Below are 52,578 nucleotides of genomic sequence, written 5' to 3'. Positions count from 1 at the left end.
TTTGGCTGGGCCCCCGCGCCCCCGGCGGCCCCCCCCGGCGGGGGGCCAGCCCCCCGCGTTGAAATCCGGGGATTTCAACGCTCCCCCCGGAATATTTCCGGCAAGATGAAGGGTCGAAGATGGGCAGCTACATCCTCAAGCGACTTGTGTCGGCCATCCCGGTCCTGCTGGGCATCACGGTCATCGTCTTCCTGATCATGTCGCTCATTCCCGGCGATCCGGCCACCGCGATCCTCGGCTCCTACGCCACGCCCGAGAATGTCGAGAAGATCAACCGCGACCTCGGCCTCGACAAGCCGATGGTGCAGCGATACGTCATCTGGCTCGGCAACATGCTGCAGGGCGATTTCGGTCGCTCCTTCTCGCTCAATCGCCCCGTCCTCGACGAGGTGCTCGAACGCTTCAACGCCACGCTTGTCCTCGCCGGGACCAGCTTCGTGCTCTGCTCGATCCTCGGCATCCTCGCCGGCGTCGTCTCGGCGGCCCGGCAATACGGCTTCGCCGACAAGGCCATCACCTTCACCGTGCTGATCGGCATCTCGGTGCCGTCCTTCTTCCTCGGCATGATGATGATCCTCCTCTTCGCGGTGAACCTCAAATGGCTGCCGGTCTCGGGCATGTACGCCATCTATGGCGGCGGCGACCTGCCCGACCTCATCCGCCACCTGATCATGCCCGCGCTGGCCCTCTCCGCCGTCGCCACCGGCGTCATCGCCCGCCTCTCCCGCTCGGCCATGCTGGAAGTGCTGCGGCAGGATTTCATCCGCACCGCCCGCGCCAAGGGCGTGCCCGAGCGCCGCGTCATCATGGGCCACGCCCTGCGCGCCGCCATGGTCTCGATCATCCCCGTCCTCGGCATCCAGGCGGGCTTCGTCCTCTCGGGCGCGGTCTATATCGAGATCGTCTTCCAGTGGCCCGGCGTCGGCCGGATGCTGGTCGACGCGATCCTCACCCGTGACCTGCTGCTGGTGCAGGGCGGCGTCGTCTTCGTCGCCGCCTGCTACGTGCTCTTCAACATCGCGGTCGATGTCGCGCAAAGCCTTCTCGACCCGAGGATCAAGACATGACGGCCTTCCTCAAGCTGCTCTTCCGCAACCGGCTGGCGGCAATGGGCGCGGTCGTGCTGGCTTTCATCGTGGTGCTGGTGATCCTCACACCCATACTGCCGCTGCAGAACCCCGACATCACCGCCACCGCCGACCGCTTCAAGCGGCCCTTCACCGATGGCCACCTGCTGGGCACCGACCATCTCGGCCGCGACCTGCTCAGCCGCCTGCTCTGGGGCACCCGGCTTTCCCTCGCCGTGGGCGTGGCGACCGCCGTGCTCGCCGCCTTCTTCGGCTCGGCCATCGGCATCACCGCCGGCTATTTCGGCGGCAAGGTCGACAACATCTTCATGCGCGGCGTCGACATGCTGATGGCCTTTCCCTACATCCTGCTGGCGCTCGCCATCGTCGCGGCCCTCGGCCCCGGCCTGATGAACGCGCTCATCGCCGTGGCCGCCGTCAACGTGCCCTTCTTCGCCCGGAACATCCGCGGCATCACCGTGGGCCTTGCCGGGCGCGAATTCATCGACGCGGCGCGCCTGGCCGGCATGGGCCACACCCGCATCATCCTGACCGAGCTTCTGCCCAATGTCCTGCCGGTCATCATCATCGCCATGTCCACCACCGTCGGCTGGATGATCCTCGAAACGGCGGGCCTTTCCTTCCTCGGTCTCGGCTCCCAGCCGCCGCAGGCCGATCTCGGCTCGATGCTGGGCGAGGCCCGCTCGGCCCTCATCTCCCATCCGCACACCTCCGTCGTGCCGGGGATCATGATCTTCCTGATCGTCATGTCCATCAACCTCCTCGGCGACGGGGTGCGCGACGCGCTCGACCCGCGCCTGCGCTCGGGCGCCCTGTCGCGCCCGCTGCCCACCACGCTGGTCGACCGCAAGGGCGATACCCCGCAGCCGACCGACGACCTCCTCGCCATCCAGGAGGTGGAAACCCAGTTCCACGTGGGCAAGCGCATCTACAAGGCCGTCGGCGGCGTCTCCCTCGCCGTGAAACCGGGCGAATGCCTGGGCGTCATCGGCGAGTCCGGCTCGGGCAAGTCGGTCACGGCACTGTCGGTCATGGGTCTGGTCGCCTCTCCTCCCGGGGTGATCACGGGCGGCGCGGTGCGCTTCCAGGGCGAAGACCTTGTCGGTGCGCCCTACGAAAAGCTGCGGCAGAAACGCGGCGACCGCGTCGCCTACATCTTCCAGGATCCGCTTTCCACGCTCCACCCGCTCTACAAGGTGGGCCATCAACTGGCCGAGGCGATCCGCTCGCACCACCGCATCTCGAAGGCCGAGGCCCGCACCCGCGCCATCCAGCTTCTGAACGACGTGCGCATCCCCAACGCCGAAAGCCGCGTTGACAACTACCCGCACGAAATGTCGGGCGGCATGCGCCAGCGCGTCGGCATCGCCATGGCGCTCGCCAACGAGCCCGACGTGATCATCGCCGACGAGCCCACGACCGCCCTCGACGTCACCGTGCAGGCCCAGATCCTGTCGCTCCTCGACGACCTGCGCCGGGAACGCGGGCTGGCGATCATCTTCATCACCCACGATTTCGGCGTGGTGGCCCAGCTCTGCGACCGGATGGCGGTGATGTATGCCGGCCGCATCGTCGAGGAGGGGCCGACCGGCAGCGTGCTCTCGCACCCGCTCCACCCCTACACCCGCCGCCTGATCGCCTGCGTGCCGGAACTGGGCGAAGGCCGGCGCGAACTGGCCGCCATCCCCGGCCTGCCGCCGGTGGTCGACGACCTGCCGCCCGGCTGCGCCTTCGCGCCCCGCTGCGACAAGGCGCAGGAAAGCTGTCGACAGGGCGACATCGCCCTCGACCGCTCCGGCGCCCGCGCGGTGCGCTGCCTCTACCCCGAGGAGGCGCTATGACGGTACATCGCACCGACGTAATACCGACAAAATACCGACGTTATACCGACGTTGGAATTGACCCCTTGCCGGAGGGCCTCGCATGACCGCCCTGAAAGTCGAAAACCTCGCCAAGACCTTCCCGCTGAAAGGCTCGCTCTTCCGCCCCGCCCGCGACGGCGTCCGCGCCGTGAGGCCGATGAGCTTCTCGGTCGAACCCGGCGAAACCCTTGGAGTCGTTGGCGAATCCGGCTGCGGCAAATCCACCCTCGCGCGAATGCTGGTCGGTCTGCTGGAGCCCTCCGAGGGTCATATCGAGATCGAGGGCAAGGCCCTCGACAACGCCGACCCGGCCCAATTCGGCAAATTGATCCAGTATGTCTTCCAGGATCCCAACAGCAGCCTCAACCCCCGCAAATCCATCAAGCAGATCATGGAGGCACCCCTTAAGCGCCTGTATAATATGCCAAAATCGGAACGCGAAAATCGCATCCGCGAGATTTTCGCCTCCGTCAACCTCCGCGAAGAGTTCCTCGACCGCTACCCCCACGAATTCTCCGGCGGCCAGGCCCAACGCATCGGCATCGCCCGCGCCCTCGCCGCCAATCCCCGCATCATCATCCTCGACGAACCGGTCTCGGCCCTCGACGTCTCGGTGCAGGCGCAGGTGCTGAATTTGCTGGCCCGGCTGAAGGAAGAATTCGGCCTCACCTACCTCTTCATCACCCACGACCTTGCCGTGGTAGAGGCGGTCAGTGACAGGATCATCGTGCTCTATTTCGGCGCGGTGGTCGAGGTGGGCAAGGCGGAAAAAATCTTTGCAAACCCCCGTCATCCCTATACAAAATTGCTGGCCGACAGCGCCCCCGTCGTCGGCCGCGCCCTCACCGCGCCCGAGCAGAAAGGCACCGAACTGCCCGACCCGCTCGACCCGCCGCCGGGCTGCGCCTTCGCCGGTCGCTGCCCCCGCGCAACCGACCTGTGCCGGGCCGAGGAGCCGGAATTGAGACCTATGGGAAAGGACCAACTTGCCGCCTGCCACCACCCCATCGAGGCGCAGCCGGGCTGAACCGAAGCTCAGCCGCCCCGTTCAGGTCGCCGAGGCGATCAAGGACTGGGTCGTCGACCAGGGGCTTCAGGCCGGCGACCGACTGCCCGCCGAGGCCGAGCTGATCGAACGCTTCGGCATGGCCAAGGGCACCATCCGCGAAGCCATGCGGATTCTCGAGGCGCAAGGCCTGATCAAGACCCGCACCGGCCCCGGCGGCGGCAGCTTCATCCACGAGGTCAGCCGCCAGCGCGCCAAGGCGCTTCTCGGAAACTACTTTTATTTCAAGGACCTGACCATCGGCGACATCTACCAGCTTCGCCTCGCGCTGGAGCCGGAGCTTTCCGCCTCGCTGGCCGGAAAGCTTGACGAGGACGTGCTGCAACAGCTCGAATCCCACCTCGCCAACTATGCCGAACCGGCCGCCACGCTGGAAGAGGAACGCAAGCAGCACGTGGCCTCCCTCCGCTTCCACGCCATGCTGGCGGAACAGGCCGGGAACCCGCTGCTGGGCTTCGTGATCGACTTCATGGTCAACCTGCTGACCGACCTGACGGTCTATCGCCAGCTTTATTCCCCGCCCAACCGCGAACTCTGGAAACAGGGCCGTGACCACCAGATCGAGCTGGTTCAGGCGCTCCGTGCCGGCGACGCGGATAAGGCCCGCGCGATCATGACCGACCACATGCAAACGGCATGGACCCTGATGCGCGGACAGGAAGTCGAGATGCGGAACCGGTTCATTTCCGAATAGGAGAGGATTGCGCTAACTGCAGGTAATCAATGAAAAATCCAGAGCCTCACACCGTCATCGTCGCCGCGACTGCACGCTTCCAACTTTCGTACTTGGCATTGCGCGTCTCCGCCTCCATGCGCGGCTCGAACCGCCGGTCCAGCGCCCACTCACGGGCGAACCCTTCCTGATCGGGGTAGATCCCGGCCTTCATCCCGGCCAGCCACGCCGCCCCCAGCGCCGTCGTTTCCAGCACCTTCGGCCGATCCACCGGCGCATCCAGGATGTCTGCCAGAAACTGCATCGCCCAATCCGACGCGCTCATCCCGCCATCCACGCGCAGAACCTCGCCCGCACGGTCCTCCGTCCAGTCGGCGGCCATCGCCTCCAGCAGGTCGCGGGTCTGGTACCCCACGCTTTCCAGCGCCGCACGTGCGAACTCCGCCGGGCCGGAATTGCGGGACAGCCCGTAAATCGCCCCCCGGCAATCGGCCTTCCAGTACGGCGCGCCCAGCCCGGTAAAAGCCGGAACAAGAACGACATTCTGCCCCTCATCGGCGCGTTCCGCCAGCGGCTGCGTCTCCGACGCCTCGCGGATGATCTTCAGCCCGTCCCGCAGCCACTGCACCACCGCGCCCGCGATGAAGATCGAGCCTTCCAGCGCATAGGTGGGCTTGCCGTCCAACTGATAGGCAATGGTCGTCAGAAGCCGGTTTTTCGAGGTCACCGGCTCGTCCCCGGTATTCATCAAGGCGAAACACCCGGTGCCGTAGGTCGATTTGAGCATGCCCGGCGAAAAGCACGCCTGCCCCACCGTCGCCGCCTGCTGATCGCCGGCAACGCCAAGGATCGGGATCTCGCGGCCGAACAGGTCAGCCCGGGTCTTGCCGAAGTCATCCGCGCTGTCCCTGACCTCGGGCAGCATGTCCGCCGGGATGTCGAGCAGGTCGCAGATCGACTGGCTCCACCGGCCCTTGCGAATGTCATAGAGCAGCGTCCGCGCGGCGTTGGTGGCGTCGGTCGCATGAACCTCGCCTCCCGTCAGCTTCCAGATCAGGTAGCAATCAACCGTGCCGAAAAGCAGCTCGCCCTTCTCGGCCCGCGCCCTAGCGCCGTCGACATTGTCGAGGATCCAGGCCAATTTCGTGCCTGAAAAATAGGGGTCGAGCAGAAGCCCCGTCCGCGCGGAAATCATCTCTTCGTGGCCCGCCTCGCGGAGCCTTTCGCAGGTGTCGGCGGTGCGGCGGTCCTGCCAGACGACGGCGCGGTGCACCGGCTCGCCCGTCTCGCGGTCCCAGACCAGCGTCGTTTCGCGCTGGTTGGTGATGCCGATGGCGGCAATGTCGGCGGTGCGGATGCCCGCCCGCTCGATCACCTCGCGGCAGGTGCCGGCGGTCGTCGCCCACAGGTCGGCCGGGTCATGCTCGACCCAGCCGGAGGCGGGGAAATGCTGTTCGAATTCCTCCTGCGCGGTGGCGCGGATGCGCATCTCGCGGTCGAAAAGGATCGCGCGGCTGGAGGTCGTGCCCTGGTCGATGGCAAGTATATGGGTCATGGCGTTCTGTCGCGTTCGTGAATTCTGAAGGTAGCGGATGAATCGCCAAGGGGAAAGCGCCGGGGCCCTAAGGCCCCGGCTGCCCGGCTCATTCCTGCCAGGACTTGATCAGTTCGTCATAGGAGACCGTCTGCGGCTCTTCTTCCTCGTTCTCGAGGGCCGCTTTCGGTGCGCCCGGCTGGCTGAGCCAGTGCTCGGGGTCCATCTCCTCGTTCATCTTCGGACCTAGGTCACCCTGCACGCCGGCGCGTTCCAGACGTTCCAGCACACGCTCCTGATCGGCGCAGAGGCTGTCGAGCGCTTCCTTGGGCGTTTTCGCCCCCGACATCGCGTCGCCAATATTCTGCCACCAGAGCTGTGCCAGCTTGGGATAATCCGGCACGTTGGTGCCCGTGGGCGACCAGCGCACGCGGGCCGGCGAACGATAGAACTCCACAAGACCGCCCAGCTTGGGCGCGCGGTCGGTGAAGCTCTGGTCGTTGATGGTCGACTCGCGGATGAAGGTCAGGCCGACGTGGCTTTTCTTCACGTCCACCGTCTTGGAGGTGACGAACTGGGCGTAGAGCCATGCCGCCTTGGCACGATCGACGGGCGTCGATTTCATCAGCGTCCACGAGCCCGCATCCTGGTAGCCGACCTTCATGCCCTCTTCCCAGTAGGCGCCGTGCGGCGAGGGGGCCATGCGCCATTTCGGCGTTCCGTCCTCGTTGAGCACGGCCTCGGCCCCGTCACCCACCATGGCGGCGGTGAAGGCGGTGTACCAGAACATCTGCTGGGCAATCGCGCCCTGCGCCGGCACCGGCCCCGCTTCGGAGAAGGTCATCCCGGCCGCTGCGGGCGGCGAGTATTTCTCCAGCCATTCGATGGCCTTGGTCACGGCATAGACGGCGGCCGGGCTGTTGGTGGCCCCGCCCCGCGCGACGCACGAGCCGACGGGCTGGCTGTTCTCGTTCACCCGGATGCCCCATTCGTCGACCGGCAGGCCGTTGGGTTCGCCCTTGTCGCCCATGCCGGCCATCGACATCCACGCGTCGGTGTAGCGCCAGCCGAGCGAGGGGTCTTTCTTGCCATAGTCCATGTTGCCATAGACTTCCTCGTCCACGCCCATATGGCTGAGGTCGCGGCCGGTGAAGAACTCGGCGATGTCCTCGTAGGCTGTCCAGTTGACCGGAACGCCAAGGTCGTAGCCGTACTCTTCCTTGAAATCCGCCTGGTTCTTCTCGTCCTGGAACCAGTCGTAGCGGAACCAGTAGAGGTTGGCGAATTGCTGGTCGGGAAGCTGGTAGAGCTTGCCGTCCGGGCCGGTGGTGAAGGACGTGCCGATGAAATCGTCGATGTCGAGGTTGGGGTTGGTCACGTCCGCCCCTTCGCCCGCCATCCAGTCGGTCAGGTTGCGGGCCTGTTGATAGCGCCAGTGGGTGCCGATCAGGTCGCTGTCGTTGATGTAGGCATCGTAGATGTTCTGGCCCGACTGCATCTGCGTCTGCAGCTTCTCGACCACGTCGCCCTCGCCGATCAGGTCGTGGGTGACGTTGATCCCGGTGATCGCGGTGAAGGCCGGGGCGAGCACCTTGGATTCGTATTCATGGGTGGCGATGGTTTCCGAGACCACCTTGATATCCATGCCCTTGAATGGCTCGGCGGCGTCGATGAACCATTGCATCTCTTCTTCCTGTGCCGCCCGGTCGAGCGAGGAGAGGCCGTCGATCTCGGAATCGAGAAATTCGTTGGCCTCCTCCATGCCGGCGATGGCCGCCCCGCCCGTCAGGCAGAGCGCCGTGGCCAGCGCGGTGGTCGTTCGTAAGGTCAAGTTCATGTGATCCTCCCATTTTTCGAACTTGGTCGTCGTGAAGCGGTCCGCGTATCCTCTGCGCGGGGCCGCCGGTTTCGCTCAGCTACACCCAGCGGAAGACCGCGGCGGCATAGGCAAGGCAAACGATGAGCGCGTAGGGCTGGTTGGTGCCAACGAGGCCCAGCCACGCGATGTTGATGAAGGCCGACCCGAGCAGCGTGATGAACAGCCGGTCGCCGCGGGTCGTCTCGATCCGGAGCACGCCGCGCTTGGGCGTTTCCGGATAGCGCGCCGCGAGGATCGTGAAGATCACCAGCAGCAGCCCGATGATCCCGAAGAAGGCGGCGGTCGGCCATGTCCATGCCATCCAGCTCATGCGATGTCTCCCCTATACCCGGCCGAGGGCAAAGCCCTTGGCGATGTAATTGCGGACGAAATAGATCACCAAGGCCCCCGGCAGGATCGTCAGAACCCCGGCGGCGGCCAGCACGCCCCAATCAAGGCCGCTGGCGCTGACCGTGCGGGTCATCGTGGCGGCGATGGGCTTGGCCGCGACACTGGTCAGCGTGCGCGACAACAGCAGTTCCACCCACGAGAACATGAAGCAGAAGAACGCCGCCACCCCGATGCCCGAGGCAATGAGCGGCATGAAAATCTTCACGAAGAAGCGCGGGAAGGAATAGCCGTCGATATAGGCGGTCTCGTCGATCTCCTTGGGCACGCCGCGCATGAAGCCTTCCAGAATCCAGACCGCCAGCGGCACGTTGAAGAGGCAATGCGCCAGCGCCACGGCGATATGCGTGTCGAACAGGCCGACACTGGAATAGAGCTGGAAGAACGGCAGCGCGAACACGGCTGGCGGCGCCATCCGGTTGGTCAGCAGCCAGAAGAACAGGTGCTTGTCGCCGATGAACTGGTAGCGGGAGAAGGCATAGGCGGCGGGCAGCGCCACGGTGACCGAGATCACCGTGTTCATCACCACGTAGATCATCGAGTTGACGTAACCCATGTACCACGACGCGTCGGTCAGGATGGTCACGTAGTTCTCGAGCGTGATGTTCCGCGGCCAGAGCGTGAAGGAGCCGAGGATCTCGGCATTTGTCTTCAGGCTCATGTTCACCAGCCAGTAGATCGGCAGCAGCAAGAAGAGCAGGTAAAGCACCATCACCACGGCCGACCCGTTCACGCGGGCGCCGCTGCGGGCGCGGGCCTTGCCGGGGGCTTGCGGGGCGTTGGCGGTTGCGTCGGCCATGGCTCAGCTCCCTTCCTTGTCGAGATTGGTCATGACCGTGTAGAACACCCAGCTGATCAGCAGGATCACGAGGAAGTACATGATCGAGAAGGCAGCGGCGGGGCCGAGGTCGAACTGGCCAAGCGCCATTTTCACGAGGTCGATGGACAGGAACGTGGTGGCGTTGCCCGGCCCACCGCCGGTGACCACGAAGGGCTCGGTGTAGATCTTGAAGCTGTCCATGAAGCGCAGCAGGATCGCGATTGTCAGAACCCCGCGCATCTTCGGCAGCTCGATATAGCGGAACACCTTCCAGCGGCTTGCCTGGTCGATCTTGGCGGCCTGGTAATAGGCGTCGGGGATCGAAACCAGCCCGGCATAGGCCAAGAGCGCCACCAGCGATGTCCAGTGCCAGACATCCATGATGATCACCGTGGCCCAGGCATCGAAGATGTCCTGCGTGTAGTTGTAGTTGAACCCGAGCTGGTCGAGCGTATGGCCCAGCAACCCGATATCGACACGGCCGAAGATCTGCCAGATCGTGCCCACGACGTTCCACGGGATCAGCAGCGGAAGCGACATCAGCACAAGGCAGACGGAGACCCAAACGCCTTTCCGGGGCATGTTGAGCGCTACGAAGATGCCCAGTGGCACCTCGATGGCAAGGATGATGGCCGAGAAGACAAGCTGGCGCTGGAGGGCATCCCACATCCGGTCGCTTTCAAGCAGTTCCCGGAACCACATCAGCTTGTCGTCGAGCGGGAAGAATTCGCCGGCGAAGGTGTCCTGCACGGCGTAGTTGACCACGGTCATCAGCGGGATGATGGCCGAGAAGGCCACCAGCACCAGCACCGGCAGAACGAAGAGCCATCCCTTCTGGTTGACGGTCTTTTCCTGCATCACGCGGCCCTTCCCTGGCTGTCTTGTGGTGCGACGCGCCAGTCGTCGGCGTAGACGTTGACGCCGCCCGGCTCGAACGCGATGCGGGTCATGTCCGGCCCGATCTCGGCGCTTTCTCCGGCGATGATGTTGATCTCGGTGCCGAAGCACTCGGCCCGCACGATCTTGTGGCGGCCCACATCCTCGACCCGTCGGATCTTGACGGGCAGCCCGCCGCTGTCGGACAGGCGCACGTATTCCGGCCGGACGCCAAGCGCCACCTGCCCCGCGGGCGTGCCGTAAGCGTAGGCAAGCTCGATCTCGGTGCCGTTGACGTAGGCCCGGTTGCCCTCGACCTTTGCCGGCAGCACGTTCATGCCCGGCGAGCCGATGAAATAGCCCACGAAGGTGTGCTCGGGCGTCTCGAACAGTTCCTGCGGCGTGCCGATCTGGATCACCCGTCCGTCATGCATCACCACCACCTTGTCGGCGAAGGTCAGCGCCTCGGTCTGGTCGTGGGTGACGTAGATCATCGTGTGCCCGAACTGCTGATGCAGTTGCTTGAGCTGGGTGCGCAGCTCCCACTTCATGTGGGGGTCGATCACGGTCAGCGGCTCGTCGAAGAGGAGCGCGTTGACGTCCTCCCGCACCATGCCGCGGCCGAGGCTGATCTTCTGCTTGGCATCCGCGGTCAGGCCCTGGGCCTTGCGGTCGAGTGTCTCCTCCATGCCGATCATCCGCGCAATTTCCTGCACGCGCGAGGCCACGTAACTGGCTTCGGCGCCACGGTTTTTCAGCGGGAAGGCGAGGTTCTCGCGCACCGTCATGGTGTCGTAGACCACGGGGAACTGGAATACTTGGGCGATGTTGCGTTCGGCCGTCGGCGCCTGGGTCACGTCCTTGTCGTCGAAAAGGATACGGCCCTGGCTCGGCTCCAGCAGACCCGAGATGATGTTGAGCAGGGTGGACTTGCCGCAGCCCGACGCGCCGAGCAGCGCATAGGCCTCGCCATCGTTCCAGTCGTGGTTCAACTCCTTCAGGGCATAGTCATCCGCCCCCCCCGGGTTGGGCAGGTAGGAGTGGGCGAGATTGTCGAGCGTGATCTTTGCCATGTCTCTCTCCTCTCACGCGGCCTGGGCATAGGCGGCGGGGGCGACGAGCTCTCCGCCCTCGCTGAAAACGTAAACGTGCCGCGGCTCGAGATAGACCTTCAGCCCCTCGCCCAGCGTGATGTCGTGCACCCCGTGGATCAGCCCGACCCAGCGCTCGCCATGATGGTCGAGATGGATGAAGGTTTCCGAGCCGGTGATCTCGGTCACTTCCAGTCGCGTCGAGAATTCGAGCGCGTCGCTGGCCTCGGTGCTGATATCAAGGTGATTGGGGCGGAAGCCGGCGATGTAACGGCCGTCCTTGAGCTGCGCCAGCTTGCCGGTCGCACTGGCCGACTGGCCGCCACCGAACATGATCCGGTTGCCGGTTTTCGATATCTGCAGGAAGTTCATCGGCGGGTCCGAGAAGACGCGCGCCGTTTCCATGTCGACGGGCCGGCGGTAGACCTCTGGCGTGGGCCCGAACTGGGTGACACGGCCTTCCCAAAGCGTTGCGGTATTGCCGCCGAGCAGCAGCGCCTCCTCCGGTTCGGTCGTGGCGTAGACGAAGATCGAGCCGGATTCCTCGAAGATCTTCGGGATCTCCTGCCGCAACTCCTCTCGCAGCTTGTAATCGAGGTTGGCCAGCGGTTCATCGAGCAGCACGAGGCCCGCGTTCTTGACCAGCGCCCGCGCCAGCGCACAGCGCTGTTGCTGACCGCCCGACAACTCGAGCGGCTTGCGGTCGAGAAAGGGGCCAAGCTTCATCAGGTCGGCCGTTTTGCGCACGGCTGCATCGATCTCGCTGGCCGGCAACTTCTTCAAACGCATGGGCGAGGCGATGTTCTCGTAGACGGACATCGACGGGTAGTTGATGAACTGCTGGTAGACCATGGCGACGCCACGATCCTGCACGCGCTTGCCGGTGACGTCTTCGCCATCCCACAGGATGCGCCCCGTCCACGGCGCGTCGAGTCCGGCCATCAGCCGCATCAACGACGTCTTGCCCGCCAGTGTCGGCCCCAGCAGCACATTCATCGTGCCCTTCTCGAGCGTCAGGTCGGTGGGGTGGATATGCACCTGCCCCTCGACTTGTTTCGACACGTTTTCCAGAACCAGAGTCATCGGGCGTCCTTGTGTTTCATTCCGCGGCTTCCGCGGCATTGGTCTCGGGGCGGGCGTCGTGCATCCACCGGTCGAGCGCCGCCACCTCCTCTGGCGTCATCCGCAGGCCCAGCTTGGACCGGCGCCAGACGACATCCGCGGCCGTGCGCGCGTATTCCTTGTCCATCAGCCAGCGCACCTCCCGCTCGGTGAGCGTCGCGCCGAAATCGCGGCCGAGGTCTTCGGGCGATGCCGCGTCAGCGAGGATGATGCCCGCCTCGAGGCCGTAGCCCCGCACCAGCCGGCGGGCCCAGAATTCCGACAGGAACAAGTAACTGGCGCGCAGATCAGCCACCACCTGTTCGACTTCGTCCACCTCGAAATTACCGCCGGGCAAGGGCACAGCGGCTGTCCAGGGGCCCATCAGGGCGGGGAAGAACGGCGCGAGCTGCTCCATCGCGCTTTCGGCCAGGCGGCGATAGGTGGTGATCTTGCCGCCGAAGACATTCAGCAGGGGCGCGCCGGTGTCATCGACCTTCAGCACGTAGTCGCGGGTGGCGGCCGTCGCCGATTTCGCCCCGTCATCGTGCAGCGGGCGAACGCCGGAATAGGTCCAGACGATATCGTCACGGGTCACCGGGCGTTCGAAATACTCCGAGGCGAAGGCGCAGAGATAGTCCTGTTCCTCGGGTGTGCAGACAGGCTTTTCCGACGGGTCGCCGTGGTCGGCATCGGTCGTGCCGATGAGGGTGAAATCCGTCTCGTAGGGGATGGCGAATATGATCCGGCCATCCTTGCCCTGGAAGAAATAGCACTTGTCATGGTCGTAGAGCTTGCGGGTCACGATATGGCTGCCGCGGACCAGCCGCACACCCTCGGTGCTGTTGATCGAGGCGACCTCCTGGATCACCTTGCCGACCCAGGGCCCGCCGGCATTGACGAGCGCGCGGGCATGGCGTGTCGTGCGCTGGCCAGTGTCGCTGTCTTCCAGCGTGATCGCCCACAGTTCGCCCTCGCGCCGCGCCTCCACCACCCTGGTGCGGGTCAGGATTTCAGCCCCCATCCCGGCCGCGTCGCGCGCGTTGAGAACGACAAGACGGGAATCCTCGACCCAGCAATCGGAATACTCGTAGGCGCGCCGGAATTTCTGCTTGAGCGGCGCGCCCTCGGGCGTGCCGTCGAGGCTCAATCGGGTCGTGCCGGGCAGGATTTTCCGCCCGCCCATCGTGTCATAGAGAAAGAGACCGAGCCGGATGAGCCAGGCGGGGCGGCGCCCCTTCATCCACGGCATGAGCGTTTCGAGAACTTTCGAGGTCGGCGTGCCGCTTTCGAACCGCATGTCCCTGTGCCAGGGCAGCACGAACCGCAACGGCCAGCTGATATGCGGCATCGCGCGCAGCAGGGTTTCCCGTTCGACCAGCGCTTCGCGCACCAGACGGAACTCGAAGAACTCCAGGTAGCGCAGGCCGCCATGGAAAAGTTTGGTCGAGGCAGAGGAGGTTGCCGAGGCAAGGTCGTTCATCTCGGCCAGCGTGACCGTAAGCCCCCGGCCGGCCGCGTCGCGTGCGATCCCGCATCCGTTGATCCCCCCGCCAATGACGAAAAGATCACGCACGTCGGCATGGTGCGGCCCTGATTCCAATTTCGGTTTCCTCCCCGAATTCGACCTGAACGAACCATAGTGATGCGCGATATGTCAATTTATATTTTCGTTTATGTTCGGAATCGCAAATGCTATGCACGTTTCCAAAGGGATACGCGCATCGTCACCGAATGGTGGGCCGCGCGGAACAGGAGGACCGGCCCATGTCTCAGACCTTCCGGCACCCGGACATCCTCGAGATCGCGCGGCGAGAGGGCAAGGTCGTGGTCGAGGATCTGGCCGAGCGTTTCGGCGTGACTGTGCAAACGATCCGGCGTGACCTGACCGAACTGGCCGATGCAGGCAAGCTGGAGCGCGTCCATGGCGGGGCGGTTTTGCCATCGGGCGTCTCCAATATCGGCTACGAGGATCGGCGCGGACTGAACGAGGATGCCAAGCAGCGCATTGCTCAGGTCTGCGCCAAGGAGATCCCGGATAACGTCTCGGTCTTCCTCAACATCGGCACGTCGACCGAGGCCGTGGCACGCGAGCTGCGCCACCATCACAACCTGATGGCCATCACCAACAACATGAACGTCGCCAACATCCTTGCCGGCAATTCCGATTGCGAGATCATCGTCGCCGGCGGTGTCCTGCGCCGCTCGGACGGGGGATTGGTCGGCAACCTGACCACGGCGACGATCGAGCAGTTCAAGTTCGACTTCGCGGTGATCGGGTGTTCGGCGCTCGATGGCGACGGCGACCTGCTTGATTTCGATTTTCAGGAGGTGAAGGTCAGCCAGACGATCATCCGGCAGGCCCGGAAGACCTTCCTGGTCGCGGACCACTCCAAGTTCCAGCGTCATGCGCCGGCATTGATCGCCTCGCTCAGGGATATCGACACGTTCTTCACCGATGTCGCGATCGGCCAGAAGCTTGTCACGAAATGCCGGGAGTGGGGCACCAAGGTGGTGGTCTGCGCCTAGACCGAAACGCTCTTCAACAGATCCTCCCGGCCGAGCGTCTCCTTCCGCCCGCTCAGCCGCACCGCCCCGCGCTCGAGCACGTAGAAGGCATCGCCAAGATCGTAGGCGAAGCTGAAATACTGTTCGACCAGCACGATGGCCATGTCCGCCCGTTGTCGCAGATGGGCGATGACGCGGCCGATCTGCTGGATGATGTTCGGCTGGATGCCTTCGGTCGGCTCGTCGAGCAACAGAAGCTTCGGCTTCGCGATCATGGCACGGGCGATGGCCAGTTGCTGTTGCTGCCCGCCGGAAAGGTCGCCGCCGCGGCGGCCGAGGAAATCCTTCAGGATCGGGAAGAGGTCGAAGACTTCGTCAGGGATTCGGTGTTCCGACCGGGGCAGGCAGGCGAAACCCGTCTCCAGGTTCTCCCGGACCGTGAGCAGCGGAAAGATGTCACGGCCCTGCGGGACATATCCCACCCCCTTGCGGGCCAGCGCATGGGCCGTGGCCCCCTGGACGGGCTCGCCGTCCAGCGCATAGCTACCGCCGGAAAAGCCGTGCGTGCCGGAGATTGCCTTGAGCAGGCTGGTCTTGCCCACGCCGTTCGTGCCCATCACGCAGGCCACCTCGCCGCGCCGGGCGACCATGTCGATACCGTTGAGGATCTGGCTGCCGCCGTAATGCAGGGTCAGACCTTCCGTTCTGAGGATTTCATCGCCCGAGATAGACATCGATCACCTTTTCGTTCTTCGTCACATGGTCGATGGAGCCCTCGGCCAGCACCGACCCTTCGTGCAGGACGGTCACCTTGCAATCCAGCCGGCGGACGAACTCCATGTCATGCTCGACCACCACGACGGCGCGTGTCCTGGCGGCCTCGCGCAGGATATCAGTGGTATGCTCGCGCTCCGCTGGCGTCATGCCTGCCGCCGGTTCATCGACCAGCAGCAGGCGCGGCTCCTGCGCGAGCAGCATCCCGATCTCCAGCCATTGCTTCTGGCCGTGGCTGAGTTCGCCCGACTTGCGATGCAGCGCGCCGGACAGGCCGATCTCTTCAGCAAGTTCGACGATCCTGTCGTGATCGTCCTCGTCCGGCCGGAACGCCAGCACGCTGAAGGGCCCTCGAGCCTTTTTCAACGCCATCATCAGGTTATCGGCGACAGACTGGTCCTCGAACACCGTGGGCCGCTGAAACTTGCGCCCCACCCCGGCCTGGGCAATGCGGCTTTCGCTCATCGACAAGAGTGAAACGCCCTTGTCGCCATAGCTGACGCGGCCCTCGTCCGGCCTGGTCTTGCCAGTGATGATGTCCATGAACGTGGTCTTGCCCGCACCGTTCGGGCCGATCACCGCGCGAAGCTCCCGCTCGGCGATCTGGAAGGACAGGTTGTTGATCGCCTTGAACCCGTCGAAGGAGACGGAGACACCGGAGACCTCTAACAGCGTGCTCATTTGTCCGCCTCCCTTTCGCGCAGCGCGCCCTGGTCCGGTCCGAGATCGGCGCCGTGCCGGTTGGGCGTGGTGCGGTCGATGATGATGTCGACCAGCCCGCCGATGCCCTTCGGCGCGAACAGCGTGACCAGCACGAAGGACAGGCCCAGCAGCACCGTCCACCAGTCGACCCACTGGATGCGGTAGAAGCCGAGATTGATGTCGGGCGCCTGCCCGCCGGTGAACCACGTCGACAGAAGTGACACGAAGGCGGCGCCGATGACCGCGCCGTAAAGCCTGCCCCGCCCGCCGATGGCGACCCAGACGGCCAGGTAGATCGAGGCGATGGGCGCGATCTCGGTCGGGTTGATGATGCCGGCTTGCGGGTAATAGAGCGCCCCGGCAATCCCCGCGATAATGGCGGTCAGAGTGAAGACGAAAAGCTTGAAGGCTTCGACCGGGTAGCCGAGGAACCGGACCCGCGCCTCGTCATCCCTTATCGCGCGGATGACCGAGCCGAACTTGCCCGACACGATCCAGGTGCAGAGGATGTATCCGGCCCCAAGGGCAAAGGCCGAGCCCCAGAAGAACCAGATCGAGACGGTCGCCTGCGGCACCGCGTCGAGGCCCGGCAGGTTCTGAAGGCCCGAAAGGCCATTGTTCCCGCGCAGCCCGCTGTCGTTCTGGAAAAGATAAAGCGACAGGGCGAGGGTCATCGCCTGTGTCAGGATCGACAGGTAGACCCCCGTCACCCGGCTGCGGAAGGCGAGCCAGCCGAAGACCAGCGCCAGAAGCCCCGGCACCAGCACGACGAAGGCCAGCTGGATCGGCAGGGAATGGGCGAAGGCCCAGACCGGGGGAAATTCCGAGGCGCCGACCACGCCGAAGATCTGGGTGGCGATGCCATCGGAGATTTCCTGCGCCGTCGGCGGCAGTTCCGACGCGGCCAGACTGTCGACCACGATCAGGCGGGTGCGCTCGTACATGAGCCACATGCCGATGGCATAGCCCCCGAGGCCGAAAAACGCCATGTGCCCCAGCGACAGGATCCCGCAATAGCCCCAGACAAGGTCCATCGCCAGCGCGACGAGGCAGAGGCAGAGCGTCTTGCCCAGCGTCTTGACGAAACTGGTGGAAATCGCGCCGATGCCGAACCCTTCCGACAGGATCGTGACGCCCAGGGTGAAGAGGCCCAGCACGGCCAGGAACACCAGCACCGAGGGGAACCTGAGGGCAAGCGGCGTGCGAACATGGCCGGCGGACAGGATCGACTCGCTCATCTCACGCCTCCGCCGCGCGGCCCTTGAGGGCGATGATGCCCCGCGGCCGGAACTGGATGAAGAGGATGATGAACAGGATCATATAGGTCTGTGCCGCCAACGTGTTCGACGGGTTCAGCCACTCGATGCCCTTCTGCACCGAGCCCACCAGCGTGGCGCCCAGAAGCGTGCCCCAGATATTGCCGACACCGCCCACGACAACCGTCATGAAGGATTGAACGATATAGTCGGCGCCCATCTCCGAGGTCACCTTGGCATAGAGCCCGATGGCCACCCCCGCGATGCCGGCGATGCCCGAGCCGAAGCCGAAGGTCAGCATGTTGATCCGGTCCGGGTTGATCCCCATCGACGCGGCCATGCGCGGGTTCTGCGTCACCGCCCGCACCTCGAGCCCCAGCCGCGTTCGGTTCATCACCAGCAGGAATATCGCCAGGAACAGCAGGGCGAGCACGAAGATCGCGATGCGGATGTAGCTGATCGCGACGATATCGTTGAACACCAGCGACCCGTCGAGCCAGCCGGGCGAGGTCAGCGGCCGCGCCTGCGTGCCGAAGATGTTCTTGGCGATCTGCTGCAACGCGATGGAAATGCCGAACGTCGCCAGAAGCGTCTCGAGCGGGCGGTGATAGAGCCAGCGGATCACCAGCCGCTCCATTGCGACACCCGCGCCGAAGGTGATGGCAAAGGCCAGCGGCAGGGCAAGGATGATCGACAGCGTGTAGTCGGGCACGATCTGCTGCACGACATAGCCCGTATAGGCGCCCATCATGATGAACTCGCCATGCGCCATGTTGATCACCCCCATGACGCCGAAGGTGATGGCAAGCCCGATGGCGGCGAGGAAGTAGATCGAAGCCAGCGAAAGGGCGTCGAGCCCGAGGTCGAGGGCCTGGTTCACGGTGACCTTGTTCTCGATGCTTTGCAGAACGGCCGCGGCCGCCAGCGCAATCTCGGGCGGCGCGCCGATGTAACGTTCGAAGAAAACCTGGGAGTCGATAGCCGCATCGACCTCCGCCTCCGTGGCGACGGGTTGCACGGCGCCGGTTTCCGCCAGGGCGGCATAGGCCATATCGCGGGCGGTTTCGCTGTCGAGCGTTGCCACCTGCACCCCTGCGACCGATCCGTCCTCGATATGCGCCACAAGCGCCGCGCGCTTGTCGGCCCGGCTGATGCGCGGCCGGTTGATACCTTCCGAAACGAGAAGGTCATAGGCGGCCTCGCGCGAGAGGGCATCGCTGCCCGGGTCGAGCTTGCGGGCCATGTCGGGGCTGTCGGGCAGCTCCGCCGCGGTTTCCAGCCGGGTGGCCAGCAACGGGTTCAGCGTGGCGCGCACATCGACCCCGAGATCGCCACGGAAGCTTTCGATGGCGGCGATGCGGTTGGCCTGATCTTCCTCGAACCGTATGGTCAGCAGCCGTTCGAGCCGGTCCATCCGGGCGGCGAGGCCCGGATCTTCTTCTCTCTCCACGGCCTTGCGAAGAGCGGTAAGATGGCTCGCATCGGCATCGCGCTCGATCGCGGCGAGGGCTTGCCGGCGCATCTTGGCATCCGGATCGGTCAGCTGGAACTGCACCAGGGCGGCGCCGATCATGCCGCGGATACCGGAATTGGGCTTGAGCTGGTCGTAATCGTCATCGGGCACTTGGCCGATTTCCGAGCCGTCGGCGAAGTCGAAGATGCGCAACGTGTCGCGGTCGACTTCCTCGGCATAGACGAAGAGGCCGGTCTCCTCGTTCTGCCACATCTCCTTGTTCTGCCACTTGGCCAGCACCAGCCGCGCCTCGGGCAGGCCGCTTGCCGATAGCGCGTCGATCGCCGGGCCGATCGTCTGGCGCGAACTTTTGGCGATGATCTCGGCATGGTCCTGCAGAACCTGCTGGATCGGCGCCTCGGCGTTCTGCGCATTGGCAGGCGCGGCAAGACAGATCAACGCTATGCAGAGACGAACCCAGTTGAGCATCCAAAAATCCCTTGAAAGGCCGGGGGGCACAGGAAACGCCCCCCGGTAATGTCAGGTATCGGTCACGAGGCGATCAGTAGTTCGACTTGATCTGAACGCAGGTCTCGGTCGAGGTGTTGTACATCCCGCATTCGAGCTCCTTCCAGTCCGAGACGAGAACGGCCGATTCCGGCAGGAAATCTGTCCAGGCGTCGCCCGGTACTTCCTCGGTCTGGCTGATGATGTCGAACTGGCCGTCTTCCTGTATCTCGCCGATCAGCACCGGCTTGGCGAGGTGGTGGTTGGGCAGCATGACGGCGGTGCCGCCGGTCAGGTTCGGGAATTCCTGCCCGTACATCGCGGCGCGCACGTCATCGACTTCGGTGCTTTCGGCCGCGGTCGCCGCGTTCACCCACATGTTGAAGCCGATATAGTGGGCCTCCATCGGATCGTTGGTGACCCGGTCATCGCCCATGCGGGCCTTCCAGGCGGCAACCCATTCCTCGTTCGCCTCGGTATCGGCGGACTGGAAGTAGTTCCACGCGGCGAGGTGACCGACGAGGTTGGTGGTGTCGAGGCCGGAAAGCTCTTCCTCGCCGACCGAGAAGGCGACCACGGGAATGTCATCGGCAGAAATGCCTGCCGCTGCGAGTTCCTTGTAGAAGCCCACGTTGGCATCACCGTTGATCGTCGAGATCACGCCGACCTTCTTGCCGTCGGCCCCCAGCGCCACGACATCGGCCACGATCTTGGACCAGTCGGAATGGCCGAAAGGCGTGTAGTTGACGAAGATGTCATCCTCGGCGATGCCCTTCGACTTCAGGTAGCTTTCGAGGATGTTGTTGGTCGTCCGCGGGTAGACATAGTCGGTCCCTAGCAGCGCGAATTTCTCGACGCCAAGCTCCTCAAGGAAATAGTCGGTGGCCGGGATGGCCTGCTGGTTCGGCGCGGCGCCGGTGTAGAACACGTTCTTCGAGCTCTCCTCGCCCTCGTACTGCACCGGGTAGAAGAGCAGGCCGTTCAGTTCCTCGATGACCGGCAGTACCGTTTTACGGCTGACGCTGGTCCAGTTGCCGAAGATCACATCGACCTCGTGCACGGTCAGCAGCTCGCGCGCCTTCTCGGCGAAGAGCGGCCAGTCGGAGGCCGGGTCGACGACGACGGCCTCGAGCTCGCAGCCAAGGACACCGCCCTTTTCATTCTGCTGCTCGATCAGCATTTCCATCGTGTCCTTGAGGGTCGTCTCCGAGATGGCCATCGTGCCCGAGAGGGAGTGCAGCACACCGACCTTGATCGGGCATTCCACGTCCGCCACCGCGGGCAGGGTTGCAGTGAACAGCGCGGCGGCGGCCGTCGCGGACAAAAGCTTTGTCGACATTTCCAAATCCTTCGTGAATGTCGCGCGGTGAACCTTGCCAAGAACAGCCCCGGCACCCAAGTTGTCCCCCACGCAATTATCGTTGCGTAGTGCGGTGGTGACTTGGAGTGAGCGCCAGCACCATCGCACGTCCCGTGCGCAGCACGGGTCATGCCGGCACGTTCGCCAGATTGACGGGTTTCGGGGACGGGCGGACAGACATTCGAATTCTGACAGCCGGAATCGGCCAGCCTTGCCGCGTTTTTAATCAGGTCTGGCGAGGACGCCCATTAATCGAGCGCGTCGGCATTGATCCTGTGCATATCCGGATCGTCACGTTCCGGGGCCGGCAGGTGAATATCGCGGCGCAGGTCGAGATAGCCGGCCACCAGTCTGGTGCAGACCGCGATGTTCCGGTTGGCCCGTCTTTCGGCGGCACCGCCAGTTGCCTTCCCGCCGAACGTTGCCTGCTGAAGCAGCGCGGCATGGGCGTGCTTGGCCTCGATCCTGAGCGCAAGCGTCTCGATGTCGCCGTCACCCACTGCACTCAGCAATGCCGCCATGGCATCGCGGGCGGCCTCCGTCTGATCGGCAGCCGGGTCGCGCATGAGCCACTGATGCTCGAGATGTGCGGACAGCCGCCCGGTACAGACCGTCGCCTCGTTCGCGAGGCTGGTCTCGGCGTGGCCTGCTGTGCCTGTCAGGAGCGCATACACAGCCGTTGCCGTGATGGTTTTCAGAACGCTCATTACATGATCATGACGCAAAATTTTTCATCTCGCAATTGCCGGCTCGGGCCAAAATCAGGCACGTGCGCACGTGGCACGGTGCAATGGTTCCCGGCGGTATCTCTGAAAAACCCTTGCGCCGGCATCATGTTCCGAATTCTCGACGCCGGACGGACAAACACCGTTCACCTTGCCGAATCCGGGGCGCCCAACCTGTGCAAGGATCGACACCAGATGTGTCTTTCTGCGCAGATGCACCTGCGTAAATACATGCGAAACATCGGGATGGGCAGCTTCCTGGAGGTGCGCCATTGCGGTTCGGCTGGCAACAACGCCCGGACAACCCTTCGTATGGTCCAACAAAATCAGGCCGGTTCCGGATAGTTCCCGGATGGCGCCGATCCGAACCGGCGCATGGCAATGATGCGGGCGATGAGATCCGTATTCTTGAGCAATGTTTCGGTTTCACCTGCAAGTGAGCGGTGCCCTCCTGAACGAGACTTGCAAAGCTGGCGCTGAATCTATCTTAGTGCGCGTACTCCGAGCCCCGCACCCCCCCGTTTTTCGGTGCGCCCCGCTGGACAGAAAGGTTCACCATGTCGCTGCTCTTCCGGCACGTTGTCATATTCGCCGTCTTGCTCGCCTGCCCGCTTACCCCGGCGCGGGCGCAAGAGGGGAGCCCGCCGGCCACCGTCACCGTCGTGACCGTCGCCCCCGAATCCGTGACGCTGACCTCGACCCTGCCCGGCCGCGTGGCGGCATCGGCCCAGGCCGAGGTGCGCCCGCAGGTGAACGGCATCATCACGGAACGCCTGTTCGAGGAAGGCGCGCAGGTGGAGCTGGACGCCCCGCTCTACCGGATCGACGCGGCAAGCTACGAGGCCAGCGTGCAGCAGGCCCGCGCAAACGTCTCCCAGGCCGAGGCGCAACTGGGCGCCGCCGAACGGGAGGCGGAGCGGCTTCAGGAACTGCAGGCCCGGAACGTCGCGTCCGAACAGGCGCTGGATGACGCGCAATCGACACGCGATGCGGCATCGGCGGCGCTCGAGCTGGCCAAGGCCCAGCTCAACGCGGCCGAGATCGAGCTGTCGCACACCACGATCCGCGCCCGCCTCTCGGGCCGCATTGGCCTGTCCCAGACCAGCCAGGGCGCGCTTGTCACCGCCAGCCAGGCCGAGCCGCTCGCGGTGATCCGCAGGATCGACCCGGTCTATGTCGACGTGACGCAATCGGCCTCCGACCTGCTGCGCTGGCGCCGCGGCGAGACCGAGAGGGCCCTCGCCGATGCCGACAGTACCGTCCGCCTGACGCTCGCCGACGGGTCCGAGTACGGCCATACCGGCCGCCTTCAGGCCGCCGAGCCCAACGTGAACCCGCAGACCGGGGTGGTGACCCTGAGGCTTCGGTTCGACAATCCCGACCTGCTGTTGCTGCCGGGCATGTATGTCCAAGTAGAAATGCCCGTCGACGTGGCCGAAAACGTCTTCCTCGTCCCGCAGGAGGGCGTGGTGCGCGACCGGCGCGGCCGGCCCAACGCATGGGTCGTGAACGGCGAGGGCGTGATCGAGGAGCGGCCGCTGACCATCGTTCAGGATCGCGGCGACAACTGGGTCGTGACAGACGGTCTTGCGGAGGGTGAGAAACTCGTCGTCGAGGGCTTCCAGAAGGCCGCGCCCGGCGCGACCGTGACCCCCGAAGAACGCGCCGAGGATCCGGCGCAGGCGCAATCGGAATAACGGGCGGACACGGGGAGCGCTTGGCATGGCACGCTTTTTCATCGACCGCCCTGTTTTCGCGTGGGTCATCTCTATCCTGATCATGGGGATCGGGATCCTCGCGATCCGGCTTCTGCCCATCGCGCAATATCCACAGATCGCGCCACCTTCGGTCACCATCAGTGGCACCTATCCGGGCGCCTCGGCCAGCACGGTTGCCAACACTGTCACCCAGGTGATCGAACAGCAGATGACCGGACTCGACGGGCTGCGGTACTTTTCGTCCAGTTCCACCTCTGCCGGCAGCGCCCAGATCACGCTGACCTTCGAAACCGGCACGGATGTCGATATCGCCCAGGTGCAGGTTCAGAACAAGCTCAGCCGGGCGACGCCGCTGCTGCCTGAAATCGTTCAGCGCCAGGGCCTGACGGTCGAAAAATCCTCGGCCGGGTTCCTGATGGTGGTCGGGCTGATTTCGACCGATGGCAGCCTCGAGCAGGTGGACCTTGCGGACTACATGGTCACCAACCTCGTCGACGAGCTCAGCCGCATCCAGGGTGTGGGCTCGGTCAACGTGTTCGGCGGGCAGTACGCGATGCGGATATGGCTCGATCCGGCCAAGCTCGCGGCGTTCGAGCTGACGCCGTCCGATGTCGTCTCTGCCGTCTCCGCCCAGAACGCCCAGATTTCCGCCGGCGCCTTCGGGTCGCGGCCGACCGTGGACGGTCAGCAACTGAACGCGACGATCACGGCGCAATCCCTGCTCAGCACACCGGAAGACTTCCGCCAGATCGTCCTGCGGGCCGAAACCGATGGCGGGCTGGTGCTGCTGGACGATGTGGCACGGGTCGAGATCGGCGCGGAAAACTACGCCACGATCGCGCGGTTCAACGGCAACCCGGCCTCGGGGATGGCGATCAGCCTCGCCCCCGGCGCGAACGCACTCGACACCGCCGAAGCGGTGAAGGCGCGGATGGCCGAGTTCGCCAACTTCTTCCCCGAGGGCGTGGACTACGTGATCCCCTACGACACCACGCCCTTCATCGAGATCTCGATCAAGGAAGTCGTGAAGACCCTGTTCGAGGCCATCGGCCTTGTCTTCCTCGTGATGCTGCTGTTCCTGCAGAACCTGCGCGCCACGCTGATCCCCACTCTGGCCGTGCCGGTCGTGCTTCTGGGGACGTTCGGCGTGCTCGCCGCGGCGGGCTTCACGATCAACACGCTGACCATGCTGGCCATGGTTCTGGCCATCGGCCTGCTGGTGGACGATGCCATCGTGGTGGTGGAGAACGTCGAGCGCATCATGGAGGAAGAAGGTCTCTCGCCGCGGGAGGCGACGCACAAATCCATGGGGCAGATCACCGGCGCGCTGATCGGGATCGCGATGGTGCTTTCGGCCGTGTTCGTGCCGATGGCCTTCTTCCCCGGGTCGACCGGGGTGATCTACCAGCAGTTCGCCATCACCATCGTCTCGGCCATGGCGCTTTCGGTTGTGGTCGCCCTGACCCTGACACCGGCGCTTTGCGCCTCGATGCTGAAGGCCAAGAGCCATGGCGAACGGCGCGGCTTCTTCGGCCTGTTCAACCGGGGCTTCAATGGTCTGACCAATGGCTATACCGGTACGGTACGCTGGTCCGTCCGACGCCCGTTCCGGGTCGGCCTTGTCTACCTCGCCTTGGCCGGGGCGATGGCGCTGCTTTTCATGCGCACCCCGACAGGTTTCCTGCCCGAGGAGGATCAGGGTATCCTCTTCACCCTCATCCAGGCGCCCACGGGCGCCTCGGCCGAGCGGACGCTCGGGGTCCTGGAGCAGGTCGAGAACTACTACCTCACGCAGGAGGACGGCGTGGTGAAATCCATGTTCGGCGTGGTCGGCTTCAGCTTCGGCGGCAGCGGCCAGAACATGGGCATCGCCTTCGTGCAGCTCGAGGACTGGGACGATCGGACAGAGCCGCAACAGAGCGTGCAGGCGCTGGCGGGCCGGGCCTTCGGAGCGTTCAGCCAGATCCGCGATGCAATGGTCTTCCCGGTGGTGCCGCCTTCGGTCATCGAACTGGGCAACGTCTCGGGCTTCGATTTGTACCTGCAGGCCCGCGAAGGTCAGAGCCATGCCGACCTTGTCGCCGCGCGCAACCAACTGCTCGGCGCTGCCGCGCAAAGCCCGCTGATCGCCTCTGCCCGCCCCAGCGGGCTGGAGGATGCCTCGCAGTTCAACCTCGACATCGACTGGCGCAAGGCCGGCGCGATGGGCCTGACGCCGACCGATGTCGGCCAGCTTCTGCAGATCGCGTGGGCCGGCACCTACGTCAACGACTTCGTCGACCAGGGCCGGATCAAGCGCGTCTACGTGCAGGGCGAGGCAGAGGCCCGCGCCACCCCCTCGGATATCGACAAGTGGCGGGTGCGCAATGCCAGCGGCGGGCTGGTGCCGTTCTCGAACTTTGCGGAAGGCGGCTGGGCCTACGGCGCGCAGGGGCTTTACCGCTACAACGGCATCCCCTCGATCCAGATCCAGGGCTCTCCCGCCCCGGGCGTGACCTCGGGCGAGGCCATGGCGGAAATGGAGCGCCTGGTTTCCGAGCTCGGCTCCGGCTACGACGCCGCGTGGACCGGCCTTTCACTGGAAGAGCGCCAGTCGGGCAGTCAGGCGCCATTGTTGTACGCGCTCTCGCTGGCCGTGGTGTTCCTCTCGCTCGCCGCGCTCTATGAAAGCTGGTCGATCCCCTTCGCCGTGATGCTGGCCATGCCGATCGGTATCCTTGGTGCGTTGATCGGCGCGTGGCTCGGCGGGTTCGAGAACGGTGTCTTCTTCCAGGTCGGCCTGCTGACGGTGATCGGTCTGACCGGCAAGAACGCCATTCTCATCGTCGAGTTCGCGAGGGAAAGGTACGAGGCCGGCGAACGGGTCATCGACGCCGTGGTCACCGCCGCGCGGCAGCGGTTCCGGCCGATCATCATGACCTCGATGGCCTTCTCGCTGGGGGTTCTGCCGCTGGTCCTGTCATCCGGCGCCGGCTCGGGCGGGCGGAATGCCATCGGTTCCGGCGTTCTGGGCGGTACGTTGTCGGCCACCATTCTCGGGGTGGTGTTCGTGCCGCTCTTCTTCATGATCGTCACCCGGCTGTTCCGCCGGGGCCGCAAGCAGTTCGAGTAAGCCCGTCCGACAGCGACCTCAGCGCAGGCCGGACCGGGCGATCTCGACCACCAGTTGGCGCACGGCCTGGCCCCGGGCCTGGGCGATACCCGCCACGGTGTCCATGCCGTTGATCGGCACCGTCAGGTCGAACAGGCGGGCGCGGTCACGGCCGGTTTCGGACGATACGAAATACTGCCCGGCCAGCCGGAACGTCCCGTTGCTTTGCGGGAGGACATCCTCGATCCGCACCTCCACCCGCGCCTGCGCCGGTTCCTCGAACGGCCACGGCTCCGACGCCACCTGCGCCCCGGTGACCTGTGCCAATTGGCGCGAGATTTCCAGCGTGATGGCGCGGCTGGGGTCATCGGCCCAGAGCAGCCCCTCGCGGCTGTTCAGAAGCCCGGCCTCGTCGGCGACATAGATCTCCTCGGCGGAGGCATAGCTTGGCAGAGAGACCTCCCGCAACTCGACGGTGCGATAGGAAATCGCCATCTTCTCGCCGATCTCGGCCTTGGGGATGGCCACGCGCTGCGGCGGCGGACCACCACAGGCTGCAAGGACCGGGAGAGACAGAAGGAGGAGGGAAAGAATACGTTTCGGCATGAAGATCAACGCCCTGTCAGAAGTGAATTGGGATTGCGCTCGATGGCGCGGGCCAGCGAGGCGACCGCCTTGGCGGCCTTCTGGATTTCGGAAAGCGCATCGCGCGCGTCGCGCCCGAGGCCGTTATCGGCGCGGTAGCCTTCCAGCGTCGCCCGGGCCTGTGTCAGCACGCGGCGCGCATCGGCGATGAGGTCCGGCAGATCGCGACCCGCCTGGGCCACCGTGTCGGCCGCCTCGCTTGCGGAATCAAAGGCCGACGACACGTTCTCGACGACCCCCCCCTCGCGCAGTTCGGTCAGGATCGCACTCAGTTCGGTCAGCGCCCCGTTAAGCTTGCCCGGAAGCGCCTTGGCCTGATCGCTGCCCAGAAGCGCGTCGGTGGTCTGGATGAGGCCGGTCAGCTCCTCGGCCATTTCCTGCAGTTCGACCGCCTCGGCCTTTGCCGCAACCGCGTTCAGCCGCTCGACCAGTTCCGGCACGCCTTCCACGGCCGAGGATACACCTTCTGCCGCGTCCGAGGCATTGTCGACGGCCGTGGCCAGCTTGCCCGCCAGCGCCGCCTCGTTGAACTGCGCCACCGTCTTGTCGAGCTCGGCAATCAGGGCGTCGAGCCGGCCCGGCAGGGCCTGCACCTCGTCGGAACCCACCACCTTGCGGGCATCGCCCAGGAGGTTGTTCAGGTTCTCGGGGACGCCACGCACGTCTTCGCTGGCCAGCAGTGACCGTGCTTCCTCGAACAGTTCCGTGGCCGAGACCATGACCTCTTCGATCGGCAGGGCGTTGATGCGTTCGAACACGCCCTGGGCGGTGGCCGAGACGTCGGTGATGTCGCTTTCCGCGGTGGGCAGGTAGTAAGTTCCCTGCTCGCTCTGCTCGAGCGTAGCGGGTTCGGCATCCGGATCATCCACAAGTTCGATCTTCAGCCCGCCGGTCAGGATCGAGGCGGAGGCAAGCCGCGCCCGCAAGCCGTCTTCCACGCGCTCGCGGAAATACTCGAGCGCCTCGCCCGATCCGGCCTCATCGCCAAGGCCCAGCCGGCCGGCCTTGATCGACAGCGAGACGACAAGGCGCACCCGGTTGTCTCCGAACTCTTCCTCGTCGATCATCCCGTTGAGCGACGTCACCTCGCCGATCTTCAACCCGTTCATCTCGACCGGCGCATCGGCGGTCAGGCCGCCGATATTCTCCGAGAACACGACCGAGAGCGACAGCGCCTCCCCTTCGTCGGCGGCAAAAAGGCTTGTCCGCGCGGCCGATTCCTCGGGATAGACGGTGAAGGTGGTCTCGGGATCGACAGGATTCCCGCCCGACACCATGGTCTCGAACGTCACGCCGCCCGCGACGAGAGAGGCCACGGAGCTGAAATCGAGCGCAGCGCCGCTGGGCCCCAGCGAGAAGGAAAAGCCCGACGTGTCCCAGAACCGGGTGGCGGAGCTGACAAGACGGTCATGCGGCTCGAAGATCATCGCCTCGGCCTGCGCGGTGGACCCGTCTTCTGAGATCGACGGCTTGCCCACCCGGCCCACGGTCACCCCGCGGTACAGGATCGGGGTGTTCTCGATCAGCGAGGCCTTGCCCGAGGCGCGGAGCGTCAGCCGCAGACCATCCTTGCCCTCACGTTCCAGCGGCGCATCCGGCAGACCTTCGAACCGGCCCGCGTACCCGCCCGGCTGGTCATCCCACAGGCCCTCGATATAGACCCCCGAAAGCACCGTGTTCAGCCCGGTCACCCCCTGCGTCGTGACCTGAGGGCGCACAACCCAGAACCGGGCGTCCTTATCGATGAACGGGGCGACGTCCTTGTCGACGCGGACGGAGACCAGCACGCGTCCGAGGCCCTCGGTAAAGCCCACCTCCTCGACCAGGCCGATGGCGACATCCCGATAGCGCAGCTCTGTCGAACCTTCCTTCACCCCGGCGGCATTCTCGAAGCTGATCTCCACGAGCGGCCCCCGGTCGGTATAGCTTTGCCACGCGATGAACAGCACGACCAGCAGCGCGGCCAGCGGCACGATCCAGATGATCGAGATCCGTTCCATGAGGCCGCGCCGGGCCGATTTGACCGGTGCCTCGGGTGGGGTGCTGTCGTCAGTTGCCACGTGCGAGTGTCCTCTTGCGACGAAGAATGCGCCTGGGCCGTTCCCCGGCCATTCCGGCCGATCTCGTATCCCATATCAACCGGCTATCGAAACTTTGAGCCGATAGCATCGTAAAAATCACTGACAGGGCAAAGAACAGGCTGGCGCGACCCGGCGTGATCGAGGCAATCGTCTGCAACTGCACGAGCGATGACAGGATCGCCACGACGAAGACGTCGATCATCGACCACCGGCCGATATATTCCACGATTTCATAGAGGACTTGGCGCCGCCCCCCCGTGGCGCGCGGTCCGTACCAAACACCGACGGCCAGCCCGGCCAGCACGATGAACTTGGCAACCGGGATGAGCACGCTGGCGATCAGGATGATGGTTGCGACCCCCCAGTTGCCGCCATGCGCGAGCTCGACGGCGCCGCCGACGATCGTGTCGCTCTGCGTGCTGATCAGCGTCCGCGTCTCGAGCATCGGGTAGAGGTTGGCCGGGATGTAACAGCCCAGCCCCATCAGCCACCATGCCCAGACCTTCTGAAGCGAATAAGGGTCCCGCGACCGGAGGGCGTGACCGCATCTCGGGCATCTTACCGTGCCACGCGGCGAGACGCGCATGCACTCGGTGCATCCGACAAGGCCCATCTCGCGGGCGGTCTTCAGGTCTCCAGAGATTTCCATATCGAATACCTGCACATAAGCCGGTCGGTCGCCACGACAAGAACAACGAGTATCGCGAATATCCAGGCTGCGGGGCCATAGACCACGTCGGCCATGTCACTCAGCTTGACCAGCGCCACGGCACAGCCGATCGCGAAGATTTCGGCCATCGACCACGGCACCAGCGCTTCGGACAAGGCGAATGCCTTCCGCGCCAGCGGCGCCGGGGGTTTGTCGCGGATGATCGGCGCAAGCACGTAGATCAGCAGGCTCAGCCGGATGGCGGGAATGACGACGATGAAGAAGAGCACGGCAACGGAAAGAAGCGTCAGGTTCCCCGAGAATGTCAGCGCCGTCTGAAGGATCGAGGCGTCATGATGCACGCCTGCCGCCCCGATCGACAGAAACGGGAACGTGCAGGCGGCGACGATTAGGATGAGCACCGTCAGGGCCAGCGCGATCAGTTGCTTCCCCGCCTTGCGCCGCGGCGAGATCAGCACGGTATGGCACCGCGCGCACACCGCCTGCTCGTGCGAGGCCACCTGCGGGACGCGATAGACGAGATCGCAGGTGGGACACGCGATCAGCTCCGCGGCATGATGGTGGTACTGGACGCCGGACCCGATGCCTTGCGGCCCACTGTCCGCCGCACCTTTTGTTTCGGCGATCTGCCGTTCGCCCACTCGAACCTCCGTCTCACAATGCCGTGCAAGCTTGCCGATCGATTATCTAGCGCCGGATCAGAAAGAATCACATCCAACGGATTACATATTTGTCATGATCCGCATCCGGCGCCTGCTGACAAGGCGGCGAGGCGGCCCCTTGCCGGTTGCGACCGGACAACGACTGTGCAGGTGGCAGGCGAGGCACGCTTGCGGGGCGGGTGGCTTGCGCCGGTCAATCGTGACAAGATGATTTCCCATGATTCCGTTTGTGCGCCTGATCCTTGTCTGCCTGTTATGCCTGCTGGGTGCCGCCACCGGCGCGCAGGAAGACGGTCAGCCGTGGTACGAAGTGGACGGGCTCAACGAGGGCCTCGGACAGGCACCGGAGCGGCTCGACCGCTCGACCCCGCGCGCCGCGTTGCGCAGTTTCATCGACCTCACGAATGCCGAACGGTACGAGTGGGCGGCGCATGCGTTGAACCTGTCGAACCTTCCCAAGGGGCACCAGGCAAAGGAAGGTCCTAGGCTTGCGGCAATGCTGGCCTCGGTCATCGAACGGCGTATCTGGATCAACTGGAGCGGACTGTCGGCGCGGCCGGACGCCATGATCGAAAGCGAGACCGGCAATCATCCCCGTGCCGGCGCAACCCGCAGGAACATCCGGATCGAGATGGTCGAGGTCAACGGCCGGGCCTACGAGGTGCGCCTCGCCCGCTACAAGGCCGGCGGCGAGGAGCCGGTCTGGCTCTTCACCCCGCAAACCGTCGACGATATCCCGGTCTCTACGCCGAATTCGGGCCGCGGCGGTTCGAGCAGTTCCTGCCCGACAGCCTCAAGACCCGCGCCGGCCCCCTTCGGGCCTGGGAGTGGATCGCCCTGCCGCTCTACCTCCTGCTGCTCGGCCTGCTTCTCTGGGGAACGAACCGGTTTGTCCTGATGCTCGCTCGCAAGGCACCGCGGGCCTTCATGCGGCAGGCCGTCGATCGGGCGGCCATGCCGCTGGCGCTGATGGTGACGGCATTCGTCGCCCAGATCTTCCTCAATCTGGCGGTGTCCTTCTCCGGGCCGGTCACCAACATCGTGCGCCCTGCCCTGATCATCATCATGGTGTCGGGCCTCGGGATTGCCGCGCTGCGCGTGGTCGATGCGATCCTCGACCGGATCACCCTGCGTGTGGTCGGTGACATCGACGACACCAGAAGCCTCGAGAAACGCGAGCTCTACACGTCGATCTTCGCCCTTCGGCGGATCATCGTGCTGTTCATGGTGGGCTTTGCCATCGTCTACGTCCTTCTGCGGCTGAACCTTTTCGAGTCGATCGGCATGACGCTTCTGGCTTCGGCCGGTGTGCTGACCGTCCTTCTGGGGATCGCGGGGCAGGCCATTCTCGGCAACATCCTCGCCTCGCTCCAGATTGCGCTGGCCAAGCCCGTGCGTATCGGCGACAGCATCCTGTTCGAGGGCAACTGGGCCTATGTCGAAAGCATCTACTATACCTTCATCCGCCTGCGCACCTGGGACGAGCGCCGCATCGTGGTGCCGGTCCGGTATTTCGTTTCGAAACCCTTCGAGAACTGGTCGGTCAAGGATGCCCGGATCTACAGCACGATCCGGCTGGTCCTGGATCATTCGGCCGATATCGACGAGCTGCGCGACAAATTCATCGAGCTCGCCAAGGCGCGGGACGGCGTGATCGACCACGACAAGCTTTGCGCCTATGTCTCGGGCCAGACCTCGGAAGGTCAGGAGATGAGCTTCTACGTGATGTCCCCTGATCCGACCTCGGGCTGGGAGACGGAAATGCAACTTCGCGAAGACCTTCTGGCCTATATCCGCGAGCATCATCCCGACTGGTGGCCGCGCGAGCGGGTGGCCGGCGAAGGCGGCGCGGCGCGCATGTCGTTCGACGGAGCCTGACCGCGACTCCGGCGAGGCAATGACTTTTTTCTAATGCCGTTTGCGCGGTCGGGAACATTCCCGCCAAAGTCGCGTTGCATCATTCATGGCTGGTCTAAAATCCCCGGCTGATCCGGTTCTTCGGCTCGCCGTCATCGTCATCGCAGTGCTCATGTGCTTCGGCGTTCTCAAGATCGCCGGAGACATTCTCGCGCCCATGGTTCTGGGTATCGTGGCCGGGGTCATTCTCGCCCCGATCACCGACTTGCTCGAACGCTGGAAGATACCCTCGGGCGTCGCCTCGGCAATCGTGCTGGCGCTTGGGATTTCAGCCGTCGCCGTCCTTGTCGTTCTCATCGAGCCGCTGGTCTGGCGGGTGGTGGACGAGTTGCCGGACATCAAATGGGAGGTCCGCTCGATCATCGAACAGTTCCGCGGTGTCATCCGCGGTCTGGACGCCATGAACGAAGAGGTGGGACAGGCCCTCGGGACCGAGAACCAGAATGGCGAGGGCAACGGCAAGGGCCCCATCCCCGATCCGACGGCGACGTTGCTGCTTGCGCCGCTGGTTCTGGCGCAAGTACTGATCTTCGCCGGGACGTTGTTCTTCTTCCTGCTCACCCGCCGGGGCATCTATGTCTGGATCTCCACCTGGGTAGGCGACCGCCGTGATACCGTGATCATCAAGAAGCGGTTCACCACGGCCGAACGGCTGGTGGCGCGCTATTTCCTCACGATCTCCATCATCAATGCCGGGCTTGGCGCCAGCCTCGGCGCGCTGTTGATGGTCATCGGCCTGCCCGGCCCGCTGATCTGGGGCGTGGCGGCGACGCTCCTAAACTTCATTCTTTACCTCGGCCCGATCATGGTCATCTGCGGGCTTCTCCTCGCCGGCCTGATCGCCTTCGAAGGGCTGATGGTCTTTGCCCCCGCCGCGATCTTCCTGTGCCTCAACATGATCGAGTCGCAATTCGTGACCCCGGCCATGGTCGGCAAGCACATCTCGGTCAACCCGCTGCTGATCTTTGCTTCGCTGGTGGTGTGGCTCTGGATGTGGGGGCCGATCGGGGGGATCGTGGCGATCCCGGTGCTGGTGATCGTGCTGGTGATGCTAGACATCTTCGACAGCGAAGGCCGTGCCCGCAAACGTCCGCCCCCTTCGGAACCGGAGCCCCCGGTCGCCTGAGCTTTCAGACGATTTCCTCGGGCATGCCGGGCACAGGCAGGGCGAATTCGCGCGCTGCGTCCGAATCGTAATGTACGAGAAACCCGCGCCGCTTTTCCGGCGGCAGGTCGGTGTTCTCGTCGACAAGGCGTTTCCAGTGTTCGAAGGCCGTCGAGGGGTCGAGAAATTCGTCCCCCGCACCGGAGGACGGAAGCCAGTTTCCCATCACCCGCTTGCGCACCAGTTCGATATGCTCCGGCCGGTCGAACCACAGACCGGTTTCGGTATCCCAACGCAGGCTGCGCCCATTGAGGTTGGCCGACGACACGATCGCGCCGAAATCGTCGAAGATCGACACCTTGGAATGGACGTAGATCAGCGGAGCGTCTTCCAGTACGTCGCGCTCGTCGCTCTCCTGGCGACGAGGCTGAACCGGGGCGGTGACAAGCAGTCGGTCCTCGCCGAAGGCCTGGCGCAGCCGGGTCAGGCACTTGATCTGCTGGTCCTCACCGAACCGGGCATCGAGCCCGTTGTTGCTGTCGAAGGCAATGTCTTCGGGCGCGGCGGGCATGACAACGAACAGTTTGAGATCGGGGCATTGACGCGCCCGCTTGGCCAGGGCCCGCGCCAATGGCTGAAACCGCAGAAACTGGGTTTCAAGATAGATGAACTGGTTCGACCTGCGGACGGCAACGAGATGGCGCTTCTCGAGCTCGCGCACCACGGGTTTGGGCGAGACCCGGAAAGACGCGCGGTGACGGCGGCGGGACAGCGTACGAAGGAAGCCGGGCGCCGCGGGCGGCGGTGGCGATTTCGCGGCAACCGTGTCGAGAAACGTGTCGAGATGGGTCTGCGCCGCCTCGACGACCGACCCGGTCGCCATCACCTGGACGTCGTGCCAGGTTCGCTCGGGCGCGCGGCGGTGACGCCTGGTGTCATAACGCCGATCGTTCACATCGAGGCCGCCGATATAAAGCAGGCGGCGATCGAACACCGCCATCTTCTGATGGTGGGTCGCGGGGTAGAGATCGACCAGTTGAACGGGGAAGCAGAGTGTGCCGTTGTCGTCCTCGTAACAGATGTGGCGCAGCCGCGGCGTCTCCGACCGGAATCGCGCCCGCTCGTCGCCATTCATCTCCAGCCAGGAACTGTTGAGCTCCCGCATCTTCTGCCGGACGAAGGGGAAGAAGACCATCTTCGGAACCAACCCGGCCTTGGCATCATGCAGCGCGATGGTGAATTCGAGCTTCGCATCGTCATTCGCCAATTCCTGAACCGCCACCATCTGACGTTTCGTCTGCCATGCAAGCTGGTGCAGGTCGGGCGCGGCAACCGGGTCGAAATCGGTCACCACGATGCGGATGGCGACCCCGCGGTTGAGCGTGTCGATCATCAGGTCGAACCAGGTATCCCCCAGTTCGCGGGCTTCGTCCGAGTGCAGCTTGGTGGTCAGGTCGAACAGCCGGAAACTGGCCGATATCTCACTTTCCGCGTTCAGGAAGGCCCGTTCAAAGGCCGGATAAGCCTCCCCGGCCGTAACAAAAACTTGGAGATCGGTGATTGTCCCGTCGCCGTCGCGCCCTTGGGTCACGGCCTCATTCACCTCGCCTGATGCGTCCATCTCGATGCCAATCTTCGCTGCGTCAGCCTCAATTGTCGAGCCGCAACCCCTGCCCCTTACCCGAAAAATCGCCCCCGCCATGTTTCAGGCGGGGGCTGTCACCCGCGGGACAACGGGTTGGCCAGGTCCATCGGCTTGGGGACGGGAGAGACCTGGTCAGAGGGGCGCTGTTGCGCCATGACTGGAATTCAAACTCCTGTTCGCGGCAAAGGTTCCACTCGGTGCCCAAATTTTTTTCGAGGCTCGGGAATTCCACTTTAAGTTGTAGCCATTGGCCTCGCCTGCCAGGTATCGCGTAGCTCCGCCACGGTTACCCTTTGGACGCGCGCGGCCCGAAAATCAGCCAGATGATGAAGCCGAGCAGCGGTAGGATCAGCACGAGCAAGACCCACAGCACCTTCCGCCCGGTCGTGGCGGACGATCCGATGATGGACACGATCGCCCAGATGTCCAGAATGAGTAGAATAAGGCCACCCAGGCCGGAAATTTCCAACATATTACCTCCTGAAAGCGCAATGGGCCGCGCGCCGACGGCCCTCCACGCAGGTCTATCCTGCGCGCGCACGTCCGTGAATTAACTTTCCGCTCACCCAAAAAGTTCCGCAAATTTTTTGAGTATATTTTCACCTAACGTGGAAACCAAAATCACGCGCCAAGGGTTGGATGAATGCAATCACGGGACCAATCCCAAAATAACATCGTTCAACTGGAAGGAGCGAAGATAATGAAACGTTTTCTTATGACAACCGCTATTGCGGCCCTGGCCGCATCGCCGGTTCTCGCAGCCTCGGAGACCGCTGAAGATACCAGCAGCCAGGTCACTGAATCGACCGACATGAGTCAGACTTCCGACAGCGCCACTTCCGGCAACGACGTGGTCGCGGACATGCAGGGCATGCAGATCAGCGCTTCGGAACTGATCGGCAAATCCGTGTACATTCTCGGCGCGGATGCCAGCGATGCCGAGATCGCCGAAGAAGCCAGCGAGCCGTCGGATGACTGGGAACGCGTTGGCGAAATCGGTGACGTGATCATCTCCGGCGACGGCAACATCGAATCCGTCACGCTCGACGCCGGTGGCTTCCTTGGGATCAACGAGAAGCACATCAGCGCGTCGATGGACGAGCTGAAATTCGTCAGCGACTCGAGCGGCGACGCGGAAGCGGATGAAGAGCGCAACTATTTCGTGGTCTTCACCGGCGACAAGACCGCCTTGGAAGATCGCGACCAGCTGGACCAGGCGGCCGTACGCGATGCCGGCAGCAGCTTCTTCAACGAACGCGCCGAGGACACCGCGAGCGCCGATATGGAAGAGCCCGCCAGCGAAAACACTGCCGACGCAGGCAATACCGACCTGAGCGAACAGGCGGCCAACAATGAAGCGGCCGAGGCCGAAGACACCGACATGGCCGAAAGCGACAGCACGGACATGACCGCCGAGCAGGACAGCGAGCAGATGGCCGACACCGACGCGGCCGAAACCGAAGAAACTGACCTGACCTCGGAGCAGATGGCCGAGAACGACGCCAATGCCGACATGGGTGACGAAACCGCCCAGCTCAGCACCGACGAGCGTGGCCAACTGACGGCCGAAGAGCTTGAAGGCGTCTCGGTCTATGGCACCGAAGACGATCGTCTCGGCGAAATCTCCGATCTCGTGCTGAGCGAAGACGGCAAGATTTCCGAGGTCATCGTCGACGTGGGTGGCTTCCTCGGGATTGGCGAAAAGCCGGTCGCACTTCCGTTCGATGATCTGGAACTGCGCCGTTCGGATGACGAAGGCATGACCGGCGGCCTGCGCGCCACCACCGGTTACACCAGCGAAGAGCTGGAAGGCATGGAAAGCTGGGAAGGCTGAACCCTGCCTTGACCGACTGAACGTGAAGGCCGGGCCCGCAAGGACCCGGCCTTTTTCCTGTCCGGGTTCAGCCCCGGATCATCGCGAGATAGGTCCGGTAGAAGCCCCGGATCCCCCATTCCATCTCGGCCAGCGGGCCGGGGCGGAAATGGTAGGAGTTCACGCCTTCCTGGTTGTGCCGGATGATGCGCTCGTCATCGAGCGAGGTGACATGCCAGAGCCACGTCAAATCCTGCGTGGCATAGTCTTTCGGCTCCTCGGCATCCCCACGCACGAACCAGATCACCTCGATATCGGTCTCCTGCAGCCCGCGTGGCAGGAAGCGATAGCCCACCACGTGATCGGCGTAGACGAGAAGGTTGTTGAGCGGCCCGAGCTGAATGTCCGTCGCCCCGCCATCGAACCCGGTCAGGCTGCCCAACAGGGGCGCCAGCGGCGTGCCATCGCGGCTTCCGGTCTGGTAGCCTTCGTAGAGCGGATAGCGGCGATAATAGACATCCGCCCCCAGCCCCGCCGCGTTCGGCCCGGTTTCGTTCATGATGGTCGTCGGCAGGCCGATCCCTTCGGACCGTTTCTTTAGCGGCTCGACCAGTTTCTCCATGTCCTGCGGCGCCTTGAGCGTGTGAGACTTGGCATACTCCTGGTGCGAGGGGGCGCAGTGATAGCATTCCATGTAATTCTCCAGCGCCAGCTTCCAGTTGGCCGGCACCGGGTAAACCTCCTTGTGTGCGATCTTCAGGTCTTCCAGCCCGAATGGTTCGCACAGCGGCGCCAGCCGGTCGAGCCCCTTCTGGATCGGCGGCGGATCGTCGGCCGTGCAGACGAGGATCAGGCCCTGGAACACGATGACATGCGCCGGGAAGAGGCCGTAGTCGCCCGGATCGAACTCCTGTCCCATCGCCCGGCCCGAGCGCAACTTGCCCGACAGCTCGAACGTCCAGGCGTGATAAGGGCAGACGAACAGCCGTGCCTTCCCCTCCGGCTCGACACAGACGCGCGAGCCGCGATGCCGGCAGACATTGAGATGGGCGCGCACCTCCCCGTCGCGGTCGCGGACCACGATGATCGATTCCGGCCCATAGTCGAACAGGAAGTAGTCGCCCGGCTCGGGGATCTGGCAGACATGGCCGACCCAGAGCCAGCTTCGGTTCCAATAGGCTTCAATGTCGCGTTCGTAGATCTCGCGCGAGGTGTAGAATTCGCGCGGCAGCGCGAAGCCCTCCTCGGGTGACTGGATCAGGCGGGCGAATTCGTCGGTATGCTGCAACATGGTGCTGACCTCATCCTTCTATGGCTGTGATTTCACGACGGAAGTATTCCTGCTCGACCTCCTCGGGCAGACGTTCGAAGTTGCGGGCCGCGCGGTGGCCCGAATAGACGGCGTCGGCGATCAGCCCCGGCGCGGCGGCGTCGCCGATCAACTCGACATGGGACAGGTCGGGATGACCGCGCAGCTCGTCATAAAGGCTGGTCACGCGATCCCGCCGCGTCACCAGCAAAGCCGTGCCACAGTCGATCTCCGTCTTGCGCCCGGTATAGACACAAGTCAGACGGCAGGCGGAGGTTTCGACACCTGCAACGGCCTGCGCCGTCAGGATCGTCACACCCCGTTCCAGCAGGCTTTTCTGCACGCGGCCCTGTTCAAGCGTCAGCTCGGTGAAGGGAGAGACCATGTTGGCGGTCGTGACGAACGTCACCTCGTGCCCCTGATCCGCCAGTTGCGCGGCCAGCACACCGGCAAGATAGCCATGGTCGTCGTCGTAAATCACCAGCGGCCCCGGCCCGGGCTTGATGCCGTCCATCACGTCATCCGGCGTCATCACCATGGTCTCGTCGGCGATCTCTATCCCGAACCGGGCGGTGCGCCCCTGCCCGTCCCGCCGCCAGCGTGCGCCGGTGGCGAGGAACACGTTCGGCACGCCCAGTTCGAGCACCTCGTCCCGGCCCAGCGGGCTGTCGGTGAAGATATCGACATTGCCGCGCTGCTGCAGGTCGCCCAGGCGGTAATCCATCACCCGCCCCCATGCGGCCAGCCCGGTCAGACCGGCCTCGCGCCGCACCCGGCCGCCCAGCTCCTTCCCGGCCTCGGCCAGCGTCACGTGATAACCGCGCCGCGCAAGCTGCATGGCGCATTCCAGCCCGGCCGGGCCGGACCCCACCACCAGCGCCGCCTCTTCCCTGCCCTTCTTGCCGATCTTCTCGGGATGCCAGCCGCGGCGCCACTCCTCGCCCATCGTCGGGTTCTGGGTGCAGCGGATCGGCACGCCCTGCGAATCCGCCGAGACGCAGATATTGCAACCGATGCATTCCCGGATCTGGTCGATCCGCCCCTCCTCGATCTTCTTCGGCAGGAACGGGTCGGAGATCGACGGCCGGGCGGCACCGATCATGTCGAGCACGCCTTTGCGCACCAGCGACGCCATCATGTCGGGCGAGGTAAAACGGCCGACCCCCACCACCGGCTTGCTGGTGATCTGCTTCACGGCCTCGAGATATGTCGTCTGGTAGCCGTCTTCCGGCTGAAACCGCGTGGTCTGCGAGTCGTTGGGCCAGTCGGCGACGTTGACGTCCCACAGGTCCGGCAGTTCGGCCAGCAGTTCGACGACGCCACGCCCCTCTTCCTCGGTCTGCATCCCGTCGGCGCCCTGCATTTCGTCGATGGCAAACCGGAAGGCCACGCCGCACTTACCCTCTGCAATCTCCAGCGTGTCCTCAAGCAACTCCCGCGTCAGGCGCACGCGGTTCTCGAGACTGCCACCGTATTCATCCATCCGGTCGTTATGCTGAGGCAGAAGGAAATGATGCGGGATGGTCATGTGATGGCCGGCATAGACATAGATGATGTCGAACCCCGCCTTCATCGCCCGCCGCGCCGCATCGCGGTGCCAGCGGCGCAGGTTGCGGATATCTTCCTTGTCCATCGCCCGCGCCTGTGGCGCGAAGCCCGCGTCGATGACCGCATCGCTCGGCGCCAGCGCCGGCGCACGGCTTAGCAGGTTGGGCGCGTGGCTGCCGTTATGGGCCAGTTCGATCCCGGCCAGCGAGCCGTGCGCGTGGATCGCATCGGTCATCAGCCGCAGGCCGGGAATGTCGCGGTCATCCCACAGCCGCCCCTCGGCAAAGGGCGACAGATCCGAGGTCGGATGGATTTCCGTTTCCTGGTTGCACACCACGGCCCAACCGCCCTCGGCCTTCATGCCGCGCATGGCCGCCTCGGCCCGGGGCCGCTGGTAGCCCATGCCGTTGCAATGCGGCACCTGGTAGAACCGGTTGCGCGCGGTGACCGGCCCGATGCGGACCGGCTCGAACAGGATGTCATAAGGGGTCGCGCGGGTGGTCATGGGCGCCGTCATTCCTTGTCAGAAGTATCTATAGGGGGCGACATTGCCGCCCCCGTCTTTCTACAGGATCAGAAGCCCGATTTGATACGCTCGAATTCCTGAAGCATCTTGGCTTCAAGCTCGGGCTCCACCGCGTCGAAGAACAGGCTGTTGTCGAACAGCGCCTGCGGATCGTCGAAGCCGTAGGTCTTGATAAGCTCCTGGTCCGAGATTTCGAAGGCGTCCGAGTTGGAATGCGGATAGCCCCAGCTCTCGATGATGTACTTGCCGCTGTCCGGCTGGGTCAGCGCGTTCAGCATGTCATAGACCTGCTCCTCCGGCGCGTCGGCATTGGACAGGTGCACGTAACCGCAGACCCACGTGGCAATCCCCTTGTCCTCGCCGCGCATCATCTGGGCCGGCACCTCGTTCCAGATCAGGTTCAGCTCGGTCTGGTTCCATGCCCAGCCCGCGACCACCTCTCCCGACGCCAGCGCCTGGTCAAGCTGGCCGGCATCCGACCAGTAGAACCGCACATTGGGATGCACGGCGCGCAGGAAGTCCGAGGCCTTCTTGAACTCCTCGTCGCTCATGTTGGTGTAGTTGTCGGCCACACCCGCGCCCAAAGCGGCCATGGCATAGGCCGAGGAGGCCGCGTCGGGGATCGCGACCTTGCCCTGAAACTCGGGCTTGGTCAGCGATTGCAACGAAATCTCGTCCTCCGACACCTCGTCGGTGCGGTAGATCAGGCCGGTATTGCCCCATTCGAACGGCACCATCCATGTCTCGCCGTCAAAGGTGATCCCGTCGACCTCCTTGATCGTCGGCAGCATGGCGTCCCAGTTGTCGAGCTTCGAGGTGTCGATCGGCTGGATCAGGCCGGCCGCCGCCCATTTGCGCGTGGCGTCGGTGCAGGGGTGGGCAAGGTCGGCCTCGAACCCCGATTGCAGCTTGGTGAACGCCTCTTCCTGGCTACCGAAATAGGAATAGGTCGGCGCGCTGCCGTGCTTCTCGACATAGGCGCCGAAGAAGCCGGGGTCTTCATAGCCCGACCAGTCGAACACCGTCAGGTCCGAGCCTTCGGCGTTGGCGATACCTGCCCCAAGGCAGGCGGCGGCAGTTAGGGTAAGAGCCTTGTAGGTCATTTTGAAATCTCCCTGGATCATTGTTTTTCTGGGGTCTTGTCGCTGCCAAGGTCGATGACCGAGGCGTTTTGCACACCGATGAAAACCGCGTCGCCACGGGCGAAATCGACGGTGTGGAAATGGTTGGGCACGGCCACGGCGAGCGTCTTCTCCACGCCCGGCGCGCGCACGTGGTAATGCACGCTTTCGCCGTAGAAGGCGACGTTCTCGACCTCGGCCCTGAGCGTGGCGTCATAACCCGCCGGCACCTCTCGGGCGATCTCTAGCTGCTCGGGCCGGATGCCCAGCATCAGGTCGCGCCCCCGGGCGGTGACATTGGGGTTGCGCGCGACTGTCAGCTTGCCGAAGCCCGGCACATCGGCGCGGATCGCATCGCCGGATTGATCCGCGCTCTTGGCCGGCAGAAAATTCATCCCGCCGATGAAGGCCGCCACCTCGCGATTGGCGGGCCTTGCATACAGCGTCGCCGGCGCATCCACCTGTTCCAGCCGGCCGTTGAACATCACCCCGATCCGGTCGGACATGGTCATCGCCTCGTACTGGTCGTGCGTGACCATCACGAAGGTGATGCCGATGGATTGCTGCAGGCGCCGCAGTTCCAGCTGCATCGCCTCGCGCAGGTTCTTGTCGAGCGCCGACAGCGGCTCGTCCAACAGCAACACCTTGGGCCGCATCACCAGTGCCCGCGCCAGCGCCACGCGCTGTCGCTGGCCGCCCGACAGCTCGTCGGCCTTGCGGCCCTGCAGCCCGCCCAGCTCGACCATCTCCAGCGCCTCTGCGATCCGTGCCTTGCGGTCGGCTCGTGACAGGCCCTGCTTGACCAGCCCGAACCCCACATTGTCGCCCACGTTGAGATGCGGGAAGATGGCGTAGCTCTGGAACACCATGTTGGTCGGGCGCTTGTTGGCGGGGATATCCGCCATGTCCTGCCCGTCGATGCGCACGGTGCCCGCCGTCGGTTCCTGGAACCCCGCGATCATCCGCAATGCGGTGGTCTTGCCACAGCCCGACGGCCCCAGCAGCGAAAAGAACTCCCCCTGCTTCAGGCTGAGGTCGAGCTCGGTCACCGCCTTGAAGCTGCCGAAGGTCTTCTCGACGCCGGAAAGCTCGATGATCGGTTGGTCGGTCATGGATGATCTCTCCTCATGTCCGCCTGGCCGACCGGCGACGGAAATATTCGGCGGTGACGAGCAGCAGGACGGAAAAGGCCAGCAGGCACGAGCCCAGCGCCAACGTGTTGGGCAGCTTCGCCGGAAAGCGAATCTGGCTCCAGATATAGACGGGCAGCGTGGGCTGATCCCCGGCCAGGAAGAAGGCGAGGATGAACTCGTCGAACGAGACCGTGAAGGTCACCAGCAGGCTCGCCACGATGCCCGGCGCCACGATCGGCAGGGTCACACGGCGAAAGGTGCCGATCACCGTCTCGCCCAGGTCATACGCCGCTTCTTCCAGCGAGGGGTCGAACTCGTCGAAGGCCGATTTCATGATCGCCACGGCGAAGGGCACGGTCAGGAAGGTATGCCCGAGGATCACCGCGGTCAGCGATGGCTTCAGCCCGATCGACAGGAACAGCACGAGGAACGAGGACGCCACGATGATCCCCGGCACCACCAGCGGCAGCATCACCAGCGCCTCCGACATCTCGCGCCCGGTGAAACGATACCGCACATAGGCCCGCGCCGCGAACAGGCCCAGCGAGGTGGCCAGCACCGCGCTGACCCCGCCCACGATCACGCTGTTCAGCAGCGACCGCAAAAGCGCCTCCTGCCCCGCCAGTTCGGCATACCACTTGAGCGTGAACCCCTTGATCGGGAAGGCCACGATCGTGCCATCGTTGAACGAGAAGAGCGGCAGAAGCAGCACGGGCGTGTAGAGGAACACGAGGTACAGCACCGCATAGGCCGAAAGGCCGGGGAAGGATCGCAGAAAGCGGCTCATCTGATCCTCCGCGCCATCAGGTTCGACAGCAGCACGAAGCCGCCCGCCACCAGCCCCACCGCCAGCATCGCCATCAGCGACAGCGTGGCCCCCAGCGGCCAGTTGTTCGCCGCCCCGAACTGCACCTGGATCAGGTTGGCGATCATCTTGCCGTCCGACCCGCCGACCAGCGCGGGCGTCACGTAGTCGCCCACCGTCGGGATGAAGATGATAAGGCAGGCGGCGATGATGCCCGGCACCGTCAGCGGCAGGGTCACGCGCAGGAACCGCTCCAGCTTGGAACAGCCGAGGTCGGTCGCCGCTTCCAGCAGGCTCCGGTCGATCTTCTGCAGCGAAACATAGATCGGCATGATCGCAAACGGCGCCCAGGCATGGGCCAGCGTCAGCACCACCGCGACCTCGTTATAGAGCAGGAAGGTCAGCGGCTCCTCGATCAGCCCCACCGTCATCAGCGCGCTGTTCAGCACCCCGTTGAACCCCAGGATCAGCTTCCACGAGAACACCCGCAGCAGGTAGCTTGTCCAGAACGGGATCGTGATCAGCAGCAGCCACAGCGTCTTGTGCCGGGTCCGGAAGGCAATGAAATACGCGATCGGATAAGCCAGCGCTACGGTCGCCGCCGTCACCAGCCCGGCGATCCAGATCGAGCGGATCAGCAGATGCCGCACCAACGGGTCATCCAGCGCGAGGCGATAGTTCTCCCACGTGAAGGTCCGGTCGATGCTGACATAGGTCTGCGTCCAGAAACTGTAGACCACGAGGATGCCCAGCGGTGCGGCCACCAACAGGCCTACGTAAAGCGTCGCCGGCGCGCTGAGCGCCATCCCCTGCGAAGCCTCCGACCTGAGCGTGATCATGGTGTCCCGACATACCAGCTTGTAAAATGGACGATCGTCCATTTAAATTGCTGGTATTCCGTGATCCTGTCAATAGACTTGGTTAAGCCGGCTTGACCGCAACGCGCGTTAACCGGAAAATTATGAGCAGACAGAGGAGCTTGGTTTGCCCGACAGCAGTGACAGCGCCACAGAGGACTCCACCGGCCGACGGGCACAGCTGCGCGAAAGGAATCGGCAGGCGCTGATCGAAGCGACGCTGGATTGCGTGGCCGAGATCGGCTACGCCCGCACCTCGGTCAGCACGATCATCGACAAGGCCGGCCTGTCGCGTGGCATGATCCACCTGCATTTCAATGGCAAGGACGGGCTGATGGACGCGGCCGTTCAGCACGCCAGCGACCTCTACTACCAGAACCTATACAAGCTGCTCGACAAGGTCCGCCCCTCGGCCTGGCCGCAGGAGCGGATCGAGGCGGTGATCCGGTCGGACCTGAGCGAGACGATCCTGAACCAGTACAACGTCCGTATCTGGTACGGCTTCCGCGGCGAGGCGCGCGAGCGCAAGTCGATCCGGACCTTCAGCGACACCCGCGACAGCAGGTTGCGCGGCCTGCTGTTCGAGGCCTTCACGACGATCGCGGAGGCCTCCGGCGTGGATGACCCGGCACAGACCGCGCGCGATGCCGCCCATGGCACGCTGGCCTTTCTCGAAGGCATGTGGGCCGACTACCTGATCCACCCCGACGCGTTCGACCGGGACGAGGCCTGCCGCATCATCTTCCGCTTCCTGTCGGCCCTCTTCCCCGACCATTTCGACCTGACCGGCGCCCGGCCGGACGGGGCCTGAACGTCAGAAGCGCGAGCCTTCGGTGTTGCCGAACCATGCATCGGGATAGGGATACCACCAGTCCTGCACCTTCGGCTTCCAGTCGATCACGCCCATCTTGGTCTGCCGGAACGCATCGAGCCCCAGCCGCGACAACTCCCGCCCCAGCCCGGAATTCTTCCACCCGCCGAAGGGCAGCGCGTCGTTGTCGATAAGCGGGTTGTTGACCCAGACCATCCCGGCCTCGAGCCGTTCATAGGCCTCCATCGCCTCCTCGAGGCTGGTGGTGAAGAGGCTCGCGCCAAGGCCGAACTCGCTGTCATTGGCCTGGTTCAGCGCCTCTTCGAAGCTCTTCACCCGGCAGATGGCGGCCACCGGGCCGAACAGCTCTTCCCGCATGATATCCATTTCGGGCGTAACGCCGGTCAGCACCGTCGGCTCGTAGAACCAGCCGGTATTGCGCCCCGGCGGCACCCGGCCGCCGCAAACCAGCGTCGCGCCATCGGCCACTGCCCCGTCGACCAGCCGCACGACCTTGTCGCGCGCCTCCTCGCTCACCAGCGGGCCGATCTCCGACACCTCCATGCCATTGCCAACCCGCAGCTTGCGCGCCATGTCGGCCAAACCCTCGACGAACTGGTCATGCACCGCGTCATGCACATAGAACCGCTCAGTCGAGGTGCAGATCTGCCCCGACAGGTGGAACGCCGCCGTGGTCGCCCCCGCCACCGCCACGTCGAGCGGCGCATGGGAGGACACGATCATCGGGTCGCTGCCGCCCGCCTCGATAATGCAGGGCTTGAGCTGTTCGGCACAGGCCACGTTGACCTTCTTCGCCGTCGCCACGCTGCCGGTGAAGGCCACCACGTCGCTTTGCTTCGAGCGGATCAGCGCCTGCGCCGTATCGCCCCCGCCGGTGATGCAGGAGACGAGGCCGGCGGGCAGGTGCCGGAAATTCTCCATGAATTTCAGCGTGGAAAGCGAGGTCAGCTCCGACGGCTTGACCACGCAGGCATTGCCCGAGGCGAGCGAGGCCGCCACCGTCCAGCACATCAGCAGAATGGGAAAGTTGTAGGGCACGATGTGGACGCTGACGCCATAGGGGAAGTACCGCGCGAACTGGAACGAGCCCGCCTGCGTGGTACCGGGCAGCATGCCACCGGAGTCCCTGGCCATCTCGGCGAAGTAGCGGAAACAGCCGCCCACATTGGCGATCTCGCCCGTGGCCTCGGGGTAGGGCTTGCCCTGCTCCAGCACCATCAGCCGGGCGGCCTCTTCATGGTTGGCGGCGATGCTGTCGGCGACCTTGTGCAGATAGCCCGCGCGCGTCAGATCGTCCATCGAGCCCCACGCCTTCTGCGCCTCACGCGCCCGGCGCAGGATGTCCTCCGCCTCCTCCGGCGTGCCCATGGCGATGGCGCCTTCGCGGGCCAGCGTGGCGGGGTTGGTCACGTCATGCGTGCCGCCCCCCTGCCCTGCCGCGTGGTATTCGTTGCCATGAAAGAACTGGCGCCCGAACGGGTCGAAATCGGTCATCGTCATCCTTTCGGAATGTCGGGTCAGCGGATCATGTAGACCTTGCGCACCGTCTCGTGCACGCGGCAGGTGCCTTTCCAGTCCTGCTCGAAGAAGGCCACGGTGCCGGGGGTGATCTCGATCACCTCGCCATCGTCGCGGGTATAGGTCGCGCGGCCCTGCAGGAAGTGGCAGAACTCGTCACGCGTCACGTGGCAGTCCCAGTAGCCCGGCGTACAGATCCAGATGCCGCATTCGCTTTGCCCCTCGGGGCCCTTGTGCAACAGCACGCCCGAGGTGTGGGAATGCCCCTCGATCATCGTGGGGATCTCGCCCCAGTCGACGGTATCGGTGATCTCTTCGGGGTTGTGCAGTTTCGGTGTGGTCAAACTCGTCGCTCCTTGATGGGCGCCGGGCGCGGCATGGCGCGCCCGGTCGAACCCGTTTCAGCCGTAGGTTTTCTCAAGCAGATCGTTCAGATACTTCGCCGCCACCTTTGGCCCGCCATTGCCCTGCATGTGCTTGCTGGTCGCCTCGCAACGCGCCTTCACCTCGGCATCGTTGAGGCACTTCTCGATGTTCGCGGCGAACTCCTCGTCGGTCCAGTTCATCCGGTGCATCTTGAAGCCGTGGCCGGTTTCCTGCACCCGCGTCGCGTTGTCGTGCCCGTCCCAGACATAGGGCATGATGATCGCCGGCTTGCCGAAATAGAGGCACTCGGTGAAGCTGTTGTTGCCGCCGTGATGCACCACCGCATCGACCAGCGGGATGACCGAGGGCTGGGGATACCAGCTTGCCACATGCACGTTCTTCGGCATCGTGGCCTTGTCATACTCGGCCTCGTAATCACCCACGTTGACCAGCGCGCGATAGGGCTGCTTGCCAAGGAAATCGATGATCTTCTTGATCTGGTCGGTATCCCCAGCGCCAAGGCTGCCGAACGAGACGTAGAGCAGCGGCTTGTCGTTGTACTCGCCGAAATCCGGCACGTCATAGGGCTTCTCGGTCCGCACGCAGCCTTCGAGATACTTGAACCGATCGGGGTCGAGAGGCTTCTCGCGGTTGAACTTCACCGGCGCGGGGTAAAGCAGCAGGTTGAGGTAAGGGCTCTCCTCGAAGAATTCCCCGGTCGGGTACGGGTCTTCGCCGCAGGTCTTGAGGAACGCGTTGAAGTCGTCATGCACCGGCTTGATGACCTCGTTGAACTTCTTGTTGAACGCCTCGTGACAGGCGGTGTCGTTCTCGCCGCAGCCGGAAAGGTGCGGCGGGATCGCGGGGTCGCTCACCTCGTTTTCCGAGCAGGAGATGATGCGCACCCACGGCACACCGTATTGCTTGGTGGCGGGGTAGAGCACCACGTTGTCGATGCAGATCAGGTCCGGCTTGATCTCCTTCAGGATGCCCGGAAGCTCCTTCTCGGCCCATTTCGAGGTATCGACGATCGCCTCCCAGCATTCCTTCACATAGTTGTCGATCTGGTCATAGGGCGCGAGGTTGAAGTTGGGGATGTGCCCGTTGATGAAATCCGACCAGTATTTCGCCATCTTCTCGGGCGGCATGGGTTCGGACATGTTCACGTGATGCTCTTCGAAGCCGTAATCGGCAAAGACGCCCGTGAACCCCGGATCGGTGATGAAGACACAGCAATGGCCCATGTCGCGGCAGGCCTGTGCGATGCCCACCGAATTGAGCGCCGGGCCAAAGGCGGCCTCGGGGAAGAAGGCGATGGTTTTCTGGTCTGTCATGGAATGACCTCCTCTGTCGTGTTGGTTTATCTCTTGCTGTCCTCGGGCAGGATCAGCGCGTTCTGCGCCTGCCAGCCGACCTGGACCTTGTCGCCCACCTTGAAATCCGCCGCCCCCTCGGCCGCGGCCGACAGGCGGGCGATCAGGACCTGTCCGCCATCGCCCACGGCGATGTGCAGGCCGATATCCTGCCCGTGATAGGCGATGTCGGTCAGCGTACCGTCGAGCACGTTGTCGTGGGTCAGCCGTTCCGCTGCGGCGGGCGCCACCGTGAGGCGCTCGGGGCGCACCGCAAGACAGGCGCGGTCGCCCGTGCGCGTCTCGCCCTTCGACCGGCCGGTCAGCACCCCCAGGCCCTGAACGGCCACGCCTTCAACGCTGACTTCCCCGTCGAGGAAGTTCATCACGCCAATGAAATCCGCCACGAAACGGCTGTTGGGATGCTCGTAAAGCTCCGACGGGCTAGCACATTGCTTCACCTCGCCGTCGCGCATCAGGGCGATGCGATCGGCCATCACCAACGCCTCTTCCTGGTCGTGGGTGACGACAACGAAGGTGATGCCCACCTCGTGCTGAAGCCGCTTCAGCTCCAGCTGCATATGCTCGCGCAGCTTCTTGTCGAGCGCGGCCAGCGGCTCGTCGAGCAACAGGACGCGCGGCTCCTTCACCAGCGCCCGGGCCAGCGCCACGCGCTGCCTTTGCCCGCCTGACAACTGATCGGGCTTGCGGCTGGCATAGTCGGTCAGTTGCGTCGTCTCGAGAATACGGTCGACCCGAGACTTCAGTTCCTCCCCACGCACGCCCTCCATCTCCAGCCCGTAGGACACGTTCGCCCGCACGCTCATATGCGGGAAAAGCGCGAAGGACTGGAACATCAGGTTGATCGGCCGCCGGTTGGGGCGCAGCGGGGCGATATCCTTGCCGTCGAGCAGGATGCGCCCCTCGTTCAAAGTCTCGAACCCGGCAATCATGCGCAGAAGCGTGGTCTTGCCGCATCCCGAGGGACCGAGAAGCGCGAAGAACTCGTTCTCCTTCAGGTCCAGCGATATATCGTTCACCGCCGTGATCGCGCCAAAGCGCTTGGTGATACTCTCCAGCCGGATCACCGTCGCGGCCTCTTGCCCAGCCTCGGTCGGCATGGTGGCGCCATCCGTGCTCATTGACTGATCGCTTTCCTGTCGATGCGCTGCGAGATGAAGACGAGCGTGAAGCTGACCAGCATCACGATGGTCGCCATCGCGTTGATTTCGGGGGTCACGCCGAAGCGGATCATCGAATAGATTTGCATCGGCAAGGTGGTCGAGCCCTGCCCGGCCCCGGCGGTGAAATAGGCGATGATGAACTCGTCCACCGACAGGGTGAAGGCCAGAAGGCCGCCGGCCAGCACGCCGGGGAAGATCGCCGGCAGGGTCACGCGGCGGAACGTGGTCACCTCGCCCGCGCCAAGGTCGATGCTGGCCTCGACGATCGAGAAGTCGAAATTCCGCAGCCTTGTCCGCACCACGGCGCAGACGAAGGCGATATTGAAGACCACGTGGCTCATGATGATCGAATGCAGGCCCAGCGTGAAGTTGAGCGCCGTGAAGAAGGACAGAAGCGCGATGGCCAGCACGATATCGGGGATGATCATCGGCGCGAACAGAAGGGCCTCCATCGTGTTGTTGCGCCGCTGCCTCCGCTCGACCCCAAAGGCCAGCAGCGTGCCCAAGAGCGTGGCGAGAATGGTCGAGATCACCGCCACGATCACCGTATTCAGCGCCGCCCGCAGCACCGCGTCGTTCTGAGCCAGTTCGCCGTACCACTTGAGCGAGAAGCCGCCCCATGCCGTCGGCAGGCCCAGATCGTTGAAGGACAGCGCCATCAGCACGAGGATCGGCACGTAAAGGAAGGTATAGACCAGCCACAGGTGCCCGCCGAGGAACAGCTTGGCCGGATCGCGGCGGCGGGGGATGCGGGCGCTCATCGCGTGCCCTCCGCCGAGCGATTGACGGCGACGGCCTGTGCAAACAGCAGGCACATCATCACCCCGATCAGGATCAGCGAAAGGGCCGAGCCGAAGGGCCAGTCGCGCGCCTCGAGGAACTGGTCATAGATCAGGTTGCCCACCATCTGTACGCGCCCACCACCGAGCAGGTCCGGCGTGATGAAGTTGCCGATGGACAGCACGAAGACGAACACCGCACCCGCCGCGATGCCCGGCAGGGTCAGCGGCAGGATCACCCGCAGGAAGGTCTTGTAGGACGGCGCGCCGAGGTCTTCGGACGCCTCGGCAATCTCGGGGTTCAGGCGGCTGATCGAGGAATAGATCGCAAGGATCACGAAGGGCACGTAGTTGTAGACCAGCCCGGTCACCACCGACGCCTCGTTGTAGAGAAGCGGTAGCGCCTCGCCCACCAGACCGAAATCCAGCAGCGCCCGGTTGATCAGCCCCTCGCGGTTCAGCATCACGATCCACGCATAGGTGCGGATCAGGTAGTTGCTCCAGAACGGCAGCATCACGAGGAACAGGTAGACCGGCTGCCGCTGCGCCGGGGCGCGGGCGATGGCATAGGCCGCCGGATAGGCGATCAGCAGCGCGATCAGCGTGGCCGCGCCCGCGATCTTGGCCGATTTCAAAAGAATGGCGAGGTAAAGCGGGTCGAAGGCCCGGTCGAAATTCTCGAAGGTGAACTCGTAGACGATCCCGCCATACACGCCGCGCTCGAAGAACGAGTAGAGAAAGACCAGCAGGCAGGGCACGACCATGAAGAAGGTCAGCCATGCCAGCCCCGGCCCCACGAACAGGAAGGTTCGCAATCTCTGGTACACGTGCGCTTGGCCTTTCTCGGGCGGTCGGCTTCGATTACGCCGCCCCGACAGGCGGGGCGGCGCGGCAGGCGACCCCTTGGAGATGCACGGGCCGCCCTGCGTTACGCCGGCTTACTGGGCCGACATAACCTCGGTTTTCAGGCGGCTGTAATCCTTCTGGGCGTTGCCCACGTCGCGCAGCATCTCGTATTCGAGCATGTCGGCCGGATCCATGCCGAGGTTCGGATAGGTCTCGACCATCGAGGCATCCAGCGCCTCCATCGAGGCCTTGTTCGGCACCTTGTAGAGGATGTTCTCGACCACCCACTTGTGGGTGTCCGCGCCGAGGATGTAGTTGATGAACTGGTGCGCCGCTTCCTTGTTCTCGGAATTGGCCATCACCACCATCGTGTCGACCCAGAGGTCGGTGCCCTCTTCGGGGATGGTGTACTTGATGTCGGCATTCTCGGCGATGCCGTAGTTGCACCAGCCATCCCACGCATGCACGAGGCTCGCCTCGCCCGAGACCAGCTTGGAATAGAAGGTGGTGTCGTCATAGGCCAGCAGGTCCTGCTTGGCCGAGACCAGCAGGTCCTTCACCTCGGCCAGCTTGTCTTCCTCGGTGACGTTGACCGAATAGCCCTTGGCCAGCGCCGCGGCGCCGATCATCCAGCGGTCGGTCGACAGCATGGTCACCTTGCCGGCCAGGTCGTCGGAGGGGTCGAGCAGGTCCATCCAGCTATCCGGCTCTTCCGACACGAGGTCGGAACGGTAGCACAGGCCCGTGGTGCCCCAGGCGTAGGGCATGGAAAAATTCAGCCCCTCGTCATAGGACAGCTCGCGCGCCTCGGGGTAGAGGTTCTCCATGTTGGGCAGCATCGAATGGTCGAGCTTGGCCGCGATGCCCAGCTTGTCGAGCGCCTCGGCGAAGGGGGACGAGACGAAGATCACGTCATAGCCCTTGCCGCCCGAGGCGGTGACCTTGCCCATGATCTCCTCGTTCGTGGCGTGGTTGGCCACGTCGATCGAGATGCCGGTGTCGGCCTCGAACTGTTCCGCCATGTCGGCGGGCATGTAGCCGTCCCAGTTGGAAATCACGAGCGATTGCGCCGCCGCCGGGCCAAGGCCCAGCGCCAGCACCGCGGCGGGCGCGCCGGCCAGCAGTTTCTTGGCGATTGCCGTCTTTTTCATTGGTCCAATTCTCCCTGTGGTCGTTTCTTGTCGTCCCGGACCCGCCCCGCGCCGATGGCGCGAAAGGGCCCTTCCCGCCTGCTTTTGCTTCCGGATCTGTTGTCCGAATCCGCGGGTATAGACAAAATTGTATTTTTTTCTAAATTAGTACGTCAATGAAAATCGACTCAAGCCTGGGGCCGCGGCCCGGCTGCGGGGCGGGACATGGTGAAAATCTCGGCGGAATGAGGATGGAACGGCGA

46 protein-coding genes are annotated in these 52,578 nt (G+C 64.3%); 13 read left to right on the top strand and 33 right to left on the bottom strand.

The window, feature by feature from the left end; all coding sequences use genetic code 11:
• Nucleotides 1-119: 119 nt before the first annotated feature.
• The 4 genes from RLN94_RS06650 to RLN94_RS06635 all read left to right on the top strand — a co-directional run bounded on the left by RLN94_RS06650 (nt 120) and on the right by RLN94_RS06635 (nt 4,710).
• Nucleotides 120-1,067 carry an ABC transporter permease gene (locus RLN94_RS06650; RefSeq protein WP_350168712.1) on the top strand — a complete coding sequence of 316 codons (948 nt, stop codon included), beginning with the start codon at nt 120-122 and terminating at the stop codon, nt 1,065-1,067.
• On the top strand, nt 1,064-2,929 hold the full coding sequence (locus tag RLN94_RS06645) for a dipeptide/oligopeptide/nickel ABC transporter permease/ATP-binding protein (RefSeq protein WP_350129102.1): 1,866 nt from the start codon (nt 1,064-1,066) through the stop codon (nt 2,927-2,929). Before RLN94_RS06650 ends, RLN94_RS06645 begins: the two co-directional genes overlap by 4 nt.
• Before the next feature lie 82 nt (nt 2,930-3,011).
• Complete coding sequence (locus tag RLN94_RS06640; protein WP_350129105.1) at nt 3,012-3,977, top strand: ABC transporter ATP-binding protein; 966 nt, start codon at nt 3,012-3,014, stop codon at nt 3,975-3,977.
• Nucleotides 3,937-4,710, top strand: a complete 774-nt coding sequence (locus RLN94_RS06635) for a FadR/GntR family transcriptional regulator (RefSeq protein WP_350129108.1) — start codon at nt 3,937-3,939, stop codon at nt 4,708-4,710. The genes RLN94_RS06640 and RLN94_RS06635 overlap by 41 nt, the downstream gene beginning before the upstream one ends.
• Before the next feature lie 46 nt (nt 4,711-4,756).
• Here the strand turns inward: RLN94_RS06635 and glpK are convergent, their stop codons facing one another.
• From glpK to glpD, 8 genes are all read right to left on the bottom strand, one after another.
• The gene (glpK, locus tag RLN94_RS06630) at nt 4,757-6,244 is read right to left on the bottom strand and encodes a glycerol kinase GlpK (protein WP_350129111.1); all 1,488 of its coding nucleotides are present in this window, start codon (nt 6,242-6,244) and stop codon (nt 4,757-4,759) included.
• A gap of 88 nt (nt 6,245-6,332) precedes the next feature.
• Nucleotides 6,333-8,060, bottom strand: a complete 1,728-nt coding sequence (locus RLN94_RS06625) for an ABC transporter substrate-binding protein (RefSeq protein ID WP_350129114.1) — start codon at nt 8,058-8,060, stop codon at nt 6,333-6,335.
• Nucleotides 8,061-8,139: 79 nt separating this feature from the next.
• Nucleotides 8,140-8,412: a DUF2160 domain-containing protein gene (locus tag RLN94_RS06620; RefSeq protein ID WP_350129117.1), complete on the bottom strand. Its 273-nt coding sequence runs from the start codon at nt 8,410-8,412 to the stop codon at nt 8,140-8,142.
• Between the two features lie 12 nt (nt 8,413-8,424).
• Complete coding sequence (locus RLN94_RS06615; RefSeq protein WP_350129120.1) at nt 8,425-9,288, bottom strand: carbohydrate ABC transporter permease; 864 nt, start codon at nt 9,286-9,288, stop codon at nt 8,425-8,427.
• Nucleotides 9,289-9,291: 3 nt separating this feature from the next.
• Complete coding sequence (locus RLN94_RS06610; RefSeq protein ID WP_350129123.1) at nt 9,292-10,167, bottom strand: carbohydrate ABC transporter permease; 876 nt, start codon at nt 10,165-10,167, stop codon at nt 9,292-9,294.
• Nucleotides 10,167-11,258, bottom strand: coding sequence for an ABC transporter ATP-binding protein (locus tag RLN94_RS06605; RefSeq protein WP_350129126.1), 1,092 nt, complete (start codon nt 11,256-11,258; stop codon nt 10,167-10,169). The genes RLN94_RS06610 and RLN94_RS06605 overlap by 1 nt, the downstream gene beginning before the upstream one ends.
• 12 nt (nt 11,259-11,270) lie before the next feature.
• Nucleotides 11,271-12,359, bottom strand: a complete 1,089-nt coding sequence (locus tag RLN94_RS06600; RefSeq protein ID WP_350129129.1) for an ABC transporter ATP-binding protein — start codon at nt 12,357-12,359, stop codon at nt 11,271-11,273.
• 16 nt (nt 12,360-12,375) lie between these two features.
• A complete protein-coding gene (gene glpD, locus RLN94_RS06595; protein ID WP_350158506.1) occupies nt 12,376-13,980 on the bottom strand; it encodes a glycerol-3-phosphate dehydrogenase in 1,605 nt (534 codons plus the stop codon).
• Nucleotides 13,981-14,144: 164 nt separating this feature from the next.
• Between glpD and RLN94_RS06590 the strand changes: the two genes are divergently transcribed.
• The gene (locus RLN94_RS06590; protein WP_350129135.1) at nt 14,145-14,906 is read left to right on the top strand and encodes a DeoR/GlpR family DNA-binding transcription regulator; all 762 of its coding nucleotides are present in this window, start codon (nt 14,145-14,147) and stop codon (nt 14,904-14,906) included.
• On the opposite strand, the gene urtE is transcribed toward RLN94_RS06590, so the two are convergent.
• The 6 genes from urtE to RLN94_RS06560 all read right to left on the bottom strand — a co-directional run bounded on the left by urtE (nt 14,903) and on the right by RLN94_RS06560 (nt 21,644).
• Entirely contained in the window at nt 14,903-15,619 is a 717-nt protein-coding gene (gene urtE, locus RLN94_RS06585) for an urea ABC transporter ATP-binding subunit UrtE (RefSeq protein WP_350129138.1), read from the bottom strand. The genes RLN94_RS06590 and urtE overlap by 4 nt on opposite strands.
• The gene (urtD, locus tag RLN94_RS06580) at nt 15,600-16,340 is read right to left on the bottom strand and encodes an urea ABC transporter ATP-binding protein UrtD (protein WP_350129141.1); all 741 of its coding nucleotides are present in this window, start codon (nt 16,338-16,340) and stop codon (nt 15,600-15,602) included. The genes urtE and urtD overlap by 20 nt, the downstream gene beginning before the upstream one ends.
• On the bottom strand, nt 16,337-17,599 hold the full coding sequence (gene urtC, locus RLN94_RS06575) for an urea ABC transporter permease subunit UrtC (protein ID WP_350129144.1): 1,263 nt from the start codon (nt 17,597-17,599) through the stop codon (nt 16,337-16,339). Before urtC ends, urtD begins: the two co-directional genes overlap by 4 nt.
• A gap of 1 nt (nt 17,600) precedes the next feature.
• Nucleotides 17,601-19,559 (bottom strand): urea ABC transporter permease subunit UrtB, encoded by a 1,959-nt coding sequence (gene urtB, locus RLN94_RS06570; protein ID WP_350129147.1) that lies wholly within the window; start codon nt 19,557-19,559, stop codon nt 17,601-17,603.
• A 73-nt stretch (nt 19,560-19,632) separates the two neighbouring features.
• Nucleotides 19,633-20,916, bottom strand: a complete 1,284-nt coding sequence (gene urtA / locus RLN94_RS06565; RefSeq protein WP_350129150.1) for an urea ABC transporter substrate-binding protein — start codon at nt 20,914-20,916, stop codon at nt 19,633-19,635.
• A gap of 269 nt (nt 20,917-21,185) precedes the next feature.
• Nucleotides 21,186-21,644, bottom strand: a complete 459-nt coding sequence (locus RLN94_RS06560; RefSeq protein ID WP_350129153.1) for a hypothetical protein — start codon at nt 21,642-21,644, stop codon at nt 21,186-21,188.
• 3 nt (nt 21,645-21,647) lie between these two features.
• Between RLN94_RS06560 and RLN94_RS06555 the strand changes: the two genes are divergently transcribed.
• From RLN94_RS06555 to RLN94_RS06545, 3 genes are all read left to right on the top strand, one after another.
• Entirely contained in the window at nt 21,648-22,007 is a 360-nt protein-coding gene (locus tag RLN94_RS06555) for a hypothetical protein (RefSeq protein WP_350129156.1), read from the top strand.
• Between the two features lie 212 nt (nt 22,008-22,219).
• Complete coding sequence (locus RLN94_RS06550) at nt 22,220-23,359, top strand: efflux RND transporter periplasmic adaptor subunit (protein ID WP_350129159.1); 1,140 nt, start codon at nt 22,220-22,222, stop codon at nt 23,357-23,359.
• A 25-nt stretch (nt 23,360-23,384) separates the two neighbouring features.
• Nucleotides 23,385-26,492: an efflux RND transporter permease subunit gene (locus RLN94_RS06545; RefSeq protein ID WP_350129162.1), complete on the top strand. Its 3,108-nt coding sequence runs from the start codon at nt 23,385-23,387 to the stop codon at nt 26,490-26,492.
• Nucleotides 26,493-26,510: 18 nt separating this feature from the next.
• Here RLN94_RS06545 and RLN94_RS06540 read toward each other — a convergent pair whose 3' ends face one another.
• Genes RLN94_RS06540 through RLN94_RS06525 form a run of 4 tightly spaced genes read right to left on the bottom strand, consistent with a single transcriptional unit; the run spans nt 26,511 to nt 30,451 of the window.
• Complete coding sequence (locus tag RLN94_RS06540; protein WP_350158348.1) at nt 26,511-27,077, bottom strand: PqiC family protein; 567 nt, start codon at nt 27,075-27,077, stop codon at nt 26,511-26,513.
• Between the two features lie 5 nt (nt 27,078-27,082).
• Entirely contained in the window at nt 27,083-29,176 is a 2,094-nt protein-coding gene (locus RLN94_RS06535) for a PqiB family protein (RefSeq protein WP_350129168.1), read from the bottom strand.
• Nucleotides 29,166-29,846 carry a paraquat-inducible protein A gene (locus RLN94_RS06530; RefSeq protein WP_350158347.1) on the bottom strand — a complete coding sequence of 227 codons (681 nt, stop codon included), beginning with the start codon at nt 29,844-29,846 and terminating at the stop codon, nt 29,166-29,168. Before RLN94_RS06530 ends, RLN94_RS06535 begins: the two co-directional genes overlap by 11 nt.
• Entirely contained in the window at nt 29,825-30,451 is a 627-nt protein-coding gene (locus RLN94_RS06525) for a paraquat-inducible protein A (protein WP_350129264.1), read from the bottom strand. The genes RLN94_RS06530 and RLN94_RS06525 overlap by 22 nt, the downstream gene beginning before the upstream one ends.
• A gap of 295 nt (nt 30,452-30,746) precedes the next feature.
• On the opposite strand from RLN94_RS06525, the gene RLN94_RS06520 reads away from it, so the two are divergent.
• The 3 genes from RLN94_RS06520 (at nt 30,747) to RLN94_RS06510 (ending at nt 33,572) form a co-directional block, all read left to right on the top strand.
• Nucleotides 30,747-31,427: a hypothetical protein gene (locus tag RLN94_RS06520; RefSeq protein WP_350129174.1), complete on the top strand. Its 681-nt coding sequence runs from the start codon at nt 30,747-30,749 to the stop codon at nt 31,425-31,427.
• Nucleotides 31,427-32,407, top strand: coding sequence for a mechanosensitive ion channel family protein (locus RLN94_RS06515; protein WP_350129177.1), 981 nt, complete (start codon nt 31,427-31,429; stop codon nt 32,405-32,407). Before RLN94_RS06520 ends, RLN94_RS06515 begins: the two co-directional genes overlap by 1 nt.
• A gap of 85 nt (nt 32,408-32,492) precedes the next feature.
• Nucleotides 32,493-33,572: an AI-2E family transporter gene (locus tag RLN94_RS06510; protein WP_350129180.1), complete on the top strand. Its 1,080-nt coding sequence runs from the start codon at nt 32,493-32,495 to the stop codon at nt 33,570-33,572.
• Nucleotides 33,573-33,576: 4 nt separating this feature from the next.
• Here RLN94_RS06510 and RLN94_RS06505 read toward each other — a convergent pair whose 3' ends face one another.
• Together RLN94_RS06505 and RLN94_RS06500 are read right to left on the bottom strand one after the other, a co-directional pair.
• A complete protein-coding gene (locus RLN94_RS06505; protein ID WP_350129183.1) occupies nt 33,577-35,253 on the bottom strand; it encodes a phospholipase D family protein in 1,677 nt (558 codons plus the stop codon).
• Between the two features lie 229 nt (nt 35,254-35,482).
• Nucleotides 35,483-35,668 carry a PLDc N-terminal domain-containing protein gene (locus tag RLN94_RS06500; RefSeq protein ID WP_350129186.1) on the bottom strand — a complete coding sequence of 62 codons (186 nt, stop codon included), beginning with the start codon at nt 35,666-35,668 and terminating at the stop codon, nt 35,483-35,485.
• Nucleotides 35,669-35,896: 228 nt separating this feature from the next.
• On the opposite strand from RLN94_RS06500, the gene RLN94_RS06495 reads away from it, so the two are divergent.
• The gene (locus RLN94_RS06495) at nt 35,897-37,030 is read left to right on the top strand and encodes a PRC-barrel domain-containing protein (RefSeq protein WP_350129189.1); all 1,134 of its coding nucleotides are present in this window, start codon (nt 35,897-35,899) and stop codon (nt 37,028-37,030) included.
• A 67-nt stretch (nt 37,031-37,097) separates the two neighbouring features.
• Here the strand turns inward: RLN94_RS06495 and RLN94_RS06490 are convergent, their stop codons facing one another.
• From RLN94_RS06490 to RLN94_RS06465, 6 genes are all read right to left on the bottom strand, one after another.
• A complete protein-coding gene (locus tag RLN94_RS06490; protein WP_350129192.1) occupies nt 37,098-38,300 on the bottom strand; it encodes an aromatic ring-hydroxylating oxygenase subunit alpha in 1,203 nt (400 codons plus the stop codon).
• Nucleotides 38,301-38,310: 10 nt separating this feature from the next.
• Nucleotides 38,311-40,371: an oxidoreductase gene (locus RLN94_RS06485; RefSeq protein WP_350129195.1), complete on the bottom strand. Its 2,061-nt coding sequence runs from the start codon at nt 40,369-40,371 to the stop codon at nt 38,311-38,313.
• Nucleotides 40,372-40,439: 68 nt separating this feature from the next.
• Nucleotides 40,440-41,495, bottom strand: a complete 1,056-nt coding sequence (locus tag RLN94_RS06480; RefSeq protein ID WP_350129198.1) for an ABC transporter substrate-binding protein — start codon at nt 41,493-41,495, stop codon at nt 40,440-40,442.
• Between the two features lie 17 nt (nt 41,496-41,512).
• Nucleotides 41,513-42,625, bottom strand: a complete 1,113-nt coding sequence (locus RLN94_RS06475) for an ABC transporter ATP-binding protein (protein WP_350129201.1) — start codon at nt 42,623-42,625, stop codon at nt 41,513-41,515.
• 13 nt (nt 42,626-42,638) lie between these two features.
• Nucleotides 42,639-43,433 carry an ABC transporter permease gene (locus tag RLN94_RS06470; protein ID WP_350129204.1) on the bottom strand — a complete coding sequence of 265 codons (795 nt, stop codon included), beginning with the start codon at nt 43,431-43,433 and terminating at the stop codon, nt 42,639-42,641.
• Entirely contained in the window at nt 43,430-44,290 is an 861-nt protein-coding gene (locus RLN94_RS06465) for an ABC transporter permease (protein ID WP_350129207.1), read from the bottom strand. Before RLN94_RS06465 ends, RLN94_RS06470 begins: the two co-directional genes overlap by 4 nt.
• Nucleotides 44,291-44,435: 145 nt before the next feature.
• Here RLN94_RS06465 and RLN94_RS06460 point away from each other — a divergent pair, with 145 nt between their 5' ends.
• Complete coding sequence (locus tag RLN94_RS06460; RefSeq protein ID WP_350129210.1) at nt 44,436-45,119, top strand: TetR family transcriptional regulator C-terminal domain-containing protein; 684 nt, start codon at nt 44,436-44,438, stop codon at nt 45,117-45,119.
• Nucleotides 45,120-45,122: 3 nt separating this feature from the next.
• Here RLN94_RS06460 and RLN94_RS06455 read toward each other — a convergent pair whose 3' ends face one another.
• From RLN94_RS06455 to RLN94_RS06425, 7 genes are all read right to left on the bottom strand, one after another.
• Nucleotides 45,123-46,634: an aldehyde dehydrogenase family protein gene (locus tag RLN94_RS06455; protein WP_350129213.1), complete on the bottom strand. Its 1,512-nt coding sequence runs from the start codon at nt 46,632-46,634 to the stop codon at nt 45,123-45,125.
• 23 nt (nt 46,635-46,657) lie between these two features.
• Entirely contained in the window at nt 46,658-47,002 is a 345-nt protein-coding gene (locus RLN94_RS06450; RefSeq protein ID WP_350129215.1) for a cupin domain-containing protein, read from the bottom strand.
• A gap of 57 nt (nt 47,003-47,059) precedes the next feature.
• The gene (locus tag RLN94_RS06445; protein WP_350129218.1) at nt 47,060-48,358 is read right to left on the bottom strand and encodes a nucleotide disphospho-sugar-binding domain-containing protein; all 1,299 of its coding nucleotides are present in this window, start codon (nt 48,356-48,358) and stop codon (nt 47,060-47,062) included.
• Nucleotides 48,359-48,384: 26 nt separating this feature from the next.
• A complete protein-coding gene (locus RLN94_RS06440; protein ID WP_350129221.1) occupies nt 48,385-49,518 on the bottom strand; it encodes an ABC transporter ATP-binding protein in 1,134 nt (377 codons plus the stop codon).
• Nucleotides 49,515-50,321 carry an ABC transporter permease gene (locus RLN94_RS06435; protein ID WP_350129224.1) on the bottom strand — a complete coding sequence of 269 codons (807 nt, stop codon included), beginning with the start codon at nt 50,319-50,321 and terminating at the stop codon, nt 49,515-49,517. Before RLN94_RS06435 ends, RLN94_RS06440 begins: the two co-directional genes overlap by 4 nt.
• Complete coding sequence (locus RLN94_RS06430; RefSeq protein ID WP_350129228.1) at nt 50,318-51,166, bottom strand: ABC transporter permease; 849 nt, start codon at nt 51,164-51,166, stop codon at nt 50,318-50,320. The genes RLN94_RS06435 and RLN94_RS06430 overlap by 4 nt, the downstream gene beginning before the upstream one ends.
• A gap of 111 nt (nt 51,167-51,277) precedes the next feature.
• Complete coding sequence (locus tag RLN94_RS06425; RefSeq protein ID WP_350129231.1) at nt 51,278-52,336, bottom strand: polyamine ABC transporter substrate-binding protein; 1,059 nt, start codon at nt 52,334-52,336, stop codon at nt 51,278-51,280.
• Nucleotides 52,337-52,578 lie beyond the last annotated feature (242 nt).

Source organism: Roseovarius sp. (assembly GCF_040223625.1).
Taxonomy (GTDB): domain Bacteria; phylum Pseudomonadota; class Alphaproteobacteria; order Rhodobacterales; family Rhodobacteraceae; genus Roseovarius.
The sequence above is the reverse complement of the archived record's forward strand: the minus strand, read 5'-3'. Positions and strand labels throughout refer to the sequence as shown.

What these genes read in the sequence shown, in the direction of transcription:
- RLN94_RS06625 (WP_350129114.1), bottom strand. Translation starts at nt 8,060, where the DNA reads ATGAACTTGACCTTACGAACGACCACCGCGCTGGCCACGGCGCTCTGC.
- RLN94_RS06600 (WP_350129129.1), bottom strand. Translation starts at nt 12,359, where the DNA reads ATGACTCTGGTTCTGGAAAACGTGTCGAAACAAGTCGAGGGGCAGGTG.
- glpK (WP_350129111.1), bottom strand. Translation starts at nt 6,244, where the DNA reads ATGACCCATATACTTGCCATCGACCAGGGCACGACCTCCAGCCGCGCG.
- RLN94_RS06495 (WP_350129189.1), top strand. Translation starts at nt 35,897, where the DNA reads ATGAAACGTTTTCTTATGACAACCGCTATTGCGGCCCTGGCCGCATCG.
- RLN94_RS06590 (WP_350129135.1), top strand. Translation starts at nt 14,145, where the DNA reads ATGTCTCAGACCTTCCGGCACCCGGACATCCTCGAGATCGCGCGGCGA.
- RLN94_RS06465 (WP_350129207.1), bottom strand. Translation starts at nt 44,290, where the DNA reads ATGATCACGCTCAGGTCGGAGGCTTCGCAGGGGATGGCGCTCAGCGCG.
- RLN94_RS06485 (WP_350129195.1), bottom strand. Translation starts at nt 40,371, where the DNA reads ATGACCACCCGCGCGACCCCTTATGACATCCTGTTCGAGCCGGTCCGC.
- RLN94_RS06645 (WP_350129102.1), top strand. Translation starts at nt 1,064, where the DNA reads ATGACGGCCTTCCTCAAGCTGCTCTTCCGCAACCGGCTGGCGGCAATG.
- RLN94_RS06610 (WP_350129123.1), bottom strand. Translation starts at nt 10,167, where the DNA reads ATGCAGGAAAAGACCGTCAACCAGAAGGGATGGCTCTTCGTTCTGCCG.
- RLN94_RS06475 (WP_350129201.1), bottom strand. Translation starts at nt 42,625, where the DNA reads ATGACCGACCAACCGATCATCGAGCTTTCCGGCGTCGAGAAGACCTTC.
- RLN94_RS06605 (WP_350129126.1), bottom strand. Translation starts at nt 11,258, where the DNA reads ATGGCAAAGATCACGCTCGACAATCTCGCCCACTCCTACCTGCCCAAC.
- RLN94_RS06620 (WP_350129117.1), bottom strand. Translation starts at nt 8,412, where the DNA reads ATGAGCTGGATGGCATGGACATGGCCGACCGCCGCCTTCTTCGGGATC.
- RLN94_RS06555 (WP_350129156.1), top strand. Translation starts at nt 21,648, where the DNA reads ATGATCATGACGCAAAATTTTTCATCTCGCAATTGCCGGCTCGGGCCA.
- RLN94_RS06500 (WP_350129186.1), bottom strand. Translation starts at nt 35,668, where the DNA reads ATGTTGGAAATTTCCGGCCTGGGTGGCCTTATTCTACTCATTCTGGAC.
- RLN94_RS06425 (WP_350129231.1), bottom strand. Translation starts at nt 52,336, where the DNA reads ATGAAAAAGACGGCAATCGCCAAGAAACTGCTGGCCGGCGCGCCCGCC.
- urtA (WP_350129150.1), bottom strand. Translation starts at nt 20,916, where the DNA reads ATGTCGACAAAGCTTTTGTCCGCGACGGCCGCCGCCGCGCTGTTCACT.
- RLN94_RS06650 (WP_350168712.1), top strand. Translation starts at nt 120, where the DNA reads ATGGGCAGCTACATCCTCAAGCGACTTGTGTCGGCCATCCCGGTCCTG.
- RLN94_RS06440 (WP_350129221.1), bottom strand. Translation starts at nt 49,518, where the DNA reads ATGAGCACGGATGGCGCCACCATGCCGACCGAGGCTGGGCAAGAGGCC.
- urtD (WP_350129141.1), bottom strand. Translation starts at nt 16,340, where the DNA reads ATGAGCACGCTGTTAGAGGTCTCCGGTGTCTCCGTCTCCTTCGACGGG.
- RLN94_RS06530 (WP_350158347.1), bottom strand. Translation starts at nt 29,846, where the DNA reads ATGGAAATCTCTGGAGACCTGAAGACCGCCCGCGAGATGGGCCTTGTC.
- RLN94_RS06515 (WP_350129177.1), top strand. Translation starts at nt 31,427, where the DNA reads ATGCTCGCTCGCAAGGCACCGCGGGCCTTCATGCGGCAGGCCGTCGAT.
- RLN94_RS06455 (WP_350129213.1), bottom strand. Translation starts at nt 46,634, where the DNA reads ATGACCGATTTCGACCCGTTCGGGCGCCAGTTCTTTCATGGCAACGAA.
- RLN94_RS06540 (WP_350158348.1), bottom strand. Translation starts at nt 27,077, where the DNA reads ATGCCGAAACGTATTCTTTCCCTCCTCCTTCTGTCTCTCCCGGTCCTT.
- RLN94_RS06490 (WP_350129192.1), bottom strand. Translation starts at nt 38,300, where the DNA reads ATGTTGCAGCATACCGACGAATTCGCCCGCCTGATCCAGTCACCCGAG.
- RLN94_RS06550 (WP_350129159.1), top strand. Translation starts at nt 22,220, where the DNA reads ATGTCGCTGCTCTTCCGGCACGTTGTCATATTCGCCGTCTTGCTCGCC.
- urtB (WP_350129147.1), bottom strand. Translation starts at nt 19,559, where the DNA reads ATGCTCAACTGGGTTCGTCTCTGCATAGCGTTGATCTGTCTTGCCGCG.
- RLN94_RS06510 (WP_350129180.1), top strand. Translation starts at nt 32,493, where the DNA reads ATGGCTGGTCTAAAATCCCCGGCTGATCCGGTTCTTCGGCTCGCCGTC.
- RLN94_RS06640 (WP_350129105.1), top strand. Translation starts at nt 3,012, where the DNA reads ATGACCGCCCTGAAAGTCGAAAACCTCGCCAAGACCTTCCCGCTGAAA.
- RLN94_RS06520 (WP_350129174.1), top strand. Translation starts at nt 30,747, where the DNA reads ATGATTCCGTTTGTGCGCCTGATCCTTGTCTGCCTGTTATGCCTGCTG.
- RLN94_RS06560 (WP_350129153.1), bottom strand. Translation starts at nt 21,644, where the DNA reads ATGAGCGTTCTGAAAACCATCACGGCAACGGCTGTGTATGCGCTCCTG.
- urtE (WP_350129138.1), bottom strand. Translation starts at nt 15,619, where the DNA reads ATGTCTATCTCGGGCGATGAAATCCTCAGAACGGAAGGTCTGACCCTG.
- RLN94_RS06615 (WP_350129120.1), bottom strand. Translation starts at nt 9,288, where the DNA reads ATGGCCGACGCAACCGCCAACGCCCCGCAAGCCCCCGGCAAGGCCCGC.
- RLN94_RS06505 (WP_350129183.1), bottom strand. Translation starts at nt 35,253, where the DNA reads ATGGCGGGGGCGATTTTTCGGGTAAGGGGCAGGGGTTGCGGCTCGACA.
- RLN94_RS06435 (WP_350129224.1), bottom strand. Translation starts at nt 50,321, where the DNA reads ATGAGCGCCCGCATCCCCCGCCGCCGCGATCCGGCCAAGCTGTTCCTC.
- urtC (WP_350129144.1), bottom strand. Translation starts at nt 17,599, where the DNA reads ATGAGCGAGTCGATCCTGTCCGCCGGCCATGTTCGCACGCCGCTTGCC.
- RLN94_RS06445 (WP_350129218.1), bottom strand. Translation starts at nt 48,358, where the DNA reads ATGACAGACCAGAAAACCATCGCCTTCTTCCCCGAGGCCGCCTTTGGC.
- RLN94_RS06480 (WP_350129198.1), bottom strand. Translation starts at nt 41,495, where the DNA reads ATGACCTACAAGGCTCTTACCCTAACTGCCGCCGCCTGCCTTGGGGCA.
- RLN94_RS06545 (WP_350129162.1), top strand. Translation starts at nt 23,385, where the DNA reads ATGGCACGCTTTTTCATCGACCGCCCTGTTTTCGCGTGGGTCATCTCT.
- RLN94_RS06470 (WP_350129204.1), bottom strand. Translation starts at nt 43,433, where the DNA reads ATGAGCCGCTTTCTGCGATCCTTCCCCGGCCTTTCGGCCTATGCGGTG.